Source organism: Dyadobacter sp. HNCC25DJ187, from assembly GCF_056895255.1.
On sequence record NZ_JBXHAT010000002.1, the window covers coordinates 1 to 57,671 of the forward strand.

Below are 57,671 nucleotides of genomic sequence, written 5' to 3' on the forward strand. Positions count from 1 at the left end.
ATGGGGAGGCTATCTGTCGACACCGGTCCAACTCCCGCCGATCACCGAAGTTGTACAAGGTTCCCTATTCACTGAATTGTAAACTTTAATCGAGTTATCATCATGATCATAAAAAGAGCAGACGGAACACGAGTTTCAATATTGGTTCAACCGACAATTTCCCTCGAAGGCGAAATTAGATATCTGATTGAGGTCAAATACTGCCCTCTAGGGAAAATAAAGTACCTCGAAGTATTTAGCCAACGCGAATACCAGAATACGGCTTATGAGCATAGAGCTTCATATTTATCTGGTAAGCAGCTTGAATATGTCACACCTGCTGAAATATATCAAGCAAAGCTCGACGCATGGCAACAATTGAAACCAACACTTTAACAGAGTCGAACCCATGAACAGAAATGAGCGAGGATTTGAATTCCAAGAATTTACCGACAAGTATGGAGCTAAATGTTCAATACAAAAATCAAGTCTTGCCTTGGAAGACTGTATTTGGCTGGGCATTGATAAAGCTGATCCAAAAATTCTATCCCACGAAGGATGGGTACCTTTCGAAGTACCGGAGGGTGTGCTTATTAGCACCAGAATGCATCTTACCAGACAAATGGTAATAGATTTACTTCCATCTCTTATCAAATTTGCTAATACTGGAGATTTATAATAGTGGTCATGATGTACAAATTATCAAAACATTTCAACCATGAAGTTTGGTGGACTTGCCCTCACTGCGGAAATATTTTTGATATGAGAATGGGCGTGTGCAATAGGTGTAAGACGGTATTCTATTGATAATTAAATACCTTTGTGCTCTTAACAGCGAGCATAATGTCCAAACGATTACCAATGATCATTTTGTGGGTAGTGGCCAATCTTATCCTATATGTGATGATGATGAAGGCCGACAGAGATTCATCTATTTTACTCTTTAAAGCATTGCGTGTAACGCTTGTCACAAGTGTGATCACGATGGCAATGTGTGCATTTGGCTTTGTGAAATTTCTGAGATAAAACATAAACGCTGCTGAGCCGGCATCTGATTGAGAGATAATCTTGGCAATCAAAAATTGGTAACCGGTACGCACTGACTAGGAGAATGGTTCGCCAAGGTGCTGTTCTCCTATTTAACTTCATTATGGAATTCTACATATGGAAACGACAGAGATACTTATTACGACGACTGCAGTCCTTATTGGTTTTTTGAGTGGTTTTTTTGTAAAAGACTTCTTCCCTTCCTATTTCAAGAAAAAGGGGGAAAACTTAGCTACAAAAGAGGATATATCGGAAATAACCAAACTCGTTGAGTCGGTAAAGTATGATTTCTCATCCAGCTCTGAAAAGTTAAAGGCAGGCCTCCAAGTACTTAATGGCGTAAAATTAGGGATTGCCGGTGAAGAGAGATCTGCTATAGTCTCATACCATGTACAGTTTTTCCAATGGTTTAATTTAATTACGGACGGCGGCTTAATGGGCCATGACTGGCAAAGTAACGAAGAACTCGAATTGTACAACCGCAAAATTAAAATTGCTCATGTTGAACTTATGAATTGTCAAGCAAAACTTGACCTTTTTATTGATGATTTTGAGTTGAAACGAATGAGCATCAATCTTAGATTGATATTACTTGAACATTTCACGGCAAACGCGACAAGCTTCATATATGAAACCATGCATTGGAATATGGAAGTTGCAAAATTAGACAAAGAAACCGATAAGGCGGAAATCACAAAGATTAGAAACAGGCAACTGGATTTAAAGGACCGTTTTAGTGAGCAATATTTAGCTAAACTTCCGACAATCAGACAGCCTATTCAGGAATTTCAAGATGCCAGTCGAAAATATCTAAACAAGTTACTAGAACAATAACAATTGATAATTATCTTCTGAAGCTCTCGTTAGAGCTTTTTTTGTGTCCTTTTTACGAACGCCTACACCAAGTAATCTTGCAAAAAGTAAGATGAAAAGGTATGCAGTTAATTGTAAAAGAGGATAAACTTCAGAAATACCGAGATCACATTCAAATGGGGGCCGATCTAACCGTTAAGGACAAAATCCTTTTCGATCGGTACTTCTTTGCCTTTACTCAGCTTCTCGACGGAAAAAGCGAACGACAGACTGTGGAGCTGCTCATGAATGTTCCTGATCCGCTAGGTGGCCTGAAGCAAAGTCAGGCCTACAACGTCGTAAATGGAGCTCAGGAAATTTTTGGAGCCTTGGATGTCGGCAACAGTAAGAAAGTCGCCCAGCGGTACATCTATGCTACTCGCCTGGAAGAGATGGCATTAAAACTTGAGAATCTCGCCTATAAAATTGTGGAAGAAGGCACCGCAACCTTTGAAAGCAGGGATGGAACCATCCACACCAAAACGGATCCTGAAGTTTTGAAGGAATCCGGAGCGCTGCTGGAGAAGTCAGCAAATGTCCAGATGAAAGCCGCCAAGATCCGCGGGTTGCTGGAAAAAGACAAAGTGGAAAACCCCAATAAATTTAAAGCAAGCCCGAACATCATTTTCACGGATGATCTGGATGCACTTGACCTTTTGCGTGAGATAGAGGACGGAAGCTACGAGGATGTTACAGGAAACGGAAGAGAGACTGAGGAAGACCAGGCTGAGACAGCTGGCGCATAAGGCAAATGTAGTTTTCACATCTGCAAAGCAGAAATTATTCCTGAATAGCAAGGCAAAGCGCAAGACGTTGTTGGCTGGCCGTGCGTTTGGGAAAACTTATATTTTGTTGGTTTCCATTGGCTACATCGCAAAGATGTTGCCTCGGGCAAAGTTCTTCCTTGCCGGTCGGACCTTCAAGCAGATCCTGGACATCGTCCTGACGGATGCTGCTGATGCCTGGAATTCCATGGGGTGGTATGAGTATCACGAAAAGGTGAATCCTTTCGGTAATTACGTACTTTTCAAAGAGCCACCGGCTGACTGGCCGCGGCCATATAAAGCACCAAAGTCCTACGAGCGTTCCATCACGTTCGATTCCGGATTTTGTGTACAACTCCTGAGTTTTGAAAAGCCTGATTCAAACCGGGGCCATAATTTTGACGGGGGCTTTATCGACGAGTCGGCACTTTTTAAAAGCGATTGGGTACAAAAAATCCTGATGGCTACTTTATACCGGGCCAACACGTGGCGGTTTAAAGATTCCCCACTTCACAACTCGTTTTACGATTTTACATCTAATCCCTGGACACAAGAGGGACAATGGGTTTTCAATACTGAAGAACTTCAAAAGAAGGATGCATCCAAGTACTTCTTTATCGAGGGGACTGCTTACGACAATCCGACGCTACATCCGCAGTATGTAAAAAACTTAGAGGAGACGCTTGCTCCTCTTGTTTTCAGGGTCGAAGTGTTGAACGAAAGGCTGGCCAAATTACCGAATTGCTATTACCCAAGTTTTGAGGAGCACAAGCATTGTACCACCGATACATTTTCCTACAATCAAAATGACGATGGTCTTTGGTTGCCGACGTTCTCGGATTATGAGGTAAATAAACCGCTTGAAATAAGCTGCGACTTCAATAATTATATATGCTCCTCCATCATTTGTCAGGAAGCGGCAAAGACACTGAAGGTCATCAATAACATCTACGTCAAGCAGGCCAAGGATAAAAAGACTTTGTCCCAGACGTTAGGTATAGCCATACATGAGCACTACTCTGACCATGTAAAAAAGGAAATCATCCTGTATGGTGATGCCAGTGGTGATAGTAATAGTGCTGGAAGTAATGACACCTTCTTTCAGCAGGTAGCTGATGAGCTGCGTGGTCTGGGATGGAAGGTTAAATTATGTGTGCTCAAGTTCAACCCACAGCATAAAGATAGATTCTCATTGATCGATCGAATCTTAGCTGAGAGCACAACCAACCTACCTCGTGTGCGAATTAATCAGAACACTTGCAAAGCTTTGATCATCTCAATACAGAACTCACCAATCAGATCAGACATGAAGAAGAACAAGTCAGCTGAAGGAACTTCGATGCAACAAGAATATGCAACTCACCTGTCTGACTGTTTCGATTACATCTTGTACTACAAGTATTCGAACACCAAACCTCAGACTTCGCTGATCCGAGAGATCCGATGGATCGGAGGTAGCCGGAGGTGACGGAGGTCACCCCGGATTTGGGCATCGGCCTTTCAGATATCCCGATTTTTGGTTCTCGGTAATTACCGGAAATGGAAAGGGTGCCGCATTGGGAGGCAGACCATTGGAATTAGAAAGGCGTTTGTGAGAAGTTTGGGACGCCAACCGTCTCACTGTGAGAGGAAAGCAAAAAACAGAAATTGGAAGACTTTTTCTGTCCTTTTTGACCGTTTTGGGACGTGCAATCTTTGAACATGGAAATTATTTCAATTGAAACTTTTTGGAGGTTACTGCACGATCCCGGTAACAGTGGCTTTGCTCTGAAGTACCGAAAGACAGACGGAACTTTTGGCATCAAAAACAATTGCTCCAAATCATCGAAACGATTTGATGGCAAAAGCACAAAAGGAAAACTTCGCTACGACATCATTGAGAAAGGCTCAGTGTTACTTGACGATCGAGATAAGAACCAGGCGTTCACACTTCGGAATCGATTGATATTGGCTATTAAACTGCCAAATGCGAAGGAGTGGATGAAGATTGAACATAAAAATTACTGAGGAGAATGGTAAGAAGGATAGAGAAAAACTTGTATCACCTGGGCAAAGCGAACTCCAGTGTGATCGTAACACCAACACTTGATGCGGTAACTGGTGAAACCAGCCTTGACTCGCGTGGCACTCCTGGGCCGAAAGACTGGGTGAAGTGGGGAACAAATGACAATGCAGCTGTCGAGATGCTGAGACTTGTGTGGAACTCTCCTACTAAGCCTCGTTTAATGGATCAGGCGAAAGAATTCATCCTGGGCGCTGACGTAAAATTGATGTCGGTTGATATCAATGAGGAAGGCAAAGAAGTTCGAAAGTTGGTAAAGGATCCTGACCTTGGACGCTGGTTTCGTAGAGAGGAAATCTTCTCGAAGTATCTGGAGCTTGCCGCGCTAAGCCTGGCTTTTGCAGAGATCGCATTCATCCGGTTTTCCATTTTGGATGATGGCACTGTTGCGCTTGAAACGATCCAGCCAAATAAAGTAAGATTTCAAAAGCCGAAGAAAGGACAGCCGTTAACGCACGTTCTGATCAGCCCGCTATTCGGTACAGATAAGACTCCAAAGCCCGAGGATATCGTCGCTGTCCCCATTTTTAATATTAAGGATCCTGAAGCGCATCTGGAATCAATTATGGTTCTGAAAAAACAGCAGATCGGTTCTGATTTCTATACTCAGGGGCTTTGGTGGGGAACCAAGACTTGGACAAAGGTCGACAACCTCACACCTGAATACCACCTTTCCGGATTAATCAATGGCTATAATCTGAAGCTGCTCATTGAGATCGATGAGAGTTATTTCCTGATGGATCACGAGGACATTAATGATCCGGCTATTCTGGAAAAAGTCGAAGCGCGGAAGGATGAGTTCATGAACAAAATGGACGATTATCTATCCGGTGTGAAGAACGCAGACAAAGCTCTTGTGCTGATTGGCAACTTGATGGGTGAAGCTGGTAAAGAACGTAGACTGATCAAGGTGACACCGATCGAAAACAAAATGACGGATGATGCCTACATGAACCTGATCAAACAGGCCGGTGTAAAGCAGGCTCAGGGACACGGTATACTTCCTTCCTTGGCCGGCATCGCCGAAGGTGATAAACTTGGCGGATCCGGAAGTGAATTAATGCATTCGGTGATGTTTCAGGTTCGGTACATGACACCCAGCTACCGCAGGCTTTTGAAAAAAGGACTTGATCAGGCTTTGGAGGTAATGGGATACGATCTGGAAGAAATGAGCTACCAGTTTACTGACATTGAAATGACTACGTTGGACGAGAATCCAACAGGAAAACAACCTGCAACCTCTAACGCACAATGAAGAAACAACTTTTTTTAATTCTGATAGCCTTATTCCGATTCCTTGGAGAGCTGACCGTCGTGGTCATCAAATTTCTAATTTTTGTAATAATTAGCCCGCTTACACTTTGCCGTTGTCTCCCGTACGCTTGGCGAAAGAAGTCGCTGCGAGCTGGCTGGTTTAAGCTGACGTGGATCTGGGACGCTTACTGGGGAATAATATAATCATGCAGCTACTCTCCTCTGACATTGTTAGCCTGGAAGGCTACTTTGCCAACCTCGTGGCAGAAGACCATGAGATAAATACCTACATTCTCGAAACAGGAAATGATCCATTTAGTATGCAACGTTTCGATGCTGAAGCCAGAACGGATGCCTTTGCCTATCCGGCAATGGCAATGCTGATGCCAATGGTATCTGGAGACGATAATGGTATGCATGATTTTGAAGCGCGACAGGACATTGCTTTTGCTCTTTTATACCCTGGTAACGACAGCAATGCAGAAATGCTGGCTAATTACAAAGCGGCACAGCTGGCTGCCTGGAGATTTATTCGTTGCCTGCGCAGAGACAGTAAAGCAGGAATGTTTCGTATTGAAAAATTGAGCTACAAAATGGCTCCATTCGAATATGGTACTGACAACTGTGTCGGGCAATATGTAATCATCACGTTGATAACGAGTACAAATAGTCTGATTGGCGTATGAGTGAGCTGCTATCATGGAATAACGACATTGATTACGACACGATTTGGTTTGTTGTTGGTCAGATTACCAATGAGATTTCTAATCGTGGGATTCAGGATTTGAAAAACAAGCTTGAAGACGAAGGCTTGGAGCTTACCGGAAAACTGAAAGGATCCCTGATCCGCGAGGTTCGTCAAAATAACAATTCCTGGATGACTGAAGTGGCTATGCAGTTTGAGATGTATGGGCGCTTTAACGACATGAAGACGATGACTTATACCAAACGCGCATCTGTTTGGGCTATGAAAGAGTTTGCTGATAAAATTATCGACGGAACCGGAAGTAATAAAGCTAAGCATAACATGTTCACGGATTTCCAGCAAAAGCATAGACGCGGCCCAATGGAAAAAGACTACATGGCTTGGCGTATCGCATGGGCAATTGCCAAATCACGGCTTAATCAGCCGATTATTATGCGCAAGGGAAAAGGCTGGTATATCAAAAACTACATGCGTGATTTCTACGGGGAAATTGAAAAGAATATACAGGCAGCTGCTGCCAAAGCAACATTAAATACAATAGCAAAGGCTCTTAAAGACAGACAATGATTGATTTTGTTAAAACTGATATGTCCTGGTTGGATGTGGACATGGTCCGAAATGAAGTGCAGCACATTGTACCAGCTGCTGATCCTGCCATTTATCCGATCCGATCCGGAATCAGGTATTATCTGGACGTAGACGTTCCGGAATATTCCGAAGCAACTACCATGCGAAACCTGATCAGGCTTGAAGGACGTGAGAAACCAGTTAAAATCAGTGATGGTGCGGAGATCTATGAAGGATGTGCATTTCGTATCGAGGCACTTCTGGCAGGTGAATTAACCCTTACTCCACCGGAAAAAGGGCAAATTAGCCCTTACATCGTGGCCAGTCTAACCACACCTTACCAACTCAGAGAATTAATTGAGCCTGGCATTAGGGATCAGCAGTTGAAAAGCCGTGTAGCCATGCGCTGCGGGCTTGCTCTTCGCGACTTCGTAAGCTACGAACACCGTTTTTTCTCTCGTTTTCAACCGGGGAAAATGAAGTTTCTGACTTGGCAAAACAACGAGAAATTGATTGGGCCCTTGCAAGAGGAATACCTGTATTTCTTGTTGAATATATCTCCAATGCCCACACAAATAAAACTTCGGGTCCGCACCACCATGAGAAATGGTACGCGATCAGTAGAGACGAAAAATGTATTGCAGGCAGGAAGTGCATATCAGATTGTATGTTCACCAGTCGGGCCAGTCCCTTTGGGTTTAACAAACTCGGAAGTACTCAAATACGAGGTTTGGCTTAGTGACGAAAACGATCTCCGTTTCTCAGAAGTGAGAACTTATGAAATTGACAGGCGCAAACATCGATTTGAGCGTTTCATGCTTTTTGCAAACAGTTTTGGAGGGTTTGACACGTTGCGTTTGCTCGGGAAATCCCAGGAAGAAAGTGACGTTACAAAATCTACCGCCGTTAAGGAGCGCGAAGCAGGCAAAGGACTGGATTTTTCGGAATTGGCTATCATATCTATGAAGGAGAATTCAGGAATTCAGGTCAGTACTGGATTATTTGAAAGCAATCAGGTTGAATACACAGATTATTTGCGCGAGCTACTGCTTTCTGAATGTATTCTGGAAGATACTCCTTACGGCTATGAAGTTGTCAACCTGATTACCGGCAACATCGCCTACCGTGACGATGACGCCGGTTTGACAGAGCGAACTTTCCAGTTCCGGAGAACTTATTCAGATACCAACTACAGCCGTCTCGCACCCACTGCTGCGCTACCGGCACGTACCACCGCTTGGCGCGGTGTGGGTAATGTGCATGTACTGGATGGTTTCGGCAAAAGGACTGGTCTTGTGAAAGCTGCTGCACTCCGGAAGTACTACACCGACAATGGAGCCGATGTGGTACCACTCACTCAAAAGGCAAACGTGGAAGGTGACAAAGATTACCTCGCTCCATCGCCAGATCCGACTGTTATAAAAGGGACAACGCCGTTCCCGAGCGCAGCCATTTCCAGAAAAGGAACATTCATCCGGAAGAATTGCGCACCAGGAGAAGATGGTATGGAGGCGGTGATCACGATCCCTGTAGGGACTTACGGTGGAGAAAAGGCAGGCAACAGCGATGTGCTTGCAGAAGCTGAGTACAACAGACGTAATACTCAGGAATATGCTAATCAATTCGGTACGTGCGCGGTAGCTCAAAACTATTCTTGGAGTGTCCCTGCTGGCCATTTTCACTATCGTACCAATCTTCCAAATAGAATTGGTGTATTCCAATTGGTTCAACCCGGAATGAACAAAGGCAACATTCAGGCGCTACAAGGCCGCAGCGAGCCGTATATTTTCCCTGTTGCAAGTAACGATCTTGATTTTCCTGCAGAGATTGGATGGTATTACGACATTTATGGGTCGTCCGGACAAAACATCCGGATCGAAGTGTTCCGGAATGGCACACTGGTTAAATCCGAGGTTCTTATTATCCCGTCTTCCGGAACGAATGGATCTTACATGTTCGATGGGTTTAACGGCTTGTACGAACCATCATCCGGAGATAAATTTCTTATTAAACTGACAGTACTTTAATGTATACCGACGTAAGAATTGATGGAGAGAGTGTTGATCTGAGTGAGGAAGTAAAGATTCCCATTAATTTGATCAACCCTCATTTGACCTATGAAACCGTTCCGGATTCTATAGCAAGTATTCCTAACATTCCGTTTTCGCTCAGGAATCAGCGTATTTTCAAGTATGCAGAGATGCCACAGGCCGGTAATGACCTGCGCAGCTATGACTGTGAAATACTGTATAATGGCGCCTTGGTGTACCGAGGTGTCGCTTATGTGAAGAATGCCAATCCTCTGACTGGTTACACACTCGAAGTAGGTGATGATCTTTCCCGCTTCTTTGGCGATAAGCAGAACATTGTACTAACCGAGCTGGAGCTTGGCAGCGTTTCTTTTACACCTGCAGCACCGGTAATGATAGCGGTAGATAATCATCCGGCTATCTGTTTTCCCACGATCCTGAACCCGGATTACTATGGAACTAACGGATCCGTTATCGACTACAATGGCGTTGTGAATGATTACACTGCTCCCGGAGCGATATCGACCGAGTTCAACGTTGACAGCCCTATCGTACCTGCTATTTTCGTCAATTTTCTGTTGTCCAGGATAGCAGCTGCCACTGGCATTACCATCGGTGGTAATTACCTGAGCCATCCGACCTGGTCAAAACTGATACTGACCAACTGGCGATCGCTGGACGGATCCGAATCAGTTATAATTAACCGGCACGTTCCTGCATGGACCGTACCGACTTTTTTGATGGAGCTTCGTAAAATTCCTAATCTGGAATTTACCTTTGACATTATTCGAAAGCACCTCAATATTGATTTTTGGGAGCAAAAACTTATGTTGCCTCCCGTAGCCGATTGGACAGACAAAGCGATTGTAGGGCACGACAAGTACCAGGAGTTCAACCGCAGGATTCAGCTTACGTTCGAATTGGATGGTGGAGATTCATTAATGAAGGACAAACCGGAAGTGATGGCCGACTACGTCACACCTGCCGATGCAGTACTTGGAAACATTGCAGTCGGCTTGGCAAAAGTGCCGATGAAGCTCACCACCTTTCTTGTCGATGATGCATCCGGACTGCCGATCGCTAAACAGACAGGCGTCACTGAGCAGTTCAATCAACTCAGTGTAAACACAGCTCCAAGGCTTCTATTCTGGCATGGTCTGATTGAAGGTCTACCCACAGCACTTCCAGAGCTGGATGGGATCAGCCTTTATATCACTGGCGAAAATGGGATTGGAGAAACCAGCTGGAACCGCATAGAGGAAATGAGGCTCGGAATGTTTTATCTGAAGAAATCCTTTACGCTCACCGAGACGGATTTGGCATTGCTGAATTTCAGCAGGATGATTCATTACAATGGATTAAACTATATGTTGGCACATGTGGCAAGTGAGTTGCCAATTATGAAGGAGTGTGATTGTTTGCTTGTAAAAGTTTAAAGTTAAGGCTACATTTAAACGAATCCGTAGACCAACTGAAATGACAGACTTATTACCTCAAATTCCGTCCGATAATCTTTACAAATTCTCATGCTTCTCCGGTCTTGTTTTAATGATTTTCTCGATAGTTTACCCTGAATCAAAGATACAGCAAGATAGATTGGAAAAGATTAGTTTTGAGAGAGATGCGAAATTGCTAAACCTTCAACTGAAAAAAGACCTAGATGAAGTTACATCCATAAACGAAGAACTTAGGATACTGGAAGGTAAAATTGATGAAGAAAGCTCTGATTCAACTGGCTTATTATCGAAATATAAAAGCGCATATTCACCAGACATGAGCGATGAAGAGCTACAGAGGCTCCAATCCCGATTATTTCCATACACCACCGATTTTTTAAGCTCGAAAGGTGCAGAGATAAAAAAGCACTTGGAAAAATTTGCATCATCGAAGTTAGAGATTGATAGACGGAATATTGAAATTGATTATAAAAAAGAAGCTATCGCTATTAAGGAGTCCAATATATTTGTTCTGCTACTCTTTCAGGCTATCGGCGTTTTTATTGGCATTCTGTTGTTTATTATTGGAACCGTTTTGTGGTACTTTAGGATTCAGGTTCCTAATGATATAAGGTTGAAAAACGAGAGCAGAAATCCCTAATCTACTTTGTCATCTCTGTGTAATAATACCACTCAGCCATCCTTTTAAGATTAATCATAATCAAATTTTTATCGTTAGAATCGATTTCAAGTACCTCCAGTATTATTGGTAACTGTCTCCTAACCTGTATGGTTAAGTTAGACGTAACATAGGAGTCCATCTCTTTATGCGTTCGGAAGGTAATGACCTTTGCACGCATGTAGGGATTATACTCACAAAAAATAAAGGCCGCTTCGGTATCCGAAGCGGCCTCAAACCTAAATTTTTTCTTCATTCAATATTCTCTGAAATGAACTTTTGGGTTCTGGGGATCAGGTGGTCGTATCACGAATAGCCTGGTCACACCTTCGGTTACGGTGGTGTAATAGGGAATCCACAGGTTTTTACGAACATAAATGGGCACATGTCGCTGTTTCCATTTTTTGCCGCGCGCGTCCAGAGCCTGAAATAGCTCCTTCGCGATGACGATACCGTCTTCGAAATTTTTATCCATGATGTAATGCCAGTTTTTAAACCAGTGGCGCTGCTGGTGTTTTGCTTTGGTGAAAGGTACAAATTTTTGTCCTTTGGCAAAAAAGTGCCATGTCTAATTTTTGCACCCCATTTAAAAATTAGCCATGAAAAGAGAAATGAAAACGCCTATTTCCTACTATGGAGGTAAGCAACAAATGCTGAAGCATATCCTTCCTAAAATCCCGGATCACCACACTTACATCGAACCATTCTTTGGAGGTGGTGCAGTATTCTGGGCAAAGAAGCCAAGTCAGGCTGAAGTTGTTAACGACATTAACCATCGCTTGATCAATTTCTATAAAGTGCTGAAGTATGACTTCGACGATTTTTTGCAGAAGGCTGACGAAACCTTTCATTCCCGTGCACAGCACAAGGCATCTGACGAGCTTTACATTAGCCAGGCAGATGAAGTGACAAGCCCTATTGAATGTGCCTGGTCTGTTTGGGTGCAGACAAACATGTCGTTTGGCACTATGATCGGCGGCGGTTTTGGTTACGACCGGCTCGGAAAGTGTGCCTTAAAGTTGTTTAACAAGAAGCAGAATCTCACTCAGGACTATAAGGACCGCCTCAAAAAAGTGACGATCGAATGCTACGATGTACTTAAAGTGATTAGAGCTTATGATTCACCTGACGCATTTTTCTACCTTGATCCTCCCTACGTTTCAGCCAATCAAGGCCATTACGCAGGTTACAAGATGGATGATTTCAGAGCATTATTGGATGCTTGTGTTAATCTGAAAGGCAAGTTTCTGCTCAGTTCGTATCCGGAAGAGCTTCTGATGGAGTACAGAGATAAGTTTGGATGGAAATCTGAGGATGTCGAAAAAACGCTTGCCGTTGACGGGAGACGCAAAGAAAATCGAAAGAAGATCGAATGCCTGACTTGGAACTACTGATTACGCCCCGTAAGGGGCTTTTCTTTATTCGTATGATCTGTGTAGATTTAGCCAGTAATGATAAAATCACTTAACTAGCATCCCCTCACTTAAATGAAAAAGAACATACCATTGAACATTCTTCCGAATGTTCAAGCACTTGCTGCAGAGAACATGGATTTAATAGAAGTAGACTATTCCTATGGAAGTGTGTTTTATTTTAAGGATTCCGATCCTAGCTCCAACTTCTATTTTCGAGCGATTGAACAGACAGAAGACGGAATGTATTCAGTTCAGTTAAAACCTCAAAGTATAGCTAATAACCGACAGCAGGTAATTAATGTCGATGCAATACAATTGCTCTCCAATCTGACGGCATGGTTTAAGACCCTAAGAATATATGCTGAGACACCAACTATCTTTGATGATCCATTCGCAAAAAAGTATGGTGACTTCTTTTTTAAAGATTTTGAGATCGTTGATGAAGATAGGCACTATGCTCCGTTTGACATACCGAGGCAGTTTCTTTTGGCAGATCAAATGGAACAGGTCAAACATTTTATCAATGATAATGAGGAGCTATTCAACAATGGTGTCCAAGTAAAAGAACTGCTTAAAGAATGTGACGAGATTGTTGAAGACCTCCCGTCTACCACAAAAAGCATGTTTGTGAAAAGAGTATCTGGATTGGTTTCAAAGATTATGAAAACTGGTATGACTATGTCAAAAAAGTTCATAACAACCTTCGCAACTGAATTCCCAAAAAAGTTAACCGAAATGAGTGCGGAAAAATTAATAGATATCGCAATCAAAAGTTTCGATTCTTAAATGCAAATAAAAAATATTACAAGCCCTGTTAAACCACTTTAACAGGGCTTTTTCATGTCCTTTCCACGCAAATTAAAGCCCATTTCTTTGCAGTCTGATAGAACTGATCGAGGCGAGAGAATGGCATTAAATCAAAACGAAACCGTCAGCATTACGCTGAAAATTGAGGGTGACAAAGCCCGGAATGAGCTCATGCTCCTTGAGCGGGAAGCAAAGGGACTGGAAAAAGCGATTAAAGAGGTTCCAAAAGGTTCAGCGGAGTGGGCAGAGCTAAATAAGCAAATCAACCAAAACGCAGCTGCTCAATCAAAACTCAGGGCCGAAATTGGCCTTGCTGGCCTTTCCTATAAACAGCTTCAGACCGAAGCTAACAAGTTGACACGGGAGATTTCCAAGATGACTCCCGGAACCGTAGACTTCATTAATGCTTCAAAGCGACTTACGGAGGTTAAGGCAAGGGCGACCGAGGTAAAAAATGAGATGAACGGCTTGGGCAATGCACTTGATGCTCCGCAGAAACAGGGCATCTGGAGTAAGATGGTCAGCGGGGTTAACACTGTTAAAGGTGCCTTCAGTGCATTTATTGCGCTACAGGCTGTTCAATGGCTCTGGGACATGGGTAAGTCGGTTTTCGACATTACCGCCAAGTTTGAGAAGTACGACAAGGTTCTTGTAACAGCGTTAGGTAGCCAAAAGGAGGCTTCTCAAAGTATGGCCGCCATCAAAAAAATGGCTGCTGAAACATCGTTCGGAGTTGATGAGCTGACTGAGGGTTACGTTAAAATGGTAAACCGTGGTCTGCGTCCTTCCCAAAAGGAAATGACCGCGATGGCCGACCTTGCTGCATCCCAGGGAAAATCATTCGACCAGCTCACCGAAGCTGCTTTGGATGCGATGTCCGGAGAGAATGAGCGTTTAAAGGAGTTCGGTATTTCTGCTAAAAAATCAGGCGATCAAACCACATTCTCATTTAAGGGAATGCAACAAACTGTTGCCAATACTCCGGAAGCGTTGACAGCCGCAATTATGGCGTTCGGGGAAATGGAAGGTGTAGCTGGCCAGAATGCCAAGATGATGGAGACCCTTGGAGGGAAAACATCTAATCTGGGCGATGCATTCGATGAGTTGATGGTCGAACTTGGTAATGGTTTGCGACCGGTCTTCATTGCTATACTTACTCTGATAGAGAAGAGCATTCCCGTACTAGGTTTTCTTGGAAATGCCATCGGCTCAGTTCTTCTAATGATGAAAGGCTTGGTAATGGGAATTGTCGATACATTCTCATTTGCCATGCAGGCCGTTTGGAAGCTTGGTGAAGCCGCCAAATTTGCATTGGATGGGAATTTCGAAGGAGCAAAAAAAGCAATGTCTGATGCAGAAACTCTCGGAAAGAAGGCTCTTACAGCAATTATTTCAAACGGTGTTCAGGCAGGAAAAGAAATAGTCAACGTCTGGAAAAGTCCGGATGCAGTGGAAGCTGCCAAGTTTGCCGGCAAAAAACAAGGTGAAGCGCATCAAAAAGAGCTGACTGATGCTCAGAAAAAAGAAGCTGATAAACGTGTCAAGGAAAAGGAGAAAGAGCTTAAAGGCTACAAAGATGCTGAAGAAAAGTACGACAAACAGGTCGCTGCCGATCGTCAGAAAGCACTTGATTTGATTGCTCAGCTGGAAAATGAACATGAAGGCACAGTCTCGAAAAATGCCCATGCTGCTGACACATCACGTGTCGAAGAGAAGCGAAGAAAGCGACTCCAGGATATCAATGATTCTCTGGTTGATGAGCAAACCAAAGAAACTGCGCGTGTAGCGATCAACCGTAACGCAGATGCAGAAGTGGAGCGGCTCAAGGCTGAACATGCCTTAAAAGTGCAGAAAACAGAGCAGGAAACGGCGGCAAAGCGGATTGAAGCGACACGCTTCATTACGGAAACCACACGTCAGGCCGAAATAAGCCTTCTGGATTTTAAAGAGCTGCAAGCCCGTAACAACGCTACGAAGCTGGCCGCCATCGCCAAAGAGCGCGTGGATCTGGAACTCCGTTACCAACAGCAGAAGCTTGCTCAGGAATTAGAAGCCGAAAAACAGAAAGCCACCGTCGAAATTGCCGATACGGACCAGCGTGAAGCTGCTATTCTTGCTTTAGAAAAGCGTTTCCATCAGGAATCAATCACTGCTGACACAGCTGCCACTGCTGAGAAGAAAAAAATCAGTGATGAACTGAGACAAAAGAAGCAGGAGAATCTGAAGGCTTATTCTGATTCTTTCTCTGCCCTACTGAAAGGTGATATTGCTGGTTTTGCCAGCGGTATGTCTCAGATCGTGCAACGCCATAAAACGGCTTGGCAGGAACGTTTGTCTGCGGATATGGCCAATTATGAGCAAGGCGCTCAGGCAGCACAGGCAGCTGTCAACTTCCTGAACAATCTCGCTCAGAAAAAAGCTGAGAAGGCAATTGCTGAATCAAACCGTGAGCGTGATGAAAAGGTTGCTATTCTCAACAACGAGCTGGCAGTTACCGAGTCATTGATTAAGAGCTCGTCTGACTATGTAACCGCACTAAAATCCGCTGAAACTGATCGCCTGGCTGAATTGCAACGGATCCTTACCTCTGAAACCAGTACCGAGGAGCAGAAACGTGATGCGCTGAAGAAATACTATTCAGACCAGCTACAACAGATGAAGGCAGCTGAAGAGCAGAAAATTCAGGATCTGCAGCGTCTTGCCAACATGGCCAAGACTGACGACGAGAAGCGTGCGATTGAGGCCAAGATTGAAATGGCAAAACAGGAATCGGCTGAGAAGATCCGGCTTGCAGAAGAAGAAATGCAGGCTAAGAAAACGAACATCGATGAGCTGAATATTTTCACCTCCGATATCAGTGCGGATGCTCTTGCAGAAGCTAAACGGGCATCTGAAAAGCAGATCGACATGGCTACGGATGAAGCTGAGAAAAAGGCCGACTTCAAAATTGAATTGGAAGAAACCATAGCAGCTGAGAACCGCCGAGCCAGGGCAACGGAAATGGCCGAAAAGCAGAAAGCGTTCCGTGCTCAGAAGAAAGCTGATATCGCATCGGCGTTAATAACGGGAGCATTGGCGGTATTAAAGGCGCTTGCCAACTTTTTCCCGTTAAACATCATTTTGGCAGCAACGGCTGCGGTGGTAACCGGCGTCCAGATTGCGAAAATCAAAAACCAGCCAGAGCCAACGTTTGCTGCTCAGGGTGCAGTCATCCAGGGCAGCAAGCATGGCAGCTCATACGGCACTGGTGGCATAGCCCTCATTGACCGTTCAAGCGGAAGGGAAGTTGGCGAGATGGAAGGTGGAGAGGCTATCATCTCTGCGGATCAGACAGAAGCGAACATGCCTCTGATCAACGAAATGTTCCGCAATGCGCGTAGCCCTGGTATGCGTAAGAAAGCCATTGCCGCCGAACCGGGACTTAAAGCGTTTAGGGATGGGGGTACACTGTTCGAATCGCCTTACTGGCAAAAGGATATGTACCTGTTTGGTTCGAAGAAAAAGAAAGCCGAAGCTGCAGCAAAAGCTGCTGAAGCCGAAGCTGCTGCCGCACAGGCTGAAGCGGATGCTGCGATGGCTGAAATGGACATCGGAGCTGATACCAGCGGCTTCAATGGTATTGACGGCAGTAACCCAGATATATCAAGCGCTGAAGGACAGGCTGCTTACGAGGCATCACAGAAACAAGGTGAGGCGCAACTAAAACTGTTACAGGACATTGTCGACGGAACGGATAACATCGTAGATGCCCTCTCAGCTATGGGAACGGAGGTAAAAAGCCTGCGCGGAAGCATCGACGGTGTGCACAGTGCTGTGTCAGAAAATGTGGGTGCTACCCGCGGTGTTGAAAACGCTGTGAGAGAAAGTAATGCAAATGGAATATTACATGCCATAATGGGCCGTATAAGCGCATTAGCAGCATAAAAATAATTATCTTTGAACTATCAACATCCCTGCAAAATGCACAAAACAATTTCCCTGATCGTGCCACGTCACGTGAAAAAATTCATTCTATCAGAAGAAGGTTACAAGTTAGAGTCAGATGCTATTTTTGTTCCAAAAAGAAGTGAGCTTGGCGAGATGATTTTTGCGACAAGCATAACGATCAGCTATACTCAGCTGACCGAAAACAGGGCACTTCCAAAAGGGCATGACTACCTTACCCTTCGTTACAACTCAAAGAAAAAAAGCTTCGATGTTCCACTTGAAAAGTACCGGCATCTTGAGGCGTTCCTGATCGAGCATTTCAGAGGTGCTCTGGTCAAAGAAGTAGCAGCGATCCACTACGTTCATCCGTACGAAGATTACAGCTGGATTATCAGAAGTTTCTTACAGCGCCGTAACATCATCACTGATGATGCTGCAGAGAAAGACATCGAGTTTGACACGGCAAAAAAGATCTACCGTGATTATCTTGAGTCAATTCAGAAAAAAAATAAACAAAATCGACAACTTTCGCAGCCACTTTTGTCAGGGCTACAACCTTTTTGTCGGGTTTAAAACTGATCTGTCAGGGCTACAACCTTTTTGTCGGACGCAAAAACCGCCATTTCGTTAAGATTTGGCGGTTTTTTATTTTCAAAGACCCTGCTTTTCTGTCCTTTAGAAAGCCGTTTTCTGCCGGTAGTTTCGTAGCATGGAAACAGTTTATTTGGCCAGACCATGGACACCAAGAATGCTCAACAGGTCTGGGATCCGCAGACTTAAAATCGTTGATGAAAAGTCAGTGAATGTGATACCTGGAGGCATCGTGCCTTTGGGCGACTTGGTTTTATATGAATTCATCTTTCCGGCTGATCTCAGTTGCCAGCTGGTAATCCAAGCAGTGAAAACAGCTGGTGGCTCATCCTTCTATCGTCAGACAGTCTCCTTTTCCCTGCCGCACTTTTCCGACGAGATATGGATGTGGATTGACGAGCACTATCAGAAACGCTGGATAGTAATCGCTGAAGACTACAACCATAACACACGTCTGCTCGGTGGATCTCACCTTGGCCTGGCTCTGGACTTCCAGGGATCGACAGGTGCTGGACCGAAAGACGCCAACCCCATGAGCTTCACACTATCAGCTGATCAGCTGCAACCATTTAAAATATTACCAGCCTACGACGACAAAGTTCTGTTTCCGGAAGGCGGCTTCTCTTACGGATTTTCAACAGGATTTAACTCATAATTAAGAAAAATGGAGCTTGAACAATTTAAGCAATGGATTGAAGACACCTTTCCGGATAACAGGGCACGAGCGATCGCGGAAGTAAATTTTAGGGATGGATTGGCTAAAATGGCTGAGTTTGTGTTTGAGACGAATTCAAGCGAATTTATTGAACAAAAAATCCAAGAGATATCTGAAATTAAGACAGAGGCAGGGCAGATATTATCCGACACCAACCAAGTTAAACAGGATACTGCGGGAATTCTAGCATCTGCTATTCAACAAAAGGATCTCACCGAGCAAATACGGATTGCCACCGGTTTGATTAGAGACCAGGTAAACCAGGTTGCAGTACAAGCTAGATTATACCAGGGGAGCTGGAATGTCGCTGCGAACACGCCCAATTTGTCTGGCCTCGCGCTGAATAATACTTCGGACAAAGGTAAGTTCTGGAAAGTCTCTATTGGTGGTGTCAGCAACCTGGACGGGACAAGTAGGACTTTAAAGGGAGGAGAAGAATATACTTGGAATGGGACAGCATGGAACTTTAGCCCTAACCCAATGTCTATTGACGACAATTCCGTTACGGCCGAAAAAACAGACATGTTCAAGCCGAAACGAAACTTATTCAATATACTCGATACGGGCAATTTGACAGGATTCTCGGTTAATGTCGCTACAGGTGCGATTGTCAGCGATCCTTCATTCAATACGACTCATTTTATTCCGGTAAGTTCAGGCATTCCTCTTGCAGTATGGAATGGAATAACAAACGGAGGTCGCGTATGCTGGTATAACTTAGGTAAAGAGTTTATTTCTGGTGCAAGCTCTGGAGCTATTACCCAAACTCCACCTGCCAACGCTCACTTTTTTAGGTTGTCATTAAATATTACAGCTGGAAGTTGGGCTAATTTAATGGTGGAACTTTCTCCCAGGCCATCGGCTGTCTTTGAGGCTTATAAGCTTGTTCAATCAAAATCATCAGGGGTCGAATTGCTCGCTGCAAAGGCATTACATGCGGTAATGTCAGATCTAGCAGTGACGTTAAATACTGACTTTTTATTGTCTGCAAAAAACCTAAGTTACGCTACGGGCAAGAATCTATTCAATATAAATGCACCTGATGTTACTATTGGGTCATATATAAACAGCGAAACAGGCGCAACGCTTGTAAACTCTTCCTATAATTCTACTGGGTTTACACCAGTAGAAGCTGGCCAACCGGTTACAATGTCTTATAAGCACCAGATAGCTTTTTACGATCAAAATAGAGTTTACATTTCCGGTTCTCCTGCCAGCGACTTGAACAAGACCCAGATCGCTCCTGCTGGTGCATACTTTGTCAGGTGCTCAGTTCAAATTGCATCCTGGGCTACATTTATAATCACAAAAGGATCTTTAGCGCAGGATTGGGAGAAATTTAAATATATAATTGACACATTGGCCGGTATTGAAGTATCTGCCAAAAGAGCTGAAACATCTTTAACGGCAGATGTAGCGACAATTGCTAATGCGATAAGGGATAATTATGTTCTCGGATATAAGAACCTAAGTTACACGCCCGGCAAAAACTTGTTTGATGTAGATCATCCAGAAAATTTAAATGGATTTTATATCAGCACAACCGGCTTGGTCGTAGCATCGGCATCCTGGAAGACATCTCATTTCATGGCTGTATCTGAGGGGCAAAATGTATCTGTTTCTGCCGGTTCTACTACTAGCAACAGGGTTAGCTGGTATAATTCATCGAAGGTTTGGATTGCAGGAAATCAGAATGGTAATGTCACTTATGTGGCTCCGGCAGGTGCTGCTTTTGTGAGGATATCCAAAGATACGGCAAGTGTAGTTTGGGATACCCTTTTGGTTGAAATATCAGCATTCCCTACAGGTTTCGAAGAATTCCTGTACTATTTGGATAGGATTAACGGGAAGAAGGTTTTAGCAAAAAACGTATCTGTAGATCAGTCTTTGACCAATCCTATCCTAATAAATCTGGCTCCTGAATACTGTGTAGCGTTAGGCAGAACCATTGAAATTTATAACGCTCAGATTGCATGGTGTGGTAATATTAACGATTACCACTTTTTATGGAGTGGTATTGGCAAGAGCATGAAAAGAAAGTGGAGCCTAACCGGTACAGCGCCTATCAATCAGGAACTGACATTGAAAGTCTTTGACAACAAAATGAACCTGGTCGCTACTGCTACCACAATGGTTAGGGTTGTATCCAATGTGATTGCCAACAACTTCACAACAGCTCCAATTGGAGACTCTCTGTGCAATAATAAGCCGTGGTACAACGAGATAATAGCTCTATCCGGCAACAAAATATCATTCGTTGGTACCAGAGGGAACGGGAAACATGAGGGACGCTCAGGTGCATCACCTCTTTACTATACTGGCAACAATAGCTACACCTTTGATAACGGGGGAATAATCGGAAATGATGGTAGGCCACAAAATCTGAATCCGTTTTGGAATCCGAACACATCTTTGATTGACTTTGCTTACTATAAGTCAAATTACAATCAGAATCCTGATAAGATCATAATTTGGCTGGGAACAAATGGAATTTCCCTAAATCCAACTGTCGCTGTTAATGCCATTAAAGCGTTGATTGATGCTATCCGGGCATCAGATCCTAACATCCAGATTTATGTCATCAATACGTTGTACCGTGGCGATCAAAATGGCTTGGGCGTGCAAACTGGATCAGACGGATATGTTGCAAATTCTTCTTGGAAACTGGAAGAAGACAGGAAAGTGTTCAACCTCAAGGTTGCACTGAATGCCGCTTTGGCTGCATATACCAATCTATACATCGTTCCTGTTGCCGATTGCCATGACTCTGCTTTCAACTTCGGGCAAGTAGTCACTCCTGTAAATCCCAGGGCGACACAGACAGAACTATTGCCTTCAGAAGCCACTCACCCACAAACTCAGGGTTACATGCAGATAGCGGACATTATTTTTTCATCGTTGGCTGCGCATCAATAGAAAAAACTAGACCTCTGTAATATAAACGACAGAGGTCTTTTCTTGTCCTTTTCTCTGGTTTCAACTTCCAATAATCTTGCATCCACTTAATAAAAGAACCACGCAAGGTTACAATGAATCATTTACATCAATTCATCTGGCAAATATGTGAAAGTCAAGTTCCGGCTGCGCAGTTCCGTCAACGGAATCCGCAGTCTCCAACTGGAAATATACAGGCATTTACAGAAAGGCACATCCAGTCACGTATAAAGGCTTCCGGCTTCAATAAGGCTTACAATGAATATTTCACAGAGCTTTATTCAACTGATAAGCGTGTGCTGGTATTGCCGATAGAGGGTGAAATGAGCCGTAGCGGGTCCTGGTCGAGCTACGGCAATCAATTTCTGATCAATCAGTTGAATGCTGCTGCTCAGGATAAAGACTTCATAGGCGCTGTGTTGAAAGCCAATTCAGGTGGCGGTACAGCCGACAGCACTCCGGAGTTTGCCGAAGCAGTTGCCAACTTCAAGAAATCCAAGACCATCATTACTCACGCCAGTTATTGCGGATCTGCTTGCTATTATGTGGGTAGCCAGGCTGATGAAGTTTGGATTGATGATCAGGCTGCCAGCTCAATGGGCAGCATAGGAACATTGCTTATTTATGAAAACTACAAAAAGTACCTTGAAAAAGAGGGTATTGATATGGAGATAATGCGCGCTACGGGGAGTGAGGACAAGGCAAGAGTGAACTGGATAGAGGAACTCACTCCCGCAGCTCGTGCAAGTTTGCAGGCTATGCTTGATGCGTGCCAGCGTGAATTTGCCGGAGCAGTAAAGCGTGGCCGTGCCGGTAAAATCAAATCTCAGGAAGTGTTCACGGGCAAAATGTACAACGCCAGCGACGCTGTGAAGCTCGGACTTGCTGACAGAAAAGGCACATTAAATGGTGCAATCAAACGTGTAATTGAACTGGCGAAAGCCGCATAACTTAATTTTTTAAAATAATGTCTAAGCCAAAAACAGGTATTGGAGCGTGGTTGAGCAAGGCTTTTGGCTCTTCTTACAAAACCATCAGCGAGAAACTGACTGCTGAAGAGCATGATGCATTCGTACAGGATGCATCGAAACTACAGGAAGATGATTCTGACGACGATGAATCGGACGACGACGACGATGAATCAGATGATTCTGAGGAAGAAGGTGAAGAAGCGCCGGATCCGAAAAATAGTGATCCGAAAGGCAAAGGTAACACCACAGTTGAAGCTCGTCTGTCGGCATTGGAGGCATCTTTGGCAACTTCAAAAAAGGAATTAAAGGCATCTGCGAAAACCAATAAGGACCTGCAAAGCAAGGTGGATGACCTCCAAGGCAAACTTAGGGCGAGTGAAGCTCAGAAGAACAAACTGCGTAACTCAGTAAACCAGCTGGGTGATGAAGATTTGACAGACTCGGAGGATCAAGATCAGTATCTGACTCAGGCTGATATCGAAGCGCGTGCTTCTTTCAGAGAAGCAAATCCAAAAAAATAGCAAAAAACTAGGTGTGGAGCATGGCGGCATGCCGCGTGAAAATGACAGAAGGGGCTCCACCCTTTTTATAAATTTTAATCATTATTAAAGATCGAGGGGAATGGCAAGTGTGAATTTAACCAAGTTGGATGCTTCCTTAAAGCATCGTAAAAGTAAGGGTAACGCCCTTATGGTGAAGAAACTGACCAGTGGATGGGACAAGCTGAAGAAATTCCGGAAACTGAGGGTTCTTGATAGGGTCGTGTTGGGAAGTTTGGCGGTGAAAAGTGTAGTGCAGCCTGGTGCGAAAGGTGCTTTCAATCCTAAGGCCAATGCTCTTGAAGTGGAAGCGCGTATTGCACAGGTGAGACCGGCAAAAATTGATTTGCTTATCACAGAGACTGAGCGTCTTGAGCTTGAAGCCAACTACTTTGCGGAAGTTCAGGGTACGGATGGACGTGATCCGGAGAATTTCATGTTTGCGGATTATATCTACGAGCACGTGGTTACATCCGCAGGGGTAGATACAATTCAGGCTGTATGGCTTGGAGATCACAATGCCGCGGGGACAAATCCTGTTGATGTGTGTGACGGGATTGTTACGCTTGTTCAGGCTGACATTGTAGCTGAAAAGCTACCAGAAGAACTGGTATTGGTTCACTCGGCTGCCGATTTCATTATCGATGAAGATACCATCATCGAAGAGTTCAAGGCTATGGCAAAAAAGTATCGCACGAAGCTACCAGCTTATGCGGATACTCCATCGACTCTGTACTGCGCTCCTGAGCGTATTGCGGAATACGAGTTTGCAATGCTAAACAAGTATGGCGCGGTTAATATCTACAACTCGTTTGGGCAACCAGTACTTTTCTTTGCCAAAAACATCAAACTTGAAGGTGTGCTTCCACTCGCTGGCTCAGACTTCATGATGATCACTCCTGATGACAACATCGTGTACTTGACCGATCGCAAGCAGGATTCAACCGAGCTGGATACGGATTACAACAAACGTGACCGTTCAGTAGCAATGGTTGCAGATTACTGGTTTGCAGTAAACTATGTACGTGCCGACATTATGGTTACCAACGATTTGGGTGCCCGTCCTGTAGAAGCTGAAGATTAACAACATCTTTAATAAAACCATGTAGCACCTCTCACATCAATGAGAGGTGCTTTTCAAAGAAATCAAAAACGACTTTATTACATAAAAATGAAAAAGGTACTCAATTTTTTGGCTGTGGCGCTCTTGGCAGTAGCTGCGGTTCATGTGGGTGAAGTGTTTGGGTTTGGTACGGCAGCTGGTGTCGCACTTGCGGCGGCACCGGTATTTGCATCATTTTCCAATCTTCGGAACATTACCGAGCAGGTAGCCAACCCGGCCGGAGTTCGTCGAATTGGAGCAATCGCTGTCAGAGATCTTCTCGACGAAGTGATTGATTGGCCGATCGCGGTTGGAGATACTCCGGATATTGACAACGAGACAATGGAAGTGACAACAGCAGTTCCACTTAAACCCGGCAAGTCGATAGCGGTTATTACACCAGCAGACAACTCTGCATTTGCTGACTTCGAAAATCAGGGAGATCGCTATTACCAATCTTATAAGCACATGATGGGATTGGAACTCGCAGGACAAACCCAAGTTCAAAGCATAGAAATGCGTAAACACGTAAACACGGGAGCCATCTTCTTTACCGAAACCAATGATGGTAAACTCCGTGTATATGGATCGAAGCTTTCACCGATCGTACTGAAGTCAAAAGGTGCATCAGGCAAAAAAGGTGGAGATAAGCGTGGTTACACCCTGACTGGCGATAGCGACAACTTTATGACTGAGCCGCCTTTCTATCCATCCACACTTGCTCTTCCTGGAATGACATCTGCCGTTGTAGGAGGAGAATAACTCCCGGAGCAATGAAACTCAAACTCAGATTTAAAACTCCAAAGTCGGTGAATTTCCAGTTCGGGGCTGTGGGCGTAGTAATTGGCACTGATCCTACTGACGTAGATGACAAGTATGGCCAGGCGCTGTTGCAGCAGTATCCGACCTGGGTACAAAAAGTAAGAAGCCGGTAGCGGAACTATGCTAAGAGGCCGGGAGTAATTCCGGCCTCTTATTTTTTTTATCAATTTTTTTACCAAATCCAATATGAATCTTAAAAAAAAAATTGCTTTGTCCGACCTCGCTAAAAAAGTAGAGAGAGGTATCATTTCTGAAGCGAAAGGAAAAGAGCTGTTCGAGCAGATCACCGGCAAATCTGCCGATGCGGTACCAGTCGACGGAGAAGACGATGAATTGACCGCTCATGTTGATGCGATTTCGAAGACCGTCGCCAAAGTGAAAGGATCGAAGGAAAAAGCTAAAACGGAATCAGACAATGAAAAAAAAAGCGAAGCGGATCCGGAAAGCCAGTTCAAAGTAGCGACAGCCGAAGAAGTGGTAAACCTGTTTCAACAGCTGAAAGCTCAACAGCCAAACCCGGAAGAGAATCCGGACCGGATCGACACGGTAAGGACGGTACAACTCCCAGAACAGTAACCGCTGCTGTTGAACTAACCGTACCGTCAGGTGTACCGTTGTCAGCTGCGCAATACCAGATTGCGTTCGCGCAGATCTGCGAGAATATTGCCAACTACAACCGGCTGGCTGCTGATGGAGCCAACCGGTTGCACGGTTATCCTGAGAACGTTGCCATTCCGGAGCAAGTAAAGCAGGTACTGCACTATGATGACTTGTACCGCATGGAGCTTACCCGTAGGAAGTATCTGCAAGAAAACCGGATGCTGCCAGCTGATGAGCCAGTTAAGGAATTCAAGCAGCAGGAATACAAGGTACCAACGTCGGGACTGGAACTCGGAACGACACTGCGCAACCTGTCAAAGAATGTATCTGTCTGGAAGAAGCGGTTAAACGACCAGCGCTATCCGGACGCTGATCAGAAACATGCGATGTACGTCGCCCTTTATCAAGAAGCAAAATCTAACGCCGACGCTGAGCGCGCACGGCAGCAATCCCTAGCAAACGATGCTCGTAACAACAATTGATGATGTAAGGAAGGTGGTTGGTATTGCCATTCGAAAGGAAAATACATTTGAGGTTTTGGAGCCTTTCCTTTCTTCGATTGAAGAAACGCTGATTACCGATCTGCTCGGTGGCGAACAGTTGGCAGAACTATTGCCGCCAAGTGAGGGTAAAACCGGCGAGCTGTTAAAGCTGGCGAAAACGGCCATCATCTGGAATGGATTTCTTGAAGCCTGGTACCACAATTTTTACCAGTTTGCAAGCACGGGTATGTCCCGGCAACGGCCCAAAGATACCGAAGGACTGTTCCGCTACCAAGAGGATGCTATTCAGAAAGATATTCTCCGGAAAGCAGATGCATCCATCGATCGGCTTATGGAGTATCTGGTGGCGAATGTGGATGCTTTCCCAAAATGGAAAAACTCTGAGCAATATAAAGCCAATCAGGTATACATCGTTCCCACGCCCACTTCCTTACATAAATCGCTTCCGGAAGTAACAAAAAGCTACAGAATGTACATGGTCCTACGCGGTTATATGCCACGTGTCGAGCGCTCAACTGCACAAGTAACGATGGGAGCAGCTTTGTATAATTCGTTGGCGGACAAACTGAGTGCAGGAAATAATCTGGATAGGAATTACCAGGCACTCCGAGACATGGCGGCTGAATATGTAGCTGCAGCAACGCTGTTGGAAGCGATGCCGTTCATACGTGTCCAGTTTACCCCTTCGGGCGTTCGTGTGATGAACATTATGAACAACCTGCAAGACGAAACTCCGACTACTGACGCTCAGACGCAATGGCTCATGAGCTTGCTTGCCGAGCGTGCGGACAAAGCAAAGGCATCACTCAGGCACTTCCTGAATCAGAGCGCATCAGCGACCGTGTTTCCCGAATACTTCAATTCGGCCCTGTATGTAGCTCCAGGCGCAAGCCAATGGAAAATGCCAGACAATGATCACAAGAAACACTTCAGAATGTGAAAAAGGTACGAATAGACGAACTGGATGCAGACTGCCTGCTGGTGGACAGTTATGCAGACCTGAGAAAGCGAGGTGACATTACTGCGATCGTGCGGGCAACCTACCTGAATCCGCTGAGCATGGAGGCTAAGCTTGAACTTCTGCCGAAACTTTTCATTGCTCCGGATCATGTGTGGGATCAGCTCGAACGTGAAGAAAATCGCGACGAGCTCTGGCGGTTGATCAGTACGCTGGACTGGATCTGGAAAGGGCCGGAAATGCGGCCGGTCGACTGGCTCAGGATGCGTGGGAAAAACTTCCTGCTACCTGATGAAAACCTGTACGACCTGGGTACCGCTGAGTTTGTCGTGGCTACAGCACATTTGATCGGCTTTTACACGGCCGGAAGTGATGCCCAGGGAGCAGAGAGCCTGGCTAAGTTCTCTGCCTGCATTATCCGTCCGAAAAGAGACGTAATACAGCGGATGCGCTCCGGATCAGAAGGCGATCAGCGCGAAGTGTTCAATGCTGCTAAGGTGGAATATCGCTGGAAGCACTTTCTGAAGGTTGACCTGGTCACGCAGATCCTGATAGCGCAATGGTTCAACAATGCAAGCAATCGGCTATTGGCAAACTACGGCATGGCCGGTGGTGGTGATTCCGAAGCCAAGATACATCAGGGAATATTCGTCCAGGACTGGGAGCGGCAGATCGTGAAGGTGGCGGAATCGCAAGTATTCGGCAACTATGATGCCGTAATGCAAAGGGGGATCAGTGATGTACTCTCTTACATCGACCTGAAGAACGATGAGATCCGCAGACAAAATGAAGCCAATAAGAAAAACAATAAATAAACTCGTGTAATTGATTGAAGGGATGAAAAGAGTATTAAGTATGCTGCTCCTGCTATGGCAGTTGAGCGTGGCCTTGCCGGGGGCACAGGCACAAACAATTTCTATCAACCTTCCAGACTCCCTGGCAGGCAAGAATTGGGTTAAGAATTTAATCCGGGAAGAGTTAAAAAAGGTAGGTACTACTCCGGTTGCACCGACGAAGCCAGTGGTGCCGGATCTGGCAAAGTGTAAAGCAGGTCCATTGATCACTGAAATTTCGTTCGTAACGCCGACTTCGCTGTTGCTGCAGTTTCATGGAGATAGTGTGTTCCTGGTTAAGGTTGTAATTGTAGATAAAACTGGTGTTCCATTGCGTGTTCAGGAGATAACTCCTGAAAGTAGCAAATTGGCTGTCACTTATGCACCATTACCAGCGGGAAAATACAAACTACTGATCAGTGGGGTGAGCTGTGAAGGAAATGATAGTGCGCCCTTTACCATTCCTGAAATAAACACAGGTGGTGGATTAATAAGGCCATCAACAGGTAGTCCACTCGGTGCTTATGTAGCCCATGCAGGTGGCAGAACCTATACCTATACAAAATCTCCGGGTTTTTCGCTCACCTTTAATAGTGACGGTACGATATCGGACAATACATCAGGCATAGAGCACCGCACAAACTCACCGAGCCGGGTAAATGGAAGGTATGTGTTTTACATGTCAGGTTATTCGCTTTTTACGGACGGTGGAGCATACCGTCCGTTTCAAAAGATTTACTTGCCTGACGGGATCTATACATTAAGACAATTTCAGGCTGATTCATCAAAGATTCCAAGTATTGCATCATTCAAGGCCGGTGTAAGTGGATATCCGCAGTCAACTGGTGTGAACGAATACAATGCCACATTATCAGAGGTGACTCTGACGATAAGAACAGATGCATCACCTGGCTTGCCAGAGTGGCTGAAGGTTTCGCGACGTGTTGAGTTTCCTTACCACGCCCCTGACAGAATTTTAGGAAAAAAGGTTTTCGCAATAGAAACACTGAATGCCGGAGATTCTCCAGATATGTACCATCGAAAAGGAGTACATACAGGACTGATGTTTGGACCCGATGCCAATCAGCCAAACACTTTCAGATGTTACAAGTGGCCTTGGGACGGTCTACCAAAATTTACAGAAAACGAGCTTAGAAACTCACTTCGAGGATTTGCAGGTCAATACGGGCTTACACCTTTATCTATAATCACAGATGAATATCCAGAGAATGCCCAGGGCACGGATTCTGAGATTTACGACAAGATGTATTTTGCCTACAAAGGCATACTGGATTTCTTCCGCGAAAAGCAACCATTGCTTAATAAGCGGTACACGGGTCTTTATGGGAGTTATGGCATTGACGACTTTACCAGTCTATTCGGACCGGATATCCGTTCTCCGAAATCTGAGATTGAGCTGGCTTTAACCAGCAAAGTACATCAGGCTCGAAATCCTCACAGCAATGAATGGGGTGTTGTTTCCTATTACAAATCAAAGCAGCATGAGGTTCGCAATATTAATGCGAGCTACTACATGTACAACGATTTACGACAAATTCCCTACGAGCTTTTATACAAGAGGGAACGGATCAAGATAGGCACGAAAACATTTGAAGGTGTTGATCATGAGTCTAACTTCATCGTGTTTACCACCAATCTCACTCAAACACTCGTAATTGGCGACGATGGAGTTCCGATGGGAGTAGAAGAAAGCAAGACAGGAGAAATTATTCCATTCCCTGGTGGTGAGATTCTCAGTCAATTCAATGTTCCACCAGCTGCCGTTGTTGGCGAGTACAGAACCTTGGGATTCTGGTCAACGCTGCTGGGTGAAGGCTTGGCAATTTGGGGCGGGGGTACCTATGGGGTTGACTCTACAAAGATCAATCATTATGGTGATCAGCCTATATATTGGACCAAGACCGGCGGACAGAAAGAATGGTACCGTAGTGGCCAGAACGGCGCACCAATCAGCGACGGATCCGGAATAGCACAGACGCTATCTTCTACGGTAACCGACGCGGCCTTTCTTGGATATTCGGAAGCTAGGGAGCTAGACGGATATGCGGATAAGATAAGCTTCGCTTCGTACACCAGCTCACGTGGAAATTTCGATCCTATACCAGGCAAATTAGGTTATCAACTGAATGGAGACGGTCCGGTAAACTACGGGCTGTATTGCATGAAGGATGCATTCGATCTTCAAAAAGCTATAGCCTTAAAAACAGAAGGAGTTAATGGTGCCGCCATTGTCTACTACAACGGGTTTCTTTCTGCTCAGGAGTACGAAGACAATGTTACGGTAGCAGGTGTCAATATTGGCCGCGTTTATGGACGCACCACAGTTGTAAAGAAGCTATGAAGCGAACCATTGCAGTAGCTGCTATTACCCTTATTATAGGAATAGCGGCTACGATGTTCTTCGTCCGGAATATCCGGCACAAGCAAACTCCCGGATATCCGGAAATAATCCGCGACAGTATACGGATCAGCAAAGAAAAAAGCCAGATGCATCAAGACTCGGCATTATACTACAATGAAAAATTCACAAAACTCACTGCTAAAAGTGATTCTGTGGGCCGTCTTGACAGTACTGGCCGTGCTGCACTCAGGGCACGCTACAGGACAGGACTTAGAGAGCAGATACGAGCAGAGCTTGCTCGATAGCCTCATCAATTTCGAGATGCTCAAGCCCAGGTTCTTTACACTTATCAAAGTGAATGAGCACCTGGTCGCCGAGAACGTGGAGCTGAAGATGCAGAATCGTTTATTGTCCTTTCAGAATGAGCAGGAGGCACTTTTCTTTGCTCAACAATTGAAAGAAGAACGTCGGAAACGAAGAAGGGATAACCTGATTGTGGGGGCGGTAGTGGTAGGAGGAATATTAATCAAGGTAATCCAATGAAAGTTTTAAATTCGATGTTAGCAAACATCTCAGACAAGTATTTTTTAACCGTTTCGGCAGCGTTTGCCGGAATGAAGGCTGTGGCCGACACCTACGTTTTCAGCGATTGGCAATTTGTGCTTTTCCTGCTGACTATGATCATCGTGGACACAGCGCTGGGCACTTACAAAGCCTGGAAGAAAAAGACCCTCGAGTCACGCGCTTATGCCAGGCTATTTGAAAAAATCCTGTTGTACGGCTGTGTGCTGATCATGAGTCACGTACTGATACGGTTCACTATTGGTGGTGCGGCGACTGGTTTGTTCGACTGGGTGGATGACGTACTCTACTGCGCAATCATGGTCCGCGAGTCGATCAGTATTTTGGAAAATGTGGGGGAGATCAAACCAAACCTATTGTCCAAATCCATTCTTTCCAGACTTAAAAGGTTTGATGAATCTGGCGAATTCAAAGATTTGGTATAGTGAAAACACAGGCACAGCTGATAAAGACGTTTGGCAATCCCTATGAAGACCGCTTAGCTTTTGAAAAGAAGTGGATGGTGCTTTGGGAGGTTCCCAGGGAAATCTGGGAAGCAATACAGGTAATACCGCGCAAGATCTACATTAATTACTACGCGATAGTACCTCTGGAGGATACACTGAAGGAGCTAATAGCAAACAACCTGCACACGGAAATTCGGACATGGGATGGCTGTTTCAATATCCGTCCAAAGCGTGGGAGTTCAGGGATATCCACGCATGCCTGGGGAATAGCTGTTGATCTGAATGCGAACTGGAATCCGTTCCGGGGGAAGGTTACGTGGTCAAAAGCATTTTTGAATGCCTGGAGGCAGAACGGGTGGATCTGCGGAGCGGACTGGTCAAAGAACTCTGTGGACGGGATGCATTTTCAATGGGAAGGATTTTAACTGAAATCAACAAGAACAATGAGTGCGAATGAAATTGCTGGTACGATCTGCATCACTGTTATCTTATTTTTCGCTTGGGACATCCTATTAGGTGAAACGGTTCAGTTTCAAGGTAAAGTTGTGGATAGCATCTATACCGCCGAGAGCCGGCATGTTACCCACGACTCGAAAGGATCCAGAACAACAACGGATCCCGAAAAGTGGGAGTTGATTGTTCTGACCTCCAATAATGCATTTAAAGTCAGTGCTGAACCTTTTATGTTTTACCAAGTTAAAAATGGGGACGTAGTTGCATGTGAAAGTATAAAAGGATGCTTCACGAATACGCTCTACAGAAAACGGGCTATTAATATTGTCAAAAAACAATATTAAGACCGGCTGCTGTGCCGGTCTTAATATTTAGCTTGCCAACGCAGCTTTACTTATTATAAAACCATTCACAATACCACGCTCATCGGATCTGGCATATCTCTTCAACTCCGATGCACTTTCTCTACCCATCATAGTAAGGATGGATTTTTCGGGCAATACAAGTTCATTGAGACAAAAATCACAGAAGCTGCTGCGGCCGTGCTTGACGGATAGGCCGGAGTAAATCCTGAAGAATGGTTCGACGTGCATATTGAAGTCAGCAACGCAAATTTTCAGCCAGTCATTTATTGTAGAGTTTGCCAGAGTTGGCAGTTTTGCCCATCCACCATACTTATCGACTATTTCCTTGATCTCCGGGAATTCGTGAACAGGTACTTTTGCTTCAATTTCATTTTTTTGCCGCGGCTTCATCACCCACTGTTTACCATCTATGCCGGTTGTTACGAAATCTTTGGGATTTTTGATAACCTGCATGAGATCCCGATAATGAAAACCTGTACGGGCATAGAGCACAAATAGGTCTGCCACCTGTTGTGCTGAAGGATTTTGGAACTTATGGCTTTTCCAGATGGATAACTGAACGGAATCTAGATAAACAGGCTTTGCGATCTTCTCACGTCCTATTTTATAATCTTCCAACGGGTCAAAATCAATCAGCTTCTTTGATTTCGCAAACTCCGTGATGCGTTTTATCTCGCGCATGTTTCGGAGGTAATATCCCTCCTTAAATGTCTGAGACTTGCACCACTGCCTGTAATCATTCATTACAGAGGTGTCAAATTCTTCAATAAGAATGTTCTGCAGCTTTTTTTCAAGTAGGAAGGTGACTATGCTTTGCTTAACAGTCTTCAGCCTATCCTTCGTAGATTTTGCAATAGAAGAATCTTTATTATACTCCTTTTCGAACAATTCAAATGCTGTCAAGTATGTAACAGCCTCGGGTCGCTGGTACAATCGTTTGATCCGATCAGCACTAATTCCCTGATTCTTTCGAAGTAATTCATTGTAGATAGCCAGAAGTCTGGTTTCGGCCAGAGCAATCTGCTCATTCTTGAAATTTGCATACGGGTCCTTTCCGTTGATGCGCTGAGCCTGTTCAATCCAGTGGTCTGAAAAAACCTTAATTCCGGTGCTCCCGAGATCAGCGCGCTCGCCATTTACGGTGATGCGGAGATACAAAGTACAATTTCCTTGCTTCTTTTGAGAGCGCGTTGAATGCCTCCAAAAAAGGATTTCCATTCTGTTGGTTTTTATGTTCATCGTATTAGCGGGGTTAAAACCACTCGGACGATGCTAGAAAAGATGTGACCTAAAGAAACAACAGCAATTAGGTAAGGTTACGCGAAAGTACACGTAAAACTACGTAGTGCCACCGGGGCAAAAAAGGTGCCACCGAATGTGCCACCAAGACGTAACTATTCTGACTGTAAGGTATGGAACAAAAAAAAAGCCACCCTGATGGGAGGCTTTCTAGACTATTTAAGTTAATCTGGCGGTCTGGACGGGACTCGAACCCGCGACCCCATGCGTGACAGGCATGTATTCTAACCAACTGAACTACCAAACCAGACTTCGTTGCCGATCGTTATCGTTTAACGTGGTGCAAACTTAGAGCATTTTTTAATATTGTCAAACAAAAGATTTCTAAATAATTCACTTTTTTTTAACAAGCACTGATTCTCAACAACATCGAAAGAAAAATATTTTTATATCATTCTAAAAGCTATTCATGCATTTTCAAAAATACCTCTGCGTATCGTTCGCCTAACTCTCGTTGTGACTTGGCATCAAAATGAGTGCCGTCACCAATATCCGTTAGTCCTGAGGACGATACAAGAGCCGTATTTTTCGTTTCTGTGGCATATGAAGTAATAATCTGATTGATCTTTGCTGCAACCGGATTCTTGATAACATAAAAATCTCCCAAAGTTCCAACGATGACCGGTATCTTCTTAGCTCCAATCTCTTTGCGCAATAATTTAAAGAATGCGGTGAGCTTTTCCTTGTATACGGCAACTTTTATGGAATCACTATCGGACTCGCCCTGATGCCACAATATACCTCTAATGGTGCCATTCTGAACAGCTCTGCCAACTCTTTTCATCATCGCATCGTAGGCATAGATGCCGGTCTGGCTATGCTTTTTACCAGTGACCCAGTCATCAATCCCACTCCCTCCTACTGCACATGGAATTAAGCCTATTGCATGATCGGGATTTGCCGCAAGCATAGCTTGGGCGAAAGATAAGCCCGGACCTACTCCTATTGCGGCAGGTTTGTCATAATGCAAAGGATCCTGAGCTACTACCCACTCTTCACTGGCATTGATCACCCATATCTTTTCGTTTCTCTCACCCGCATGCGCATCCAATTTTCCTCTGCCAGCCATATTGGATTGCCCGATCAGCAGATACAAATCCATGTTTTTCGGCACCACTTGCGCTGTAGCGTTGATGTAGGCGCTAAGCCAAGTGACTATTACAATGTTAAAGATCATTTTCATAAAATACTTCAGATAGGTAACAATCTGATTATGAGCAAATAAAATTATATTGAGTAACCATAACACAATCACCCCTGTCACAAAGACTGCAACCATCTCATTTTACCCTCACCACGTATAGACCAAATTCCACAGTTGGTCTATTTTTATCGTCAGTTTTACGACTATACGCTATAGAAAAAGCTGGTACGATATTGTATACGTAAATGCTGAACAAGGAATATTCAAGCAGCAAAGTGCTTCATCAACCTGGTTTAAACTTATTAAATTAAACTTTACTAAAATGAAAAAATTAGCAATTACGATCATGTTTGCCGCCATCAGCTCTTTCGCTATGGCACAGTCATTCAGTTTCGGACCTAAAGCAGGTCTTAACATCAGTAACTACACAGGCGGTAATATTGAATCGGATGCAAGAGTAGGTTATCACCTTGGGGGTTTACTGAACTTTGGTATCGGCGATCATTTTTCAATTCAACCGGAGGTTCTTTTCTCTACCATCGGTGCGAAGGTTGATAGAGCAGGTAACAAGGATAATTTCAAGGTGAGCTATGTAACGGTACCTGTGATGCTGAAATTAAAAACAACAGGTGGATTCTACGTGGAAGTTGGCCCGCAGGTTGGTTTTAGAACATCCACAAACATTCCTAATCAAACCATTGAAAACTTCGCCAACAATCTTGATCTTGCAGCGGCAGGTGGAATTGGTTATCAGTCCAACATCGGATTGGGTATCGGCGTAAGATACATTGCAGGTTTGAGCAAAGTGGGTAACTTCTCGGGTAACAATATCAACCCAGACTTTAAAAACAGCGTTATTCAGGCCAGTATTTTCTGGGCGATTCCTGCTGTAAACAGATAATCAGATATAACTCTGTTAGTGTAAAGGGACATCAGGCCGATTTGGCAGATGTCCCTTTCTTTTGATTTTCCTGACTAAAACAGAACCCTCTAAAACGTAATTATCTTTTCAGTTTAAGTGCATTCATCATTTTATCAAAAATAGCAGTATTCTCATAAAATCCCGAGAAAGCCTCCGAACCCGGCCCAAAAGCAAGCACCGGAATCATAACACCTGTATGCCCACCAGTTGTATATGCACCTTTTACCTCCCCTGTTTCTGTGCTCCCACCATTGATAGAAAATCCGCCTGTTTCGTGATCCGCAGTAATGATCACTAATGTTTCACCATCTTTTTCGGCAAAATCGAATACTTCACCAATTACTTGATCAAAGTCCTTCATTTCTTCCACGATGTAATCTGTATCATTGCCATGGCCGCCCCAGTCAATTTGAGAACCTTCTACTACCAGAAAGAAACCTTTTTTATTTTGCTTGAGAATGTCCAATGCAGTTTTTGACGACCGCGACAACTCATCGCCTCTCCCTTTAGAGAAACGAGGTTGCTCTTTATCTGCTAAGAAGCCGGCAAGTTTACCGGATTTTACCTTTTCAACTTCCTCAATGCTGTTAGCAATCTGGTAACCCCGGACTTTCAGACTGTCGATCAGATTGGCTCCGTCTCTGCGCTGATTGAAGTCTGCACGTCCACCTCCGATGAATACATCGACATCAGTCGCCAGAAAGTCATGCGCGATCTCCTGAGTCATAGCACGTTTCGGCTGATGACCAATGAATGCTCCGGGCGTAGCATGCGTAATCGAACAAGTGGCCACCAAACCTGTAGCGAGACCTTTGTCCTCTGCTATTTCCAGAATGGTCCGCTGAGGCTTGTTGTCAGCATCTACTCCGATTGCGCCGTTTTTCACTTTTTTCCCTATAGAAAATGCAGTGGCACCGGCAGCAGAATCAGTAATAAAACTATCAGCAGATTGATTCTTATGAAACCCTATAACATGGGATCGTTCCAGATTCAGTGTATTTTTATTTGCCACCATACCCGCATAAATCTGCGAAACGCCCATGCCATCACCCACCATGAAAATTACATTTTTAGGCTGCTTTGGCTTGCCTTTACCTGGGAGTTGAGCGAATACGGAACAACCCGCCGCAATCAGAGAAACTGATAGAAATAACCTTTTCATTATAATAGAATTGTATACTATCCATTAAAGGATAATTGCTTAATAGGTTTTATGCTTGTAATCTCTTTTCGAAAATTCTCACAAGCCACTTTTTGATGCTGCAAAACTATGTAAGCCAACTTTACCCTATTATTAATTTCCCCCAGGCTATATTAATCCACGATTAATGTAGGTAAATTGACCATATCAGCCGTATACGCAGATTAATAAATTGTTAAACTGATGCTCTGAACGATCTCTTAGATATCTTTGCAGTAAGCCGCAAACGAAAAATAAAATGAAACTTGAAAAGACATTTTTGCTACCTACAGGTAGAACAGTAAAAGTTACCGCACAACCGACTGTACAGAGCACAATTCCATTTAGTAAGGAAGATTTTGAGATACTCATCAAAGAGCCGAAAGAAGAAGACTTTCACCCTGCAATTGGAGAAACACACCCTAAATACTGGAAGCTTAAGAAGTTGAATCCGAAAGAAGTAAAACTTGTAGCAATCAAATACAGTGGTCTTTCTGAAAAACAAATCAGAAACACACTTAAGGAATTCGAAAAAATACGTGCTTCAGTCAACTGAAATGCACGTACAAACTAAATGTTGCAAGGCGGAAAAGAAATTAGAAGATGAATTGCAAAAGCCGGACTCTGCGCCGGCACAATCTTATTGAGCTTATTTTTTCTTTAAATATTCCGCTGTTTGCCCTTTTGGGGTTAAGTATTAATACAACTATATTGGAGAAGGCGTATACCCTTTCCAATTGTGTAACTTCTGTCGTTTGCATGAACTTATTTTTGTGATGTATCCGATAGATCAAAGCACGTTCCAGACCTCTATTCAACGTAGAGCAGATATCGACTTTGCAAAGCCTTTTCTCTGGTTTTATCATTCAGGAAGGGCAACTTAAGCATGGTAATGTGAAAATGGGACTTCTTGATAACCTCCGCTCTCATACCCGAATTGATCAGACTATCTCCCATGACATCAGTCGTATACACCAAACAAGGACCCTGTTCAATAAATCGGTTTAACTGAGCTGCCTCCTTTAAAACCTGTACTTCGTGAGGAGCATAAAATTCAAACGACGGAGAAAATGTTTTGTAAGTGGCCATCCGCAACTCCATTTTGTCTGACGGGATGAGCTTTACCAGTTCCGACCCTGACTGGTACTGAAAAAGGAATGGATAAAAGAATACAAATAAAAAGACATAAAGAATGCAGGCTGCTGCATAGCCTGCGTAAAGCATTTTTTGTAAATGATCATCAACTTTGATTAACAACCCGCCTATCAGTAACATCGCGGTAACCGCCGCAGCCAGGATTCCATTCGGTAAATTAACCAGATATATCAGCCCCAGAACAGCTACAGCTAGTATTACTAAAACAATTTTTTGACTGATCACAAGCATTTTCAACTTTCCTGATACAGCGAGCTGGTAAAAAAAATACGCTGTAATCATGGCGAAATACGGAAATATCATCACAATATAGTGAGGCAATTGAAACCTTGACAGTGAGAACATCACAAACGTGATTAGCGTACTGCCATAAATAACCCAGCGAAGCGGATTTTTATCTCTGTCATAACGAATCAGATATACAACACCACCCACCAGACCTATCGACCATGGCAAAAATGCCCATAGAGAGGTATGTACAAAAAAGGTAAGATCACCTTTTCCCTTAATCGGACCTGTATTGAAAAACCGCCCAAACTGACTATCCCAAAAGAAAAACCTGAGCCCCGACACGTTCGTTTCTCCAAATACTACCTTTTCCGGATGCAAATCAAATTGTGCATATAAAGCATACAATTCAGGTAGAATGAAAACAAACGAGAGAATAAGCAGTAGCCACCATCGTACATCTGTGAACTGCTTCCACTGACTTGTAAAAGCCCAGTAAAGCACCCACCCGCCTGCTATAGTGATAAGAACAAAAATACCTTTGGTCATCATGGCAAAGCCTGCAAACAACGCGGCAAGTGCAAGATGGCGGTTTGTTCCACCTTGATAGAGCTTGATCATATGCCAGACCGCACCTGCTATACATGCACTCAAAAAAGGTTCAGCCCGTACATCAAAATTCGCAAGTACACTATGTAACGCTACAGTATATACCAATGTCGCGATCCGGGCCACGGATTTGTTGTAAAGATCACGCGCAGTCACATAAGTATAATAGATACTGATGAGCCAAAACAAAAATGCAGGTAACTTATAAGCAAATGAATTGATCCCGAAAACTTTAAAACTAACTGCGGCAAGCCAGAATGGAAAATGAGGCTTATCCAGCCAGTCCGCTCCGTGGGCATACAGGTCCAGCCAATTGTTATGTAACACCATGCGCTTTGCAATAGTAGCATAAAGTGCACCATCCGGTTCAATAATTGGTAACCACAGCCCCGGAACATTTAATAAAATTCCAATAAGCAGCAGCCACGGGAAATAACGTTGCAATAAAACGTCTGTTTTGTTCATACTTTAAGTTTCATTTCATTGTCAACCAGTTACAATAATTCATACAGCGACTTGTATCCGATCGCCCCGATTGACAAACCAAAGATACCCAGCTAAGCTGAGACTGGTAAATTACGTCTGAAAGATTTTTGCAATCGACGGTAGTGAAAGTCGGATGCCGTAACGGATTTGAAAATTTAAAAATAACTTAACCCAGGGCCTTACAAATTCTGCCCATTTTAAAGTTGCTTTGTAGAATTGACCTTACTGGCACTATATTGTAAAAGAATTAGTGGGTTGTCTACCTTTTCTACAGCTCCGGCAAATTACCATGAATCAGGAACTTACCAGCCATTCGGATACTGCTATGCCGCAATCTCTTTCAAATAGAGATTGGGGAAGTTTTGAGCACATCTATGATAAGTACTGGTCTAAACTCTACCTTTCAGCCTATAGCATTCTTCGCAATAAACAGGCTTGTGAAGATATTGTACAGGATGTACTAGTTCAGTTGTGGGTTAAAAGTGATTCCGCGCAGATTGATTCCCTGCAAGCTTACCTGTATACTGCAGTCCGCTACCAGGTTTTTAAAGTAATAAAATCCGGAAATATAACCCTTGCTCTGCCGGAAGAAATAGTGCTAATATCCGAAAGGACAGAAGCAGAAGATAACCTCGTAACGCAGGATCTGGATCACTTGCTTGACAAACATATAGCTCATTTACCTCAAAAATGCAGAGAGGTTTTTATACTCAGCAGAAAGAAAAATATGTCGATTGCTGAGATTGCGGAAATGCTGCAGATTTCAACCAAAACCGTAGAAAACCACATCACCAATGCGCTTGGTAAACTTCGGATAAGCATGGGAGAATTTCTGTTCTGGCTTATTTTTACTCTTCCCTCTATCTGGGATTGATCAATCTTAAAAAATAAATTTCAAAATTTTTACTCCGGCCTTAGGTGTAGTGTGTCTGTTTTGGCACATACAGGTAGAACTATGAAAAAGGATGAATTTTTAACACTTACCGATAAATACCTTTCCGGCACACTCAGCCCACAGGAAGAACTCCGTTTTCTGGAGGCTTGTGATGTATTGCAGAGTAGAGCCCAAGATTGGGATAATGCTACAATGGACGATGAAATGACAGTAAAAGCACGGATCTTTGGCCGCATTGTCGAGCAGGTTCACAACATGGAATCTGAAAACGTGCGCCCACTCCATAATAAGTCCCGCCCCTTGCGCTATATGGCTGCAGCTTCCGCCACACTGCTTTGTCTTTTTGCTATTTACACCTTCCGGACAAGTTTACTTAATCGGTTTTTCCCGGTACAGATGATCAGCATTACAGCCCAGAAAGGAAAAATGCTAAAAAAACAGTTGCCCGATGGATCCACCGTTTGGCTGAATGCGCAGAGTACACTTTCTTATCCGGAAAAATTCAATGATTCAGCCCGTTACATCAAACTTGAAGGAGAAGCGTATTTTGATGTTGTTCACAATCCGGAACAGCCATTCGTCGTGCAAACGGAGACACTACTTACAAAAGTTTTGGGGACACATTTTGTGGTAAAAGCCTACCCTTCTGATGCTGAAAGCAAGGTTACCCTACTAAGCGGACGTGTCGCTGTACAAGCGGCCAACATTAATGGAGAGGCAATACTCGCGCCTTTACAGGAATTAACCGCGGATAAAAAATCCGGAAGATTTACAATCAAGCAGAATATCGACAGTACAAGTGCTATGGCCTGGACCAACGGAAAATTGTCTTTCAGAAAAAGTACGCTTTCCGAGGTGATTAGTGATCTGGAAAGGCGATTCACTATTGAAATCATTGCTGATACACATTTGGCGCGCTGCCTGATTTACGCCGATGTACTGCCTGGTGATACTGCAGATTCGGTATTGGAGCAGCTTGCTATTTCCCTTGAAGGGAAAGTAACCAAAAACGCAAATAACGAATATCGCATTACCGGCAGGGGATGTAGATAAAAAAGCATTCACCATCAAAGGATCTGAGCGTATGACCTAGACATCATCAAATGAAATACATGGATCGATCTGCCTCACGATGAGCAGACAAAATAACAGGATTCCAAAGGACATAAAAACGTGTCCAGTTACTTAACCTACCTTAAATATGAAGACAATTATTTACCGGGGAACATTATTTGATGCTGTCAGTAACATGATAAAGTACAGCGCTATCCTATCCTTTCTGATTGGCTGTTGCAGCACGCTCGGTCTGGCGGAAAACACGTATAGCCAGGTTCTGGAAAAGCCGATAACGCTCTCAACCGACGTCATGCCCTTGCCGGCAGTGTTGGACGAAATATCAAAAGTCTCAGCTACCAGGTTTGTTCTTGCTAGTCAAAAAGAATCATCTAAAAAAGCGAGGGTGAACGTCAGGAATGAAAAACTGGGTAAGGTTCTGGATAAATTGCTGGCTCCTTATTCACTGACCTACACAACTTCAGGGTCGACCATTATTCTCAAACCTGCAGCGCCCAAACCCATTACACTAACTGTCCCGAAAAATGTGGTTGCAGCGGAACCTTTAGATGAAAGTGAGATGAAGCTATTCTTTGGCAAAGTTGTAGATAAGAGCGGTCAGCCTCTTCCGGGTGCTTCAGTGGTAGTGAAGGGCAGCGATAGAGGAACTGTATCAGATTCTGACGGCAGCTTTTCAATAAATGTCGATAACGGTGAAACACTTGTCGTGTCATTCATCGGATTTTTAAAGAAGGAAATCACCTACCGGGGCGAATCCTCGCTCAACATCCAGCTTCTTGAAGATGTGGCTGGACTGGAAGAACTTGTTGTTGTAGGCTATGGAACACAGAAAAAGATCAATGTGACCGGAGCCGTAAGCGCGATTGAAGCCAAAGACCTCGACAGTCGGCCGGTCAGAAACTTAAGCTCGGGTCTTCAGGGACTGATGGCTGGTGTAACCGTTGTGAATTCAACTGCCTTGCCGGGGCAAAATGGAAGCTCAATTCGTATACGCGGTGTGGGCACACTCGGAGATGCTAATCCGCTTGTCGTGGTAGATGGCATTCCAGGAGGAGACCTGAACATCCTCAATCCTGCTGATATAGAAAGTATCTCTGTACTTAAAGATGCGGCTTCCTCATCGATTTATGGTGTGCGCGGAGCAAACGGAGTCATTTTAGTAACCACCAAAAAAGGCAAGGAGGATTCAGCTCCAACGATCTCCTACAATGGCTATATCGGTATGCAAACGCCAACGGCTCTACCCAAATTTGTAGGCTCTCCTGAGTACATGCAGCTTTTGAATGAATCTCAGGTAAACGTAGGACGTAATCCTACTTACACAGATGCAGATATCGAAATAGCCCGAAACGGATCCGACCCTAACTATTTTGCCAATACCAACTGGATCGATGAAATATATAAGAAAAGTGCTCCTCAGCAGAATCACAATCTGAGCATCAATGGTGGTGCCAAAAATCTGAACTATTATGTCTCTTATGGCTATCTGAAGGAAGGTGGCATGATCACCGGCGATAACTACAATGCAAAAAGACATAACGTTCGGCTTAGATTAAATACCACCATCATCGACAGATTGCATCTGGATGCAAATCTGGGTTACATCGACAGAGGATTCTCAGGATCAGCAGAGAACATTGATTCTGATTCAGGTCCGTTGTATGCTTCTCATCAGATCCTTCCCTTGGTTCCTGTCAGATTTACCACAGGAGGCTGGGGTTATATCGGTGGTCAGCGCAATCCGGTGGCTGTAACTACGGACGGAGGAACGAACAGATTCGATTCCCAGGAATTCACAGGAAACCTGAGCGCCACGCTTGATCTGTTTGATGGTTTGCGGCTGCGAGGGCAGTATGGTCTGATCCGCTCGAATTCATACAGATCTATTTTCAGCAAAACCATTAATTATTACAGTCCGACAGATGGCTCCCTGATTTACCAAACCAACCCACAAAATAAAATTGATGTCCGCGATTATACCAACTTATATCAAACAATGCTGGGCTTTTTGGAGTATGATAAGATTTTCGCAGAAAAGCATACAGTGAAGGGAATGCTTGCAGTATCGCAGGAAGAGAATGTTTCCAATTACTTCTATGCTACCCGCACGAACCTGGCTTCCCAGGATGTGGAATCAATTAACTTAGGAACAGAAAATCAGCTCAACGGCGGATCTGCTTCGCAGAATGCACTACGTTCTTTCTTTGGTCGGTTCAACTATGGATACAAGGAGAAATACCTGGCTGAATTCAATTTCCGTTACGATGGATCTTCCCGTTTTGCTCCTGAAACACGTTGGGACTGGTTCACATCCGGCTCTGTTGGATGGGTATTTTCTGAAGAGAAGTTCTTTGACCGACTTCGCAATGTGATCGAATCCGGAAAAATACGCCTTTCTTATGGTACGCAGGGAAATGATAAAGTTCGGGTAGGTGGTACATCAGATATTCTGAATTACGGGTATCTACCTACACTCGGACCGGTCAACAATACCTTCCCTATCGGCAATGCACTCACAATAGGCTATCGCGAGTCTAATATACCCAATCCCTTTTTGACATGGGAATCTGTTGTGAAACAGAATGCCGGTATCGATCTGGCGATGATGAAAGGTCGCATGGGTATCACATTTGATTACTATGTTCAAAATACCAACAATATTCTGCTGAATGTGCCGCTGCCTGATGTGCTGGGAGTAGGCACTACCTATCCTCCACAAAATGCCGGGAAGGTTGAAAACAGAGGATGGGAACTACAGGTATCCTGGAAAGATCAGCTCAATGATTTCCGGTACGGAGCAAATTTCAACCTATCGGATGTCAGAAATAAGGTGACCAGTTTGGGTGGCGTACCACCTACTTACGGCGATCGCATACGTATTGTCGGACAACCGATTGACGCGTTCTATGGACTGGTGGCTGATAGAATCGCTCAGGTAGAAGACTTTAACTTCGATGCAGGAACTAACAAGTACACCCCTAAATTTCCGGCCTATGCAGGAGACCCGGTCGCACCAGGCGATATCATCTACAAAGATCTGAACGGAGATGGCCGTATTACGCTTGATGATGACCGCCAGGTGATCGGGAATGCTATACCACGGTTCAATTATGGTTTCCGCGGTGAGCTGGGCTGGAAGGGAATCGATTTCAGTTTCTTCCTGCAAGGTGTTGGCAAGGCTGATGGATACATACAGGGAGCTGCACGCCATGCGCTGATCAACGAGGGGTCTCTTCCACAGGAAGTACACCGCGACCGCTGGACTCCAGAGAATACAGATGCAAGTTATCCAAGACTTACCTACCAGCAGGCTTACAACCAGCGCTTATCTTCATTCTGGCTGGAAAACGCAGCCTATCTCAGGTTGAAAAACATCCAGATAGGCTATACGATTCCTGACAAGTTCACACAAAAGGCTCGCATAAGCCGTCTTCGTATCTATGCTTCTGCCGACAACCTGCTGACCAAGACGAACTTCTTTTATGGCTATGATCCCGAATCACCCGTAACCAGCGGTGGATACTATCCACAGGTAAAAACATTCGTTGCAGGCATCAGTGTAAATTTTAAATAAGTCATTATCATGAAAAAGAAATTCATATACCTGTTCTCCCTGCTCGCTGTATTGTCTACCAGTTGTAATGAAGATTACCTTAATAGGTTGCCGCTGGATCAAATAGCCGATGAGACATTTTGGAATACCGAAGAGCAACTGATTCTGGCTGCCAATGGCTGCTATGCAAATATCAAAGCGAAAAATACCGTAGACATGGAAAATATGGGCGACAATACGCTCTGGCCGTCCACTACAGATTTCCAGCTGATTGGAAGTGGGAATTTCAATGTGGATTTAGGTATGTTCAACACGGAATGGCGCAACATGTATACCGGCATACGCCAATGCAATACATTTCTTGAAAATTACGAAAAGGCAGTGGTACCTGTTGAGGCCAGAAAAGAAATTCTGGCAGCTGAAGTACGAGTAATCAGAGCTTATATGTATAGCTATCTTACTTTGTTTTGGGGTGATGTACCGCTGATTACCAAATCACTAAATATCGATGAATTATATGATCCAAGAACTCCAGCCGCACAGATACAGGATTTTATACTGTCAGAGCTGGATGCAGCAGCGGCCGTTCTCCCCAAAGAAATCGCCTCCGGGAAAGACCTTGGACGTCTGAGAAAAGGAGCCGCATTGGGCTTGAAAGCGCGGCTTGCACTTTATTTTGGAAAGTATGCAGCAGCAGAAAAAGCAGCCAAAGATTTGATGGACCTCAATCTGTATCAACTCTTTAATAACGGAAATAAAGCGACCAGTTACAACAGTCTTTTTACTTACAGCGGTAAGCTATCAAGAGGCAATAACAAAGAGACAATTATAGCGAGAACACATTTGGAAGATTTAAATATGCACAATCTGAGCCGTGAAATACAGGTTCCCGATCAAAATGCACGTTTCAATCCTACCAAATCGCTTGTGGATACATATCTGTGTTCTGACGGACTTCCTATCGACAAATCTCCATTGTATAAAGAGACCAGCTATCAAGATGTTTTCACCAACCGTGATCCCCGTATGACACAAACCGTTCTGGCGCCAGGCAGCGCATGGGGCGGACGTTTTGACGGAAACCCTGAGAATACGGATCCTACCAAATTCACAGCGCCCAAGTTCCGTTCTGACCGGCGTGGTTCTGTAACCATTACGGGTTATTATTTTACAAAATACGTTGAGCTATCAACCGTACCTCAGGTAGGTAGAGATGCAAATGATATCCATATACTGCGCTATGCAGAAGTTCTTCTCACCTATGCTGAAGCCAAACTGGAACAGGGAACGCTCACGCAGGCAGATCTGGACATTTCCATCAATTTGCTTCGTGACCGTGTCGGTATGAAAAAGATGGTTTTGACTGAACTGGCTGCAGCAGGTTTGAATGTAAGAGATGAAATTCGTCGTGAGCGGCGGGTAGAACTTGCACTGGAAGGCCAGCGATACTTCGATATAAAAAGATGGAAGCAAGGTGATTTACTGGCAGCGGACGTAATGGGTATGAAAAAGGAATGGGCCAAGGTTCCTGCTGACGTAGCCAGTATAAGAACGGATTCCCGCGGTTATATACTTGCTTTTACCGGAAGAAATTTTGCTGATAAAAATTACCTTTGGCCAGTGCCTCTGGTTCAAATAGAACGTAACCCTGCGTTAGGACAAAATCCTGGCTGGGAATAAACCTTAAACACCCGATCGATGTTCATTCGAAACCTTTTCTTCATGTATTTCCTGCTCCCGGTTTCTGTTGCTTTTGCAATAGAACCGGACTCAGCAGTTGTCTCGATTTCGACATTAGGTAAATCAAATCTAAAAGTGATGACCTACAATATTCATCATTGCAATCCTCCATCGGAGGCCACCAAAATTGATGTCGAAGCCATCGCATCAGTAATCAATAAGGAACGACCAGACTTCGTGGCGTTACAGGAGGTGGACGTCAATACCGAGCGCTCGGGGAAAGGCAATCATCAGGCTAAATTATTAGCTGAGCTAACGAACATGAATTACTTTTTTGCCAAAGCAATTGATCATCAGGGCGGTGATTACGGTGTGGCTATACTTTCCAGATTTCCGATTCTGGATTCAGCTCAACACATGCTTCCGGTTGATAAAGCAATTGGCGGTGAACCCAGGACAATAGCTGCTGTGACTGCTCAGATCGCCAAAGGTAAAAAAGTAATTTTTGCATGCACGCATCTGGATCTGAAAGAGCAAAACCGTAAAACTCAGGCTGAGCTGATTGTAAAATATTTTGGAAACTCACCATTACCAGTAATTATCGGAGGCGACTTCAATGCAAAGCCAGACAGTCCAGCAATGGCTTATCTGGATCAGACTTTCACAAGAAGTTGTCTGCAGGATTGTGCTCCTACCATTCCGGTAAATAAGCCCAATCGTACAATAGATTTTATCATGTTTAGACCCGGGAAAAAGGTAAAGGCCATTTCAACCCGCGTGATTGATGAAAAGTATGCATCCGACCATCTGCCTGTTGTTGTGGAGCTTAGCATACAATAGTTCATCCACAAGTATACCAAAGAGGTGGTTCATGACGAACCTCCTCTTTTTTGTGCATTTTACCCTCTACCTTTGCCTTTAATTATAGTTGATGATTCGTTATGAAAAGGATTTTAGTACCGTGTAATTTTTCTACCCATGCCGAAGAAGCATTGAAATTTGCATTGGAAATTGCCGGCAAAAGTGAAGGGAGCATATTCGTGTGTACCATAATCAGTGAAACGGAAAGTACCTCTGACAATACCGCATCAACCGCAGAAATTGCACGACATAAATTTATCGATTTCATAGCCGGTTTTGCCGTAGGAGATATTCTTGTTGAACATCATGTTCATACCGGCAAGATTACCACCGCAATATTGGAGCTTATTCAGCTGCATAACATTGATCTGGTAGTCATGGGAACCCAGGGATCGCGAGGCTGGCAGGAAGCCTTTATGGGCTCAAATATTGGCAAAGTCGTGCGCACATGTCCGGTTCCGGTAATTGCGGTTAAAAATGAGACGACGCTTTCCAGGATAAAAAACATTGTATTCCCTTGCGGTATGAAGCTTGAGGACGAGCAACTACTTGGTAAGGTTAAAATGTTACAGGAGTTTTTTGACGCAAGACTACATCTTTTGTATGTCAATACACATCCGCGCCGTGATAATCAGCAGAGTATGCAACATTTACAAAAGCTTGCTTCCCAACACCAGTTGCATCATTTCAATATACATGTTGTACACAACGCTATCGAAAAAGATGGCATTCTACAATTTGCACGGGAAATGAATGCGGACCTGATTGCAATGGGTACACATGGCAACCGTAATCCGGGCAACATGTATGTAAGCAGTATAGCTGCCGATATCGTTAACTATTCTCCGACCATGACATGGACCTGCGCAACAGAAAAGACTTACTAAAATACTGAGCTATGAGACAAATCAGGTTGAAAGCTTCTTCATTCAGAAATTTGATGGTATCTTAGCCTTTATGGCAAGTGAGATCAATACATCCACAACTGAAAAATCCTTTGCGCTGCACAGTACTGTGCCGACATGGAACAGTACTGTCTTCTGCATTCTGCCGGCTACCATCTTCTGTACCAGGCTTTATTACGTTTCAAATTTTAAGGACTTCAATACGCTGGCCCCGGACCTAATCTGATTTTCAGGATTCGGGGAACACCGCAGCCTTTATCAATTTTTGACAGATAACATATCAGTATGGTCATGCCCATCGCTGCGTTTTTGCACGTGCGTTCGCTGTCCGTATTATTCTGTTTATCTGTCTCTGTCACCAGGCTGCACGTTTGCTTTTCAGCATGCCATGTCATATTTTCCTTTAACATTGAGGCGCAGCAGCGCAACAGTACGATTATGAATTTACCAAAAACGCCTGTAATCATCTCTGAAGATGATTATAAGTTGCTCAAGCAATTTGCAGAACAGTTTCCCAATCAGGGACAACAAAATGAAATGACACTATCCTATGAGCTGAACCGTGCGGTCATTGTCGAAAATGACGAGTTGCCGGAAGGATGTGTCAGGCTGAATTCTACCGTAAAGGTGCGGGAGCTCAGTGCCAATCAGGAAATGGAATTTTCGATTGTTATGCCATCACTGGCAGACATTCAACAAAGAAGAATTTCTGTTCTCACACCCATGGGGGCGGCGCTGATCGGGCTTTGCAAAGGAGAGAAAGTAAAGTGGAAAATGCCTGCCGGAATCAAGCATTTTGAGATTCTGGAAGTTTATTAAAATAAACTGATTTTAGGAGAGGCGATCTGGATTGCTTCTCCTGATATTTGCTATTAACAAAGTTAATTACTAGCCAATGTTGTGTACCCAATCTATCATCAACAATAGGGATAAATACTGGTCAGTTTCAACTGCATAAATCCTTAATCGCCCTCTGTGCAGCATGATATCCGCACATACCATGTACGCCGCCTCCGGGAGGAGTTGAAGAAGAACAGATATAAATGCCTTTTGCAGATGTCCGGTATGGCGACAGGCTTAACACAGGCCGGCTATAAAGCTGCCAGATATCCTGAATTCCGCCATTAATGTCTCCGCCTATATAGTTAGGATTGTATTCCTGCATTTGCATCGCATTCATGGTATGACGATCCAGAATGGTATCTTTAAAACCGGGTGCGAACCTTTCTATCTGGTTTTCAATCGCAGCGGTCTGGTTTTCTGTAGACCCATTGGGAACATGACAGTAACCCCAGGCTGTATGCTTACCTTGCGGAGCACGGGTTGCATCGAATACGCTGGGCTGAGCCAGCAAAACGAAGGGCTTTTGCTGATGTTTCCCCTCTGAAGTCAGCTGTTCTGCCGCCGCGATTTCCTCAAACGTATTACCCAGATGCACAGTACCTGCCTTTCGGCAATCCGGGTTAGTAAATGGAATTGGTTCACTCAGCGCCCAGTCTACTTTGAATACACCCATTCCATAGCGGTACTTTTCAAGCCGGCTTCGGTAAGACGGACTGAGTTTATCACCTGCAATACTTATAAGCTGTTTCGGGGTAACATCCAGCAATACGGCTCTGGCAGACGGAAGCTCCTGCAAAGATTTCACAAAATGTCCCGTTTCGAGTTGTCCTCCAATGGACAGATAATAGGCTACGAGTGCATCGGCGATAGACTGAGATCCTCCCTTAGGAATAGGCCAGTTTCCTACATGCGCAGCCGCCATCAGCATCAAACCTATGGCAGAAGTACTGATGTTGGTCAAAGGCTGAATGCCATGCGCTGCCATACCAGCCCACATACCTCTGGCTTCTTTGGTTTTGAAGCGGCCAGCCAGCCAGCTTGAAGAAGTAAGTGCTTTCAGACCAAAGTTGGCCAGTGCAATCGGGTGACTTGGAAATGGAAAAGGCCCCAAAAGATCAGGAAGCAGTTTGGGTAAATCCAGAACTGTCTGTTCCATTAACCGGAGATAAGTCTCTTTGTCAACACCCAGACCTTGCGCAGTCTCATAAAGTGAATGCTGCAGTACCGCTGCTCCACCACCATCGAAAGGGTGCGCTGCAGCCAATGTGGGATTCACCATTTCAAGCCCGAAATCCTTCAATGGTAAATCCGTAAAAAACGGGGACATGGTCGCCATCGGATGTACCGCAGAACAGATATCATGCACAAAACCAGGCAGTGTTAGCTCCTGAGAGCGCATACCACCACCAATTTTTTCTTTGCCTTCTATCAGCAGCACTGAAAGGCCTTGCCTGCGTAATGTGATTGCCGCCGCCAGACCATTTGGACCTGAACCTACCACGATTGCATCATACTGCTGATTTGCCACGCTGAAAATATTAGGATTAACTAGAATCTTGTCTTCTTACAAATATGTACCGGGGATTGCTCTAAAACAACGCAAAATCAAGTGGAACGGAAAAGTACCTGCCCGTCGCTCTGCAAATACCAGGCCGTAACCGGATTGAAATGATAACCCATATTTCCTCCGCGTGCAGCCAACAGCTGTTTATAAAATGGCTGAACATAACCTGTCTCATCCACAGCTCTGCTCATAATCTCAGTTGGCCCGCCACTCCATTGCCATAAGTAACGAAATGCAGTGAGCGACTTATCCAGAACTGGTTCTTGCAAAGCTGCTAGATGCCACGATTTGCCAGCGTCCGTGCTCACCTCTACCCTGCTGATTTTCCCTCTGCCGCTCCAGGCAATCCCCCGGATTTCGATCCAGCCCTTTTCTACTATTGCCGGATAAGACGGATAGGTAATGATCGAGCGCGCATCCATCGTGAAACTGAATTGCCGGATTTTGGTCGGGCCTACCTGTTCTGTGTACTTGGAAGTTTCTTCCCGGGTCATAAACGGCTGATCAGAGATCTCTATGCGGCGTATCCACTTAATACTGGTATTTCCTTCCCATCCCGGAAGAAACAAACGTGCCGGATAACCCTGCTCCGGTCTGACAGCCTCGCCATTTTGCGCATAGGCTATAATGGCATCTTTCCAGCCCTTGCTCATAGGGACGCTACGGGTCATCACGGCAGCATCGCCACCTTCGGCCAGAAACCATGTAGCTTTCTCGCTGACCCCGACCTCACGGAATAGGGTCGATAAAGCTACGCCGGTCCATTCGCTCTGGCTGGTAAGACCACAAATATCCTGAGGTGTAATTTTACCATCATTCGCGCCACGGTAGTTACCGGAACATTCCAGAAAAGCAAGCCGCGATACCGAAGGGAAACGTTTCAGATCTGCCAAAGTAAAAACCATAGGCCTTTCTACCATACCATGAATTACTAATTCAAATTTGGCAGGATCAATCGCGGGCACACCTCCGTGATGTCTTTCATAATGCAGGTCCGAGGGTGTCAGCGTACCATACAAATCCTGCAAGGGTGTCCGTGATGACGTAGGCGACGGCGTTTTTACAGGCTGCTCAAATGACGAACGTGTACCTACGGTTCCGGGTAGCACGCCCGGAATCTTTGTTGGGTCGTCCAGCTCCGCCACCGACACTCCCGCCTGAAACGCTTTTCCAGTCGCTGTTTGTACTAATACTACTGCAGCTGTAGCCGCACCACCTAATAGTTTTCTTCTGCTGATTCGTCCGCTTAACGGCTTATCTTTCCCGATATCCATTTCTATAAAAATTACTTAACTACCGGACCATCTTCCCTGTCGTCAGGCACAAAATACTTCTTTGCCGGCATCACTATTTTCGGAAGTGTACTGGCATTCAACTCAGTCTTTTCGCTGATCAGGCCATTCGCATGTAGCAAATAAGCCGTGAGACTGTATACCTCTTGATCAGTTAATGAGCCGGGCTGGTTAAATGGCATGGCTCTGCGCACATAATCAAATACGGTAGTTGCATAGGGCCAGTAATTACCAATTGTTTTTGCTCTGCTGTTTTTTGCAGAAGTGGTATCGCCCAGCACGAGCCTGTCATTAGGTCCCTCAGTACCGGATGCTCCGTGACAAGCACTGCATTTAACAGCATAAATTTGCTTGCCAATTACCGCATTGCCTTTACCGGCCGGAAGCCCTTTTCCGTCGGGACGGACATCTATATCAATGGCAGCAATCTTTTCAGCAGATACAGGTTTTCCAAACCCAAAACGTTCCGGATAGTGTAAGGTATCAGTCCGCCTTGTTTCAAATGACACGGATCCGGGATCAGTATGAGGAACGGTAGCCAGAAATGTCGCTGACGCTGCTGCGAGCAGAAACGGCTTAATCGTATTTACCAGCATTCAAAGTACTTTTTGACAATAAATAAGGTCTTTCAACGCGGTTCAACACCACATAGAGAGAATCTTTCTTTTCGTTTATTCCTTTCAGAATCACCTGAGAACCATCTGTGGTTGTATAGCTTAATGTCAGCTTGTTACGTTTGTCTTTCCGCGCTTTGCCAGCGAACTCACGATCACGGCGGGTTGAAGCTCCCCTCGGGTCGATCATGCGGTTCTCATCTCCGATATTCGCCCATGCCTCTTTGCTGATCCAGTTGTTATCTTGGGTTTTTTCTTTTTGACCACCTTCGCCTTTACGAACCGCTGTATCACGCTGTCCTGTTCCCTGGCTCTGTCCCTGAGGACCCGCTCCAATGCCATCGCGATACCCGCCACGGTTATATTTGTCACGCAGGTAGAGTACGTGTTGGATCGTATCAGCATAATAATGAAAAACGCGCTGGCCCCCACCGGTACCGGTAAGTTCAAAAGTCCGCTCCACATCGCGCATCGGAGAGCCTCCGCCATTGGAAAGATCAAGTGCTGTAGGTTTATTGACTTTAAATGTGAGCGTGGTCCAGTTTTCAAAAGTGGCCCATTGCCAGCGAAGCGTATCTGTAGGCGAATAAGCTATTTCCTGATTGTTGATCTTAAACTCTGCTACTTCGTAATTTCCCCGAAGCGACTTTACACCTGCGGTTGCCGGTTGTTTGTAAGGATCATATCTGAAGTTGATGTACTGAAGATAGAAAAGGAAGAATACAAACAAACCGATCACACCAGCCTTCAATCCATAACGCACGTAACGCTGCCAGGCTTTGGGAAAGGATGGATAGAATTTGTACGGAACAGTAAATTTTTCCAGTACCAAAAGTTTGTACAAAGCAGGAATATCTTTCAGCAATAGAAATGCAGCCAGCAAAACAAAGTACGAACTGTACACATGTACACCGCCATCATAGGCAAAGTTTACATACACGATGTCGCCCAACGCGCCCAAAAGCAGAATAGCCCCTAATGTGGTAGTACCTCTGAAAAACAGCAAGATCCCTGCCGCCAGCTCCACTACACCGGCAAATACCTGATACCAGGGAACGATCCCTATCGAAAGCCAGTAGATTTTCTGTAAAGTGAAATCTCCGAAATTGGTATTCAGCAAACCAAGAGATGGGTAAGGCATTTGAGTGGGCAATAGTTTGGTAAAACCAAAACCAATGATACCGATCCCGGCACGGTATCTGACCACCACACGAAGCCAATAGTAAAGCAGGTTGTACTGTGCCACTTCAGGTTTTTTAAGCTTTGCAATGCCCGTCCACACCAGTCCGCCGGCAATAGAAACAAGAAATGTGATGATCCACGTAGCATAACCGTTAAGAGGACTTCCAAAAATGGTTCTCCCGAACCAGTCCAGACCGCTTCCAAAGCGCGCCACATCGTACAGATCCCGGTAATGCAGATGCGCCCAATCAAGTTCAAAGAGATTTTTATACCACTCCGGACTATTCGGAAGCGACATGCTGATGAAAAACAAAAAAGCTATACGAAAAGCTATTTTTTCAAACTCAGACCATACGCGCCCGTTGGCTACCGATTGGCTATTATCAGATGCGACCTGTCCGGGTGGTGTTTCCAGAACACCCGCTCCTTCATTGATGTTGATAGTTGACATATTATTGAAAATGATATCGTGACTATTAAAGCTTGAATTCTCCTCTGCGTCCTACCTTTTTAACTTCTTCGAACAGATATTTTTTCTGCACTTTGTCCAAAACCACATGAATTGAATCACGTTTTGCATTAACGCCAGACAGAAGAATGGTCGAGGAATCGGGGCGGCTGAGGTTTAAAATCAGTTGATCTGAAGGAGCAACCTTATTGGTAAGCGTCAACTTCCGGCCAGCTTGATCAAATGTGTAGGAATAATAGTGTCGGCCACCTGCGCCTGCCTGCTCAAAATTGCGTTTCTCGTCTTCAGCGTGAATCTGTTCCTCCAACGCCTGATCTATTTTTTCAGGATCACCGGAACGTACACTGATGGTTGCCCATTTTTCGAATACCACATCTTTCCATCTTACCGAATCCAGCGGCGAGTAGGGCAACTGCTGACCGTTTACAGAAAATTCTCTCACATTATATAGACCAGCTGTATTTTCAATCCCTGGTTTTTGCGGATAATGGTAAGGACTCTGGCGGTAACCTGCGTAAGTCTTCACTCCATAGAGGAAAACAAAAATGAATACAAAGCCTGCTTTCAAAACAAGTCGGCCATATTTCTGCCATTCGGTGGTGAATGTGGGATTAAAACGGTTGGGAGCTGTAGGCTGTTCCAGAGAAAGCACACTGTAGAGTCTTTTGGCATCGAAAGCAAAAAGAAACAAAGCCAGCACGATCAGATAAAAACTATAAACATACTCGCCACCTTCGTAAGCCAGATTGGAAATAAAAACATTGCCTGTAAACGGAATGATAATCAGCGTAGCAATAGTTGTCGTTCTTCTGTGAAGCAAAAGCAAGCCGCCCAGAATTTCCACCGCGCCCAGAAAAGACTGGTAGTCGGGCACCACACCAAGGCTAAGTGCAAACAGTTTCCATGCCGACAAATCTCCGTATGCCGTATTAAGATTACTGATAGACGGAAAAGGTGACTGCAACGGAAAAAACTTGATAAATCCGTAAGCGATCAGCCCGACAGCCAGGCGGTAGCGAACAATCACTCTTAGCCAATAATAAAGTTTGTTGTATTCCTGACTTTCTTTGTCGCGGGTTCCCCAAAAGATACCACCTGCGACTGCAATTACCAGCACCACCAACCAGTTGGCAAAAGTATCAGGCCCGTCAAAAAAGCGTGGAGAATACCTGGCCAAACGGAAAATATCCCCGTAACCGGGGTTCAGCCAGTTAATCGTAAACAAGTCTCTGTAGTATTTCCAGTCCAACGGAACAGACTGAATAACAAAATAGATAAAAGCTATTCTAAAAGACGCTTTTTCAAGCGCCGCCCAAGAGCCGGCTTCTGCCAGTGTAGCAGAGCGGGTATCCCGAACTTTCTGATCAATTGTAGTTGACATAGCTATATTGTTATGTGGTTCAGTAGCCAGGATTTTGTTTCAAAGCTTTATCAGCCAGCAGCTGCTCAGCAGGAATCGGAAGCAAAAGCTTGTTGGGATCAGAAATGTTCAGAACAGCGGCAGCGCGCCCCGTTCTTACCAGATCGAACCAGCGGTGAGGTTCCAGAGCAAACTCAATGCGGCGCTCATTTTCAATAGCCAATAGAATGGCATCTTTGCCTGATGGCGTTACACTGGCAATTCCCGAACGTTCACGAACCGCGTTCAGATCGGATATGGCTCCGGTAGTATTGCCCGTATTGGCACGTGCCTCAGCACGAATCAGATACAGCTCTGCAATGCGGATTACGAAAGTCGGGTCAGTGGCAGGGCTTCGGTAATACAGATTCCCGTACCAGCGATTTTGATTGTCTTTTGCCACCAGCGCGCTTCTCGTTCCACCGATAGCCGGATTATTTACCAAAGCAACAAATGCATCATTTGGTGCCCACTGGCGCGTCCCTCCGTTTTGTTGGGGCTGCCATTGTCCGCGGTGTGCATTGGTTTCGTTGATGCTATAAAAAATCTCAAATACAGATTCCTCCGTACCTCTGGCATCATTGGCAAAAAACGCATTGTAAGGCTTCACAAGTTTATAACCCGCATCGGCAATTACTTTATCTGCAAACTCCGCTGCTTTTACATAATTGTTCTGATAGAGATAGTACCTTGCTTTCAGCGCCCACACTGTTTTTCTCGTTGCTCTGAAGCGGTCTGTAGTAGAAGGCAATAATGTTTCAGCCTGCTCCAAATCGGCAATCACCTGCGCGTACACCTCAGCCTGACTTGCCCTCGCTATACCGCGGTTGTCCTGGGGAGAGAGTGTAGGCTTGGTAATAATCGGAACTCCACCCCATATACGTGCAAGATCAAAATAGGCAAGAGAACGCAGAAAATAGGCTTCGCCGATAATCTGATTTTTCAGAGCATCTGTCAGCAGCGGATCAGATACTGTTGGAACCTTGTCGATGACATGGTTAATGCGGTTCAAAGTCGTGTAAATACCACTCCAGACACTGGAGATCGTAGAGTTCTCAGCATTGACATTATGATTGATAAACTCCTGCACCTGAGATTGGGAGCCTGTCCACTGGATGTTATCTCCCGACAAATATCCGATCGACTGTAAATTAACGCTGTAATAACTTCTGAACGAGTCATAAGCTCCGCGTATGGCGGTTTCCGAGGAAACTTTGTCGACAATGGTCTGCTGGTCAGAAATAGATGCCCTTGGTTCCACCTCCAGAAAATTCCCGCAGGATGCCAGAGAAAGTGTCAGGGTTGTGGCTATAAAATATTTGAATACTTTCATGCAAAATTCGATTACAAAGTGATGTTTATACCAACCTGAACACTGCGTGGCTGAGGCGGCGTACCCAAGTCTATTCCTTGCTCATTCTGTCCGCTGCTTGAACTAGATTCGGGATCGAGCCCAGTGTATTTGGTGAGTGTGAAAAGATTAGCTCCTGTTACATACAATCGTAGCGCAGTGATTTTTCTTACCGGCACCGTGTAGCCTATCGTCAGCGAGCGAAGTCTTAAAAATGAGCCATCTTCCAGCCAACGGCTACCACCGTCGCGGTAGTTATTTACATTCACTCCATCGGGACGGGGGACATCAGTGATATCGCCCGGCTGCTGCCAGCGGTCGTTATTACTTGCAAAAATAATCCTTGCTGCATCTCTTGCTCCACCTCCTTCGCCGAAGAACTTGTTGTGGTTATATACTTTATTGCCATATGAAAAAGCAAGGAAAGCATTCACATCGAAACCTTTGTAGGTGAAATTGTTGGTCAATCCTCCGAAGAACTTAGGCCAGATACTACCCACAATCTGACGGTCAGCAATCGTGATTCTGCCATCGCCATTTACGTCCTCATAGACTGTATTTCCGGTTTGAGGATCTACATATAATTGTTTGTATACCCAGAATGAATAAAGCGGATTGCCCTGCTGCTGAAGAATCAGGCTACGGCTTCCATATTCAAGCGGGTT

General features: G+C 44.6%; 55 protein-coding genes and 1 tRNA gene (1 of these 56 running past the window's edge). 43 read left to right on the forward strand and 13 right to left on the reverse strand.

Features of this window, described 5'->3' with window-relative positions; genetic code table 11:
• Nucleotides 1–102 precede the first annotated feature (102 nt).
• The 13 genes from AC1XUE_RS10995 to AC1XUE_RS11055 all read left to right on the forward strand — a co-directional run bounded on the left by AC1XUE_RS10995 (nt 103) and on the right by AC1XUE_RS11055 (nt 11,358).
• A complete protein-coding gene (locus AC1XUE_RS10995; RefSeq protein ID WP_483356023.1) occupies nt 103–375 on the forward strand; it encodes a hypothetical protein in 273 nt (90 codons plus the stop codon).
• 13 nt (nt 376–388) lie between these two features.
• On the forward strand, nt 389–658 hold the full coding sequence (locus AC1XUE_RS11000; RefSeq protein WP_483356024.1) for a hypothetical protein: 270 nt from the start codon (nt 389–391) through the stop codon (nt 656–658).
• 164 nt (nt 659–822) lie between these two features.
• Nucleotides 823–1,005, forward strand: a complete 183-nt coding sequence (locus tag AC1XUE_RS11005; RefSeq protein ID WP_483356025.1) for a hypothetical protein — start codon at nt 823–825, stop codon at nt 1,003–1,005.
• Nucleotides 1,006–1,143: 138 nt separating this feature from the next.
• Complete coding sequence (locus tag AC1XUE_RS11010) at nt 1,144–1,860, forward strand: hypothetical protein (RefSeq protein WP_483356026.1); 717 nt, start codon at nt 1,144–1,146, stop codon at nt 1,858–1,860.
• Between the two features lie 101 nt (nt 1,861–1,961).
• Complete coding sequence (locus tag AC1XUE_RS11015) at nt 1,962–2,624, forward strand: hypothetical protein (protein ID WP_483356027.1); 663 nt, start codon at nt 1,962–1,964, stop codon at nt 2,622–2,624.
• Nucleotides 2,566–4,110, forward strand: coding sequence for a terminase large subunit domain-containing protein (locus AC1XUE_RS11020; RefSeq protein WP_483356028.1), 1,545 nt, complete (start codon nt 2,566–2,568; stop codon nt 4,108–4,110). The genes AC1XUE_RS11015 and AC1XUE_RS11020 overlap by 59 nt, the downstream gene beginning before the upstream one ends.
• A 233-nt stretch (nt 4,111–4,343) precedes the next feature.
• Nucleotides 4,344–4,649: a hypothetical protein gene (locus AC1XUE_RS11025; RefSeq protein ID WP_483356029.1), complete on the forward strand. Its 306-nt coding sequence runs from the start codon at nt 4,344–4,346 to the stop codon at nt 4,647–4,649.
• Nucleotides 4,650–4,654: 5 nt separating this feature from the next.
• On the forward strand, nt 4,655–5,959 hold the full coding sequence (locus AC1XUE_RS11030; RefSeq protein ID WP_483356030.1) for a hypothetical protein: 1,305 nt from the start codon (nt 4,655–4,657) through the stop codon (nt 5,957–5,959).
• Nucleotides 5,960–6,164: 205 nt separating this feature from the next.
• Nucleotides 6,165–6,644 carry a hypothetical protein gene (locus tag AC1XUE_RS11035; protein ID WP_483356031.1) on the forward strand — a complete coding sequence of 160 codons (480 nt, stop codon included), beginning with the start codon at nt 6,165–6,167 and terminating at the stop codon, nt 6,642–6,644.
• On the forward strand, nt 6,641–7,231 hold the full coding sequence (locus tag AC1XUE_RS11040; RefSeq protein WP_483356032.1) for a hypothetical protein: 591 nt from the start codon (nt 6,641–6,643) through the stop codon (nt 7,229–7,231). The genes AC1XUE_RS11035 and AC1XUE_RS11040 overlap by 4 nt, the downstream gene beginning before the upstream one ends.
• Nucleotides 7,228–9,258 (forward strand): DUF5977 domain-containing protein, encoded by a 2,031-nt coding sequence (locus tag AC1XUE_RS11045; protein WP_483356033.1) that lies wholly within the window; start codon nt 7,228–7,230, stop codon nt 9,256–9,258. The genes AC1XUE_RS11040 and AC1XUE_RS11045 overlap by 4 nt, the downstream gene beginning before the upstream one ends.
• Nucleotides 9,258–10,697: a hypothetical protein gene (locus AC1XUE_RS11050; protein ID WP_483356034.1), complete on the forward strand. Its 1,440-nt coding sequence runs from the start codon at nt 9,258–9,260 to the stop codon at nt 10,695–10,697. The genes AC1XUE_RS11045 and AC1XUE_RS11050 overlap by 1 nt, the downstream gene beginning before the upstream one ends.
• 40 nt (nt 10,698–10,737) lie before the next feature.
• On the forward strand, nt 10,738–11,358 hold the full coding sequence (locus AC1XUE_RS11055; protein ID WP_483356035.1) for a hypothetical protein: 621 nt from the start codon (nt 10,738–10,740) through the stop codon (nt 11,356–11,358).
• 274 nt (nt 11,359–11,632) lie between these two features.
• Here the strand turns inward: AC1XUE_RS11055 and AC1XUE_RS11060 are convergent, their stop codons facing one another.
• Entirely contained in the window at nt 11,633–11,851 is a 219-nt protein-coding gene (locus AC1XUE_RS11060) for a hypothetical protein (RefSeq protein ID WP_483356036.1), read from the reverse strand.
• Nucleotides 11,852–11,975: 124 nt separating this feature from the next.
• Between AC1XUE_RS11060 and AC1XUE_RS11065 the strand changes: the two genes are divergently transcribed.
• The 21 genes from AC1XUE_RS11065 (at nt 11,976) to AC1XUE_RS11165 (ending at nt 32,280) form a co-directional block, all read left to right on the forward strand.
• Complete coding sequence (locus tag AC1XUE_RS11065; protein ID WP_483356037.1) at nt 11,976–12,770, forward strand: DNA adenine methylase; 795 nt, start codon at nt 11,976–11,978, stop codon at nt 12,768–12,770.
• Nucleotides 12,771–12,863: 93 nt separating this feature from the next.
• Nucleotides 12,864–13,577, forward strand: coding sequence for a hypothetical protein (locus AC1XUE_RS11070; protein ID WP_483356038.1), 714 nt, complete (start codon nt 12,864–12,866; stop codon nt 13,575–13,577).
• Nucleotides 13,578–13,697: 120 nt separating this feature from the next.
• On the forward strand, nt 13,698–17,522 hold the full coding sequence (locus AC1XUE_RS11075; protein ID WP_483356039.1) for a hypothetical protein: 3,825 nt from the start codon (nt 13,698–13,700) through the stop codon (nt 17,520–17,522).
• 36 nt (nt 17,523–17,558) lie between these two features.
• On the forward strand, nt 17,559–18,098 hold the full coding sequence (locus tag AC1XUE_RS11080; protein ID WP_483356040.1) for a hypothetical protein: 540 nt from the start codon (nt 17,559–17,561) through the stop codon (nt 18,096–18,098).
• Between the two features lie 136 nt (nt 18,099–18,234).
• Nucleotides 18,235–18,771, forward strand: a complete 537-nt coding sequence (locus AC1XUE_RS11085; RefSeq protein WP_483356041.1) for a hypothetical protein — start codon at nt 18,235–18,237, stop codon at nt 18,769–18,771.
• Nucleotides 18,772–18,780: 9 nt separating this feature from the next.
• Nucleotides 18,781–21,747 carry an SGNH/GDSL hydrolase family protein gene (locus AC1XUE_RS11090; protein ID WP_483356042.1) on the forward strand — a complete coding sequence of 989 codons (2,967 nt, stop codon included), beginning with the start codon at nt 18,781–18,783 and terminating at the stop codon, nt 21,745–21,747.
• A gap of 113 nt (nt 21,748–21,860) precedes the next feature.
• Nucleotides 21,861–22,715, forward strand: coding sequence for a S49 family peptidase (locus AC1XUE_RS11095; protein WP_483356043.1), 855 nt, complete (start codon nt 21,861–21,863; stop codon nt 22,713–22,715).
• 17 nt (nt 22,716–22,732) lie between these two features.
• Nucleotides 22,733–23,257: a hypothetical protein gene (locus AC1XUE_RS11100; protein WP_483356044.1), complete on the forward strand. Its 525-nt coding sequence runs from the start codon at nt 22,733–22,735 to the stop codon at nt 23,255–23,257.
• Nucleotides 23,258–23,357: 100 nt separating this feature from the next.
• Nucleotides 23,358–24,359, forward strand: coding sequence for a hypothetical protein (locus AC1XUE_RS11105; protein WP_483356045.1), 1,002 nt, complete (start codon nt 23,358–23,360; stop codon nt 24,357–24,359).
• Between the two features lie 87 nt (nt 24,360–24,446).
• Nucleotides 24,447–25,139: a hypothetical protein gene (locus tag AC1XUE_RS11110; protein ID WP_483356046.1), complete on the forward strand. Its 693-nt coding sequence runs from the start codon at nt 24,447–24,449 to the stop codon at nt 25,137–25,139.
• Nucleotides 25,140–25,150: 11 nt separating this feature from the next.
• Nucleotides 25,151–25,312: a hypothetical protein gene (locus tag AC1XUE_RS11115; RefSeq protein WP_483356047.1), complete on the forward strand. Its 162-nt coding sequence runs from the start codon at nt 25,151–25,153 to the stop codon at nt 25,310–25,312.
• A 73-nt stretch (nt 25,313–25,385) separates the two neighbouring features.
• Nucleotides 25,386–25,775 carry a hypothetical protein gene (locus AC1XUE_RS11120; RefSeq protein WP_483356048.1) on the forward strand — a complete coding sequence of 130 codons (390 nt, stop codon included), beginning with the start codon at nt 25,386–25,388 and terminating at the stop codon, nt 25,773–25,775.
• 38 nt (nt 25,776–25,813) lie between these two features.
• Nucleotides 25,814–26,281, forward strand: coding sequence for a hypothetical protein (locus tag AC1XUE_RS11125; RefSeq protein WP_483356049.1), 468 nt, complete (start codon nt 25,814–25,816; stop codon nt 26,279–26,281).
• Nucleotides 26,262–27,242 carry a DUF6712 family protein gene (locus tag AC1XUE_RS11130; protein ID WP_483356050.1) on the forward strand — a complete coding sequence of 327 codons (981 nt, stop codon included), beginning with the start codon at nt 26,262–26,264 and terminating at the stop codon, nt 27,240–27,242. The genes AC1XUE_RS11125 and AC1XUE_RS11130 overlap by 20 nt, the downstream gene beginning before the upstream one ends.
• A complete protein-coding gene (locus AC1XUE_RS11135; protein ID WP_483356051.1) occupies nt 27,239–28,075 on the forward strand; it encodes a hypothetical protein in 837 nt (278 codons plus the stop codon). Before AC1XUE_RS11130 ends, AC1XUE_RS11135 begins: the two co-directional genes overlap by 4 nt.
• Nucleotides 28,076–28,097: 22 nt before the next feature.
• Nucleotides 28,098–30,455 (forward strand): hypothetical protein, encoded by a 2,358-nt coding sequence (locus AC1XUE_RS11140; RefSeq protein ID WP_483356052.1) that lies wholly within the window; start codon nt 28,098–28,100, stop codon nt 30,453–30,455.
• On the forward strand, nt 30,452–30,760 hold the full coding sequence (locus AC1XUE_RS11145) for a hypothetical protein (protein ID WP_483356053.1): 309 nt from the start codon (nt 30,452–30,454) through the stop codon (nt 30,758–30,760). The genes AC1XUE_RS11140 and AC1XUE_RS11145 overlap by 4 nt, the downstream gene beginning before the upstream one ends.
• A gap of 16 nt (nt 30,761–30,776) precedes the next feature.
• Nucleotides 30,777–30,998, forward strand: coding sequence for a hypothetical protein (locus tag AC1XUE_RS11150; RefSeq protein WP_483356054.1), 222 nt, complete (start codon nt 30,777–30,779; stop codon nt 30,996–30,998).
• A complete protein-coding gene (locus AC1XUE_RS11155) occupies nt 30,995–31,462 on the forward strand; it encodes a bacteriophage holin (RefSeq protein WP_483356055.1) in 468 nt (155 codons plus the stop codon). The genes AC1XUE_RS11150 and AC1XUE_RS11155 overlap by 4 nt, the downstream gene beginning before the upstream one ends.
• A complete protein-coding gene (locus tag AC1XUE_RS11160) occupies nt 31,462–31,908 on the forward strand; it encodes a M15 family metallopeptidase (RefSeq protein WP_483356056.1) in 447 nt (148 codons plus the stop codon). The genes AC1XUE_RS11155 and AC1XUE_RS11160 overlap by 1 nt, the downstream gene beginning before the upstream one ends.
• An 18-nt stretch (nt 31,909–31,926) precedes the next feature.
• Nucleotides 31,927–32,280: a hypothetical protein gene (locus AC1XUE_RS11165; RefSeq protein ID WP_483356057.1), complete on the forward strand. Its 354-nt coding sequence runs from the start codon at nt 31,927–31,929 to the stop codon at nt 32,278–32,280.
• A gap of 27 nt (nt 32,281–32,307) precedes the next feature.
• Here the strand turns inward: AC1XUE_RS11165 and AC1XUE_RS11170 are convergent, their stop codons facing one another.
• From AC1XUE_RS11170 to AC1XUE_RS11180, 3 genes are all read right to left on the reverse strand, one after another.
• Nucleotides 32,308–33,519: a phage integrase SAM-like domain-containing protein gene (locus AC1XUE_RS11170; RefSeq protein WP_483356058.1), complete on the reverse strand. Its 1,212-nt coding sequence runs from the start codon at nt 33,517–33,519 to the stop codon at nt 32,308–32,310.
• Between the two features lie 251 nt (nt 33,520–33,770).
• Nucleotides 33,771–33,847, reverse strand: a tRNA-Asp gene (locus AC1XUE_RS11175).
• A gap of 156 nt (nt 33,848–34,003) precedes the next feature.
• Nucleotides 34,004–34,783: a sialate O-acetylesterase gene (locus AC1XUE_RS11180; protein ID WP_483356059.1), complete on the reverse strand. Its 780-nt coding sequence runs from the start codon at nt 34,781–34,783 to the stop codon at nt 34,004–34,006.
• 283 nt (nt 34,784–35,066) lie between these two features.
• Here AC1XUE_RS11180 and AC1XUE_RS11185 point away from each other — a divergent pair, with 283 nt between their 5' ends.
• Nucleotides 35,067–35,645, forward strand: coding sequence for a porin family protein (locus AC1XUE_RS11185; protein WP_483356060.1), 579 nt, complete (start codon nt 35,067–35,069; stop codon nt 35,643–35,645).
• Nucleotides 35,646–35,745: 100 nt separating this feature from the next.
• On the opposite strand, the gene AC1XUE_RS11190 is transcribed toward AC1XUE_RS11185, so the two are convergent.
• On the reverse strand, nt 35,746–36,828 hold the full coding sequence (locus tag AC1XUE_RS11190; protein ID WP_483356061.1) for an alkaline phosphatase: 1,083 nt from the start codon (nt 36,826–36,828) through the stop codon (nt 35,746–35,748).
• Between the two features lie 277 nt (nt 36,829–37,105).
• Here AC1XUE_RS11190 and AC1XUE_RS11195 point away from each other — a divergent pair, with 277 nt between their 5' ends.
• Nucleotides 37,106–37,402 (forward strand): hypothetical protein, encoded by a 297-nt coding sequence (locus AC1XUE_RS11195; protein ID WP_483356062.1) that lies wholly within the window; start codon nt 37,106–37,108, stop codon nt 37,400–37,402.
• 254 nt (nt 37,403–37,656) lie between these two features.
• Here the strand turns inward: AC1XUE_RS11195 and AC1XUE_RS11200 are convergent, their stop codons facing one another.
• Entirely contained in the window at nt 37,657–39,303 is a 1,647-nt protein-coding gene (locus tag AC1XUE_RS11200) for an ArnT family glycosyltransferase (protein ID WP_483356063.1), read from the reverse strand.
• 310 nt (nt 39,304–39,613) lie between these two features.
• Here AC1XUE_RS11200 and AC1XUE_RS11205 point away from each other — a divergent pair, with 310 nt between their 5' ends.
• From AC1XUE_RS11205 to rnk, 7 genes are all read left to right on the forward strand, one after another.
• Entirely contained in the window at nt 39,614–40,198 is a 585-nt protein-coding gene (locus AC1XUE_RS11205; protein WP_483356064.1) for an RNA polymerase sigma-70 factor, read from the forward strand.
• A gap of 81 nt (nt 40,199–40,279) precedes the next feature.
• Entirely contained in the window at nt 40,280–41,272 is a 993-nt protein-coding gene (locus AC1XUE_RS11210; RefSeq protein WP_483356065.1) for a FecR family protein, read from the forward strand.
• Nucleotides 41,273–41,420: 148 nt separating this feature from the next.
• Entirely contained in the window at nt 41,421–44,867 is a 3,447-nt protein-coding gene (locus AC1XUE_RS11215) for a TonB-dependent receptor (protein ID WP_483356066.1), read from the forward strand.
• A gap of 9 nt (nt 44,868–44,876) precedes the next feature.
• A complete protein-coding gene (locus AC1XUE_RS11220) occupies nt 44,877–46,526 on the forward strand; it encodes a RagB/SusD family nutrient uptake outer membrane protein (RefSeq protein WP_483356067.1) in 1,650 nt (549 codons plus the stop codon).
• 18 nt (nt 46,527–46,544) lie between these two features.
• Nucleotides 46,545–47,366: an endonuclease/exonuclease/phosphatase family protein gene (locus AC1XUE_RS11225; protein ID WP_483356068.1), complete on the forward strand. Its 822-nt coding sequence runs from the start codon at nt 46,545–46,547 to the stop codon at nt 47,364–47,366.
• A gap of 101 nt (nt 47,367–47,467) precedes the next feature.
• Nucleotides 47,468–48,274: a universal stress protein gene (locus AC1XUE_RS11230; RefSeq protein ID WP_483356069.1), complete on the forward strand. Its 807-nt coding sequence runs from the start codon at nt 47,468–47,470 to the stop codon at nt 48,272–48,274.
• A gap of 456 nt (nt 48,275–48,730) precedes the next feature.
• Nucleotides 48,731–49,111, forward strand: coding sequence for a nucleoside diphosphate kinase regulator (gene rnk, locus AC1XUE_RS11235; RefSeq protein WP_483356070.1), 381 nt, complete (start codon nt 48,731–48,733; stop codon nt 49,109–49,111).
• Between the two features lie 127 nt (nt 49,112–49,238).
• Here rnk and AC1XUE_RS11240 read toward each other — a convergent pair whose 3' ends face one another.
• The 7 genes from AC1XUE_RS11240 to AC1XUE_RS11270 all read right to left on the reverse strand — a co-directional run.
• Entirely contained in the window at nt 49,239–50,663 is a 1,425-nt protein-coding gene (locus AC1XUE_RS11240) for a phytoene desaturase family protein (protein ID WP_483356071.1), read from the reverse strand.
• 77 nt (nt 50,664–50,740) lie between these two features.
• Complete coding sequence (gene soxC, locus AC1XUE_RS11245) at nt 50,741–51,973, reverse strand: sulfite dehydrogenase (protein ID WP_483356072.1); 1,233 nt, start codon at nt 51,971–51,973, stop codon at nt 50,741–50,743.
• Nucleotides 51,974–51,984: 11 nt separating this feature from the next.
• Complete coding sequence (locus AC1XUE_RS11250; protein ID WP_483356073.1) at nt 51,985–52,587, reverse strand: c-type cytochrome; 603 nt, start codon at nt 52,585–52,587, stop codon at nt 51,985–51,987.
• On the reverse strand, nt 52,568–54,238 hold the full coding sequence (locus tag AC1XUE_RS11255) for a hypothetical protein (protein ID WP_483356074.1): 1,671 nt from the start codon (nt 54,236–54,238) through the stop codon (nt 52,568–52,570). Before AC1XUE_RS11255 ends, AC1XUE_RS11250 begins: the two co-directional genes overlap by 20 nt.
• 25 nt (nt 54,239–54,263) lie before the next feature.
• Complete coding sequence (locus AC1XUE_RS11260; RefSeq protein WP_483356075.1) at nt 54,264–55,637, reverse strand: DoxX family protein; 1,374 nt, start codon at nt 55,635–55,637, stop codon at nt 54,264–54,266.
• Nucleotides 55,638–55,656: 19 nt separating this feature from the next.
• The gene (locus AC1XUE_RS11265; RefSeq protein WP_483356076.1) at nt 55,657–56,988 is read right to left on the reverse strand and encodes a RagB/SusD family nutrient uptake outer membrane protein; all 1,332 of its coding nucleotides are present in this window, start codon (nt 56,986–56,988) and stop codon (nt 55,657–55,659) included.
• Between the two features lie 11 nt (nt 56,989–56,999).
• A protein-coding gene (locus AC1XUE_RS11270; protein WP_483356077.1) for a SusC/RagA family TonB-linked outer membrane protein crosses the window boundary here: on the reverse strand, nt 57,000–57,671 show its end. It continues 2,385 nt past the right edge of the window; the window shows 672 of its 3,057 coding nt (coding positions 2,386–3,057); its start codon lies beyond the right edge, outside the window — the gene reads right to left on this strand; its stop codon occupies nt 57,000–57,002.

What these genes read in the sequence shown, in the direction of transcription:
- AC1XUE_RS10995 (WP_483356023.1), top strand. Translation starts at nt 103, where the DNA reads ATGATCATAAAAAGAGCAGACGGAACACGAGTTTCAATATTGGTTCAA.
- AC1XUE_RS11000 (WP_483356024.1), top strand. Translation starts at nt 389, where the DNA reads ATGAACAGAAATGAGCGAGGATTTGAATTCCAAGAATTTACCGACAAG.
- AC1XUE_RS11005 (WP_483356025.1), top strand. Translation starts at nt 823, where the DNA reads ATGTCCAAACGATTACCAATGATCATTTTGTGGGTAGTGGCCAATCTT.
- AC1XUE_RS11010 (WP_483356026.1), top strand. Translation starts at nt 1,144, where the DNA reads ATGGAAACGACAGAGATACTTATTACGACGACTGCAGTCCTTATTGGT.
- AC1XUE_RS11015 (WP_483356027.1), top strand. Translation starts at nt 1,962, where the DNA reads ATGCAGTTAATTGTAAAAGAGGATAAACTTCAGAAATACCGAGATCAC.
- AC1XUE_RS11020 (WP_483356028.1), top strand. Translation starts at nt 2,566, where the DNA reads ATGTTACAGGAAACGGAAGAGAGACTGAGGAAGACCAGGCTGAGACAG.
- AC1XUE_RS11025 (WP_483356029.1), top strand. Translation starts at nt 4,344, where the DNA reads ATGGAAATTATTTCAATTGAAACTTTTTGGAGGTTACTGCACGATCCC.
- AC1XUE_RS11030 (WP_483356030.1), top strand. Translation starts at nt 4,655, where the DNA reads ATGGTAAGAAGGATAGAGAAAAACTTGTATCACCTGGGCAAAGCGAAC.
- AC1XUE_RS11035 (WP_483356031.1), top strand. Translation starts at nt 6,165, where the DNA reads ATGCAGCTACTCTCCTCTGACATTGTTAGCCTGGAAGGCTACTTTGCC.
- AC1XUE_RS11040 (WP_483356032.1), top strand. Translation starts at nt 6,641, where the DNA reads ATGAGTGAGCTGCTATCATGGAATAACGACATTGATTACGACACGATT.
- AC1XUE_RS11045 (WP_483356033.1), top strand. Translation starts at nt 7,228, where the DNA reads ATGATTGATTTTGTTAAAACTGATATGTCCTGGTTGGATGTGGACATG.
- AC1XUE_RS11050 (WP_483356034.1), top strand. Translation starts at nt 9,258, where the DNA reads ATGTATACCGACGTAAGAATTGATGGAGAGAGTGTTGATCTGAGTGAG.
- AC1XUE_RS11055 (WP_483356035.1), top strand. Translation starts at nt 10,738, where the DNA reads ATGACAGACTTATTACCTCAAATTCCGTCCGATAATCTTTACAAATTC.
- AC1XUE_RS11060 (WP_483356036.1), bottom strand. Translation starts at nt 11,851, where the DNA reads ATGGATAAAAATTTCGAAGACGGTATCGTCATCGCGAAGGAGCTATTT.
- AC1XUE_RS11065 (WP_483356037.1), top strand. Translation starts at nt 11,976, where the DNA reads ATGAAAAGAGAAATGAAAACGCCTATTTCCTACTATGGAGGTAAGCAA.
- AC1XUE_RS11070 (WP_483356038.1), top strand. Translation starts at nt 12,864, where the DNA reads ATGAAAAAGAACATACCATTGAACATTCTTCCGAATGTTCAAGCACTT.
- AC1XUE_RS11075 (WP_483356039.1), top strand. Translation starts at nt 13,698, where the DNA reads ATGGCATTAAATCAAAACGAAACCGTCAGCATTACGCTGAAAATTGAG.
- AC1XUE_RS11080 (WP_483356040.1), top strand. Translation starts at nt 17,559, where the DNA reads ATGCACAAAACAATTTCCCTGATCGTGCCACGTCACGTGAAAAAATTC.
- AC1XUE_RS11085 (WP_483356041.1), top strand. Translation starts at nt 18,235, where the DNA reads ATGGAAACAGTTTATTTGGCCAGACCATGGACACCAAGAATGCTCAAC.
- AC1XUE_RS11090 (WP_483356042.1), top strand. Translation starts at nt 18,781, where the DNA reads ATGGAGCTTGAACAATTTAAGCAATGGATTGAAGACACCTTTCCGGAT.
- AC1XUE_RS11095 (WP_483356043.1), top strand. Translation starts at nt 21,861, where the DNA reads ATGAATCATTTACATCAATTCATCTGGCAAATATGTGAAAGTCAAGTT.
- AC1XUE_RS11100 (WP_483356044.1), top strand. Translation starts at nt 22,733, where the DNA reads ATGTCTAAGCCAAAAACAGGTATTGGAGCGTGGTTGAGCAAGGCTTTT.
- AC1XUE_RS11105 (WP_483356045.1), top strand. Translation starts at nt 23,358, where the DNA reads ATGGCAAGTGTGAATTTAACCAAGTTGGATGCTTCCTTAAAGCATCGT.
- AC1XUE_RS11110 (WP_483356046.1), top strand. Translation starts at nt 24,447, where the DNA reads ATGAAAAAGGTACTCAATTTTTTGGCTGTGGCGCTCTTGGCAGTAGCT.
- AC1XUE_RS11115 (WP_483356047.1), top strand. Translation starts at nt 25,151, where the DNA reads ATGAAACTCAAACTCAGATTTAAAACTCCAAAGTCGGTGAATTTCCAG.
- AC1XUE_RS11120 (WP_483356048.1), top strand. Translation starts at nt 25,386, where the DNA reads ATGAATCTTAAAAAAAAAATTGCTTTGTCCGACCTCGCTAAAAAAGTA.
- AC1XUE_RS11130 (WP_483356050.1), top strand. Translation starts at nt 26,262, where the DNA reads ATGCTCGTAACAACAATTGATGATGTAAGGAAGGTGGTTGGTATTGCC.
- AC1XUE_RS11140 (WP_483356052.1), top strand. Translation starts at nt 28,098, where the DNA reads ATGAAAAGAGTATTAAGTATGCTGCTCCTGCTATGGCAGTTGAGCGTG.
- AC1XUE_RS11145 (WP_483356053.1), top strand. Translation starts at nt 30,452, where the DNA reads ATGAAGCGAACCATTGCAGTAGCTGCTATTACCCTTATTATAGGAATA.
- AC1XUE_RS11150 (WP_483356054.1), top strand. Translation starts at nt 30,777, where the DNA reads ATGCTCAAGCCCAGGTTCTTTACACTTATCAAAGTGAATGAGCACCTG.
- AC1XUE_RS11155 (WP_483356055.1), top strand. Translation starts at nt 30,995, where the DNA reads ATGAAAGTTTTAAATTCGATGTTAGCAAACATCTCAGACAAGTATTTT.
- AC1XUE_RS11165 (WP_483356057.1), top strand. Translation starts at nt 31,927, where the DNA reads ATGAGTGCGAATGAAATTGCTGGTACGATCTGCATCACTGTTATCTTA.
- AC1XUE_RS11170 (WP_483356058.1), bottom strand. Translation starts at nt 33,519, where the DNA reads ATGGAAATCCTTTTTTGGAGGCATTCAACGCGCTCTCAAAAGAAGCAA.
- AC1XUE_RS11180 (WP_483356059.1), bottom strand. Translation starts at nt 34,783, where the DNA reads ATGAAAATGATCTTTAACATTGTAATAGTCACTTGGCTTAGCGCCTAC.
- AC1XUE_RS11185 (WP_483356060.1), top strand. Translation starts at nt 35,067, where the DNA reads ATGAAAAAATTAGCAATTACGATCATGTTTGCCGCCATCAGCTCTTTC.
- AC1XUE_RS11190 (WP_483356061.1), bottom strand. Translation starts at nt 36,828, where the DNA reads ATGAAAAGGTTATTTCTATCAGTTTCTCTGATTGCGGCGGGTTGTTCC.
- AC1XUE_RS11195 (WP_483356062.1), top strand. Translation starts at nt 37,106, where the DNA reads ATGAAACTTGAAAAGACATTTTTGCTACCTACAGGTAGAACAGTAAAA.
- AC1XUE_RS11200 (WP_483356063.1), bottom strand. Translation starts at nt 39,303, where the DNA reads ATGAACAAAACAGACGTTTTATTGCAACGTTATTTCCCGTGGCTGCTG.
- AC1XUE_RS11205 (WP_483356064.1), top strand. Translation starts at nt 39,614, where the DNA reads ATGAATCAGGAACTTACCAGCCATTCGGATACTGCTATGCCGCAATCT.
- AC1XUE_RS11210 (WP_483356065.1), top strand. Translation starts at nt 40,280, where the DNA reads ATGAAAAAGGATGAATTTTTAACACTTACCGATAAATACCTTTCCGGC.
- AC1XUE_RS11215 (WP_483356066.1), top strand. Translation starts at nt 41,421, where the DNA reads ATGAAGACAATTATTTACCGGGGAACATTATTTGATGCTGTCAGTAAC.
- AC1XUE_RS11220 (WP_483356067.1), top strand. Translation starts at nt 44,877, where the DNA reads ATGAAAAAGAAATTCATATACCTGTTCTCCCTGCTCGCTGTATTGTCT.
- AC1XUE_RS11225 (WP_483356068.1), top strand. Translation starts at nt 46,545, where the DNA reads ATGTTCATTCGAAACCTTTTCTTCATGTATTTCCTGCTCCCGGTTTCT.
- AC1XUE_RS11230 (WP_483356069.1), top strand. Translation starts at nt 47,468, where the DNA reads ATGAAAAGGATTTTAGTACCGTGTAATTTTTCTACCCATGCCGAAGAA.
- rnk (WP_483356070.1), top strand. Translation starts at nt 48,731, where the DNA reads ATGAATTTACCAAAAACGCCTGTAATCATCTCTGAAGATGATTATAAG.
- soxC (WP_483356072.1), bottom strand. Translation starts at nt 51,973, where the DNA reads ATGGATATCGGGAAAGATAAGCCGTTAAGCGGACGAATCAGCAGAAGA.
- AC1XUE_RS11250 (WP_483356073.1), bottom strand. Translation starts at nt 52,587, where the DNA reads ATGCTGGTAAATACGATTAAGCCGTTTCTGCTCGCAGCAGCGTCAGCG.
- AC1XUE_RS11255 (WP_483356074.1), bottom strand. Translation starts at nt 54,238, where the DNA reads ATGTCAACTATCAACATCAATGAAGGAGCGGGTGTTCTGGAAACACCA.
- AC1XUE_RS11260 (WP_483356075.1), bottom strand. Translation starts at nt 55,637, where the DNA reads ATGTCAACTACAATTGATCAGAAAGTTCGGGATACCCGCTCTGCTACA.
- AC1XUE_RS11265 (WP_483356076.1), bottom strand. Translation starts at nt 56,988, where the DNA reads ATGAAAGTATTCAAATATTTTATAGCCACAACCCTGACACTTTCTCTG.